Origin of the sequence: Paenibacillus sp. FSL R5-0701 (assembly GCF_037973995.1) — a bacterium.
GTDB lineage: Bacteria > Bacillota > Bacilli > Paenibacillales > Paenibacillaceae > Paenibacillus.
Window position 1 is genome coordinate 6629991 of record NZ_CP150230.1, and the last position, 57671, is coordinate 6687661.

General features: G+C 43.4%; 50 protein-coding genes and 1 pseudogene (2 of these 51 cut by a window edge). 21 read left to right on the forward strand and 30 right to left on the reverse strand.

All coding sequences use genetic code 11. The annotated features are described in order from the left end of the window. A protein-coding gene (locus MKZ13_RS29110; protein WP_339180232.1) for a PLP-dependent aminotransferase family protein crosses the window boundary here: on the reverse strand, positions 1 to 574 show its 5' end (the start). It extends 896 nt beyond the left edge of the window; 574 of the gene's 1470 nt are visible here — the first part of the coding sequence; the start codon lies at positions 572 to 574; its stop codon lies off the left edge, out of view. Between the two features lie 160 nt (positions 575 to 734). Between MKZ13_RS29110 and MKZ13_RS29115 the strand changes: the two genes are divergently transcribed. Then, on the forward strand, positions 735 to 1325 hold the full coding sequence (locus MKZ13_RS29115) for a GNAT family protein (RefSeq protein WP_339180235.1): 591 nt from the start codon (positions 735 to 737) through the stop codon (positions 1323 to 1325). Between the two features lie 40 nt (positions 1326 to 1365). Here the strand turns inward: MKZ13_RS29115 and MKZ13_RS29120 are convergent, their stop codons facing one another. Further along, positions 1366 to 2262: a diacylglycerol kinase family protein gene (locus MKZ13_RS29120; protein ID WP_339180238.1), complete on the reverse strand. Its 897-nt coding sequence runs from the start codon at positions 2260 to 2262 to the stop codon at positions 1366 to 1368. A gap of 315 nt (positions 2263 to 2577) precedes the next feature. Here MKZ13_RS29120 and MKZ13_RS29125 point away from each other — a divergent pair, with 315 nt between their 5' ends. Beyond that, complete coding sequence (locus MKZ13_RS29125) at positions 2578 to 3171, forward strand: hypothetical protein (protein ID WP_339180241.1); 594 nt, start codon at positions 2578 to 2580, stop codon at positions 3169 to 3171. A 572-nt stretch (positions 3172 to 3743) separates the two neighbouring features. Here the strand turns inward: MKZ13_RS29125 and MKZ13_RS29130 are convergent. From MKZ13_RS29130 to MKZ13_RS29140, 3 genes are read right to left on the reverse strand one after another with little or no spacing between them, the layout of a single operon-like run. Beyond that, positions 3744 to 5624 (reverse strand): ABC transporter ATP-binding protein, encoded by a 1881-nt coding sequence (locus MKZ13_RS29130; RefSeq protein WP_339180243.1) that lies wholly within the window; start codon positions 5622 to 5624, stop codon positions 3744 to 3746. After that, positions 5621 to 7348: an ABC transporter ATP-binding protein gene (locus MKZ13_RS29135; RefSeq protein WP_339180245.1), complete on the reverse strand. Its 1728-nt coding sequence runs from the start codon at positions 7346 to 7348 to the stop codon at positions 5621 to 5623. The genes MKZ13_RS29130 and MKZ13_RS29135 overlap by 4 nt, the downstream gene beginning before the upstream one ends. Then, the gene (locus tag MKZ13_RS29140; RefSeq protein ID WP_074092645.1) at positions 7345 to 7887 is read right to left on the reverse strand and encodes a MarR family transcriptional regulator; all 543 of its coding nucleotides are present in this window, start codon (positions 7885 to 7887) and stop codon (positions 7345 to 7347) included. Before MKZ13_RS29140 ends, MKZ13_RS29135 begins: the two co-directional genes overlap by 4 nt. A 277-nt stretch (positions 7888 to 8164) precedes the next feature. On the opposite strand from MKZ13_RS29140, the gene MKZ13_RS29145 reads away from it, so the two are divergent. The 3 genes from MKZ13_RS29145 to MKZ13_RS29155 all read left to right on the forward strand — a co-directional run bounded on the left by MKZ13_RS29145 (position 8165) and on the right by MKZ13_RS29155 (position 13311). Next, positions 8165 to 10159 carry an S-layer homology domain-containing protein gene (locus MKZ13_RS29145; RefSeq protein WP_339180248.1) on the forward strand — a complete coding sequence of 665 codons (1995 nt, stop codon included), beginning with the start codon at positions 8165 to 8167 and terminating at the stop codon, positions 10157 to 10159. Between the two features lie 171 nt (positions 10160 to 10330). Continuing rightward, positions 10331 to 12175, forward strand: coding sequence for a histidine kinase N-terminal 7TM domain-containing protein (locus MKZ13_RS29150; RefSeq protein ID WP_339180251.1), 1845 nt, complete (start codon positions 10331 to 10333; stop codon positions 12173 to 12175). Then, entirely contained in the window at positions 12172 to 13311 is a 1140-nt protein-coding gene (locus tag MKZ13_RS29155) for a response regulator (RefSeq protein WP_339180254.1), read from the forward strand. Before MKZ13_RS29150 ends, MKZ13_RS29155 begins: the two co-directional genes overlap by 4 nt. A gap of 177 nt (positions 13312 to 13488) precedes the next feature. Here the strand turns inward: MKZ13_RS29155 and uxaC are convergent, their stop codons facing one another. Next, on the reverse strand, positions 13489 to 14931 hold the full coding sequence (uxaC, locus tag MKZ13_RS29160; protein ID WP_339180256.1) for a glucuronate isomerase: 1443 nt from the start codon (positions 14929 to 14931) through the stop codon (positions 13489 to 13491). Between the two features lie 203 nt (positions 14932 to 15134). Between uxaC and MKZ13_RS29165 the strand changes: the two genes are divergently transcribed. Continuing rightward, on the forward strand, positions 15135 to 15878 hold the full coding sequence (locus MKZ13_RS29165) for an MBL fold metallo-hydrolase (RefSeq protein ID WP_339180258.1): 744 nt from the start codon (positions 15135 to 15137) through the stop codon (positions 15876 to 15878). 79 nt (positions 15879 to 15957) lie between these two features. Here the strand turns inward: MKZ13_RS29165 and MKZ13_RS29170 are convergent, their stop codons facing one another. The 3 genes from MKZ13_RS29170 to MKZ13_RS29180 all read right to left on the reverse strand — a co-directional run bounded on the left by MKZ13_RS29170 (position 15958) and on the right by MKZ13_RS29180 (position 21172). Then, on the reverse strand, positions 15958 to 16587 hold the full coding sequence (locus MKZ13_RS29170; protein ID WP_339180260.1) for a hypothetical protein: 630 nt from the start codon (positions 16585 to 16587) through the stop codon (positions 15958 to 15960). 425 nt (positions 16588 to 17012) lie between these two features. After that, positions 17013 to 18494 (reverse strand): alpha-amylase, encoded by a 1482-nt coding sequence (locus MKZ13_RS29175; RefSeq protein WP_339180262.1) that lies wholly within the window; start codon positions 18492 to 18494, stop codon positions 17013 to 17015. A 365-nt stretch (positions 18495 to 18859) separates the two neighbouring features. Continuing rightward, positions 18860 to 21172 (reverse strand): ATP-dependent DNA helicase, encoded by a 2313-nt coding sequence (locus MKZ13_RS29180; protein WP_339180264.1) that lies wholly within the window; start codon positions 21170 to 21172, stop codon positions 18860 to 18862. 169 nt (positions 21173 to 21341) lie between these two features. Between MKZ13_RS29180 and MKZ13_RS29185 the strand changes: the two genes are divergently transcribed. The 4 genes from MKZ13_RS29185 (at position 21342) to MKZ13_RS29200 (ending at position 24601) form a co-directional block, all read left to right on the forward strand. Then, positions 21342 to 21554 (forward strand): helix-turn-helix transcriptional regulator, encoded by a 213-nt coding sequence (locus MKZ13_RS29185; protein WP_036612923.1) that lies wholly within the window; start codon positions 21342 to 21344, stop codon positions 21552 to 21554. After that, positions 21544 to 21858, forward strand: coding sequence for a hypothetical protein (locus MKZ13_RS29190; protein WP_339180267.1), 315 nt, complete (start codon positions 21544 to 21546; stop codon positions 21856 to 21858). The genes MKZ13_RS29185 and MKZ13_RS29190 overlap by 11 nt, the downstream gene beginning before the upstream one ends. Positions 21859 to 21949: 91 nt before the next feature. Further along, positions 21950 to 22447 carry an antibiotic biosynthesis monooxygenase gene (locus MKZ13_RS29195; RefSeq protein ID WP_036612926.1) on the forward strand — a complete coding sequence of 166 codons (498 nt, stop codon included), beginning with the start codon at positions 21950 to 21952 and terminating at the stop codon, positions 22445 to 22447. A gap of 171 nt (positions 22448 to 22618) precedes the next feature. Further along, positions 22619 to 24601 carry an LTA synthase family protein gene (locus MKZ13_RS29200; protein ID WP_339180271.1) on the forward strand — a complete coding sequence of 661 codons (1983 nt, stop codon included), beginning with the start codon at positions 22619 to 22621 and terminating at the stop codon, positions 24599 to 24601. A gap of 563 nt (positions 24602 to 25164) precedes the next feature. Here MKZ13_RS29200 and MKZ13_RS29205 read toward each other — a convergent pair. From MKZ13_RS29205 to MKZ13_RS29220, 4 genes are all read right to left on the reverse strand, one after another. Beyond that, positions 25165 to 25836, reverse strand: a complete 672-nt coding sequence (locus MKZ13_RS29205; RefSeq protein WP_339180273.1) for a GNAT family N-acetyltransferase — start codon at positions 25834 to 25836, stop codon at positions 25165 to 25167. A 43-nt stretch (positions 25837 to 25879) separates the two neighbouring features. After that, a complete protein-coding gene (locus MKZ13_RS29210) occupies positions 25880 to 26554 on the reverse strand; it encodes a GNAT family N-acetyltransferase (protein ID WP_339180275.1) in 675 nt (224 codons plus the stop codon). A 254-nt stretch (positions 26555 to 26808) separates the two neighbouring features. After that, entirely contained in the window at positions 26809 to 27666 is an 858-nt protein-coding gene (locus MKZ13_RS29215; protein ID WP_339180278.1) for a carbon-nitrogen hydrolase family protein, read from the reverse strand. Between the two features lie 111 nt (positions 27667 to 27777). Next, a complete protein-coding gene (locus tag MKZ13_RS29220; RefSeq protein ID WP_047840818.1) occupies positions 27778 to 28662 on the reverse strand; it encodes a LysR family transcriptional regulator in 885 nt (294 codons plus the stop codon). A 161-nt stretch (positions 28663 to 28823) separates the two neighbouring features. On the opposite strand from MKZ13_RS29220, the gene MKZ13_RS29225 reads away from it, so the two are divergent. From MKZ13_RS29225 to MKZ13_RS29245, 5 genes are all read left to right on the forward strand, one after another. Further along, on the forward strand, positions 28824 to 29195 hold the full coding sequence (locus tag MKZ13_RS29225) for a CidA/LrgA family holin-like protein (protein WP_017691758.1): 372 nt from the start codon (positions 28824 to 28826) through the stop codon (positions 29193 to 29195). Continuing rightward, positions 29192 to 29872: a CidB/LrgB family autolysis modulator gene (locus MKZ13_RS29230; protein ID WP_076251772.1), complete on the forward strand. Its 681-nt coding sequence runs from the start codon at positions 29192 to 29194 to the stop codon at positions 29870 to 29872. The genes MKZ13_RS29225 and MKZ13_RS29230 overlap by 4 nt, the downstream gene beginning before the upstream one ends. A gap of 105 nt (positions 29873 to 29977) precedes the next feature. Beyond that, positions 29978 to 30496 (forward strand): AbrB/MazE/SpoVT family DNA-binding domain-containing protein, encoded by a 519-nt coding sequence (locus MKZ13_RS29235; RefSeq protein WP_017691756.1) that lies wholly within the window; start codon positions 29978 to 29980, stop codon positions 30494 to 30496. A 127-nt stretch (positions 30497 to 30623) separates the two neighbouring features. Continuing rightward, a complete protein-coding gene (locus MKZ13_RS29240; protein WP_339180284.1) occupies positions 30624 to 31319 on the forward strand; it encodes a Crp/Fnr family transcriptional regulator in 696 nt (231 codons plus the stop codon). A 77-nt stretch (positions 31320 to 31396) separates the two neighbouring features. Then, the gene (locus tag MKZ13_RS29245) at positions 31397 to 32236 is read left to right on the forward strand and encodes a DNA alkylation repair protein (protein ID WP_339180285.1); all 840 of its coding nucleotides are present in this window, start codon (positions 31397 to 31399) and stop codon (positions 32234 to 32236) included. 125 nt (positions 32237 to 32361) lie between these two features. On the opposite strand, the gene MKZ13_RS29250 is transcribed toward MKZ13_RS29245, so the two are convergent. Next, positions 32362 to 32742: a DoxX family protein gene (locus MKZ13_RS29250; RefSeq protein WP_051447288.1), complete on the reverse strand. Its 381-nt coding sequence runs from the start codon at positions 32740 to 32742 to the stop codon at positions 32362 to 32364. A gap of 423 nt (positions 32743 to 33165) precedes the next feature. Here MKZ13_RS29250 and MKZ13_RS29255 point away from each other — a divergent pair, with 423 nt between their 5' ends. The 3 genes from MKZ13_RS29255 (at position 33166) to MKZ13_RS29265 (ending at position 34856) form a co-directional block, all read left to right on the forward strand. After that, entirely contained in the window at positions 33166 to 33465 is a 300-nt protein-coding gene (locus MKZ13_RS29255) for a helix-turn-helix domain-containing protein (protein WP_026081419.1), read from the forward strand. A gap of 437 nt (positions 33466 to 33902) precedes the next feature. Then, positions 33903 to 34223 carry a transposase gene (locus MKZ13_RS29260; protein ID WP_339180287.1) on the forward strand — a complete coding sequence of 107 codons (321 nt, stop codon included), beginning with the start codon at positions 33903 to 33905 and terminating at the stop codon, positions 34221 to 34223. Between the two features lie 93 nt (positions 34224 to 34316). Next, on the forward strand, positions 34317 to 34856 hold the full coding sequence (locus MKZ13_RS29265) for an IS3 family transposase (protein WP_339185468.1): 540 nt from the start codon (positions 34317 to 34319) through the stop codon (positions 34854 to 34856). Positions 34857 to 35101: 245 nt separating this feature from the next. On the opposite strand, the gene MKZ13_RS29270 is transcribed toward MKZ13_RS29265, so the two are convergent. Beyond that, the gene (locus tag MKZ13_RS29270; protein ID WP_339180290.1) at positions 35102 to 37198 is read right to left on the reverse strand and encodes a zinc ribbon domain-containing protein; all 2097 of its coding nucleotides are present in this window, start codon (positions 37196 to 37198) and stop codon (positions 35102 to 35104) included. A 1312-nt stretch (positions 37199 to 38510) separates the two neighbouring features. Between MKZ13_RS29270 and MKZ13_RS29275 the strand changes: the two are divergent. Beyond that, positions 38511 to 38817, forward strand: a pseudogene (locus MKZ13_RS29275) (IS1595 family transposase); the annotation flags it as partial. A 221-nt stretch (positions 38818 to 39038) separates the two neighbouring features. Further along, positions 39039 to 39314 carry a hypothetical protein gene (locus MKZ13_RS29280; RefSeq protein ID WP_339180293.1) on the forward strand — a complete coding sequence of 92 codons (276 nt, stop codon included), beginning with the start codon at positions 39039 to 39041 and terminating at the stop codon, positions 39312 to 39314. Here MKZ13_RS29280 and MKZ13_RS29285 read toward each other — a convergent pair. The 5 genes from MKZ13_RS29285 to MKZ13_RS29305 all read right to left on the reverse strand — a co-directional run bounded on the left by MKZ13_RS29285 (position 39303) and on the right by MKZ13_RS29305 (position 43479). Beyond that, positions 39303 to 39656 (reverse strand): peptidoglycan-binding domain-containing protein, encoded by a 354-nt coding sequence (locus MKZ13_RS29285; protein WP_339185469.1) that lies wholly within the window; start codon positions 39654 to 39656, stop codon positions 39303 to 39305. The genes MKZ13_RS29280 and MKZ13_RS29285 overlap by 12 nt on opposite strands. Positions 39657 to 39809: 153 nt before the next feature. After that, positions 39810 to 40973, reverse strand: coding sequence for a WG repeat-containing protein (locus MKZ13_RS29290; RefSeq protein ID WP_339180296.1), 1164 nt, complete (start codon positions 40971 to 40973; stop codon positions 39810 to 39812). Positions 40974 to 41054: 81 nt separating this feature from the next. Continuing rightward, the gene (locus MKZ13_RS29295; RefSeq protein WP_339180298.1) at positions 41055 to 41747 is read right to left on the reverse strand and encodes a hypothetical protein; all 693 of its coding nucleotides are present in this window, start codon (positions 41745 to 41747) and stop codon (positions 41055 to 41057) included. A 273-nt stretch (positions 41748 to 42020) separates the two neighbouring features. Beyond that, entirely contained in the window at positions 42021 to 42977 is a 957-nt protein-coding gene (locus MKZ13_RS29300; RefSeq protein ID WP_339180301.1) for an IS30 family transposase, read from the reverse strand. A gap of 100 nt (positions 42978 to 43077) precedes the next feature. Next, a complete protein-coding gene (locus tag MKZ13_RS29305; protein WP_339185470.1) occupies positions 43078 to 43479 on the reverse strand; it encodes a zeta toxin family protein in 402 nt (133 codons plus the stop codon). A gap of 573 nt (positions 43480 to 44052) precedes the next feature. Here MKZ13_RS29305 and MKZ13_RS29310 point away from each other — a divergent pair. Beyond that, positions 44053 to 44934, forward strand: coding sequence for a hypothetical protein (locus MKZ13_RS29310; protein ID WP_339180303.1), 882 nt, complete (start codon positions 44053 to 44055; stop codon positions 44932 to 44934). Positions 44935 to 45329: 395 nt separating this feature from the next. Here the strand turns inward: MKZ13_RS29310 and MKZ13_RS29315 are convergent, their stop codons facing one another. The 10 genes from MKZ13_RS29315 to MKZ13_RS29360 form a co-directional block, all read right to left on the reverse strand. Next, positions 45330 to 45788 carry a hypothetical protein gene (locus tag MKZ13_RS29315; protein ID WP_339180306.1) on the reverse strand — a complete coding sequence of 153 codons (459 nt, stop codon included), beginning with the start codon at positions 45786 to 45788 and terminating at the stop codon, positions 45330 to 45332. A gap of 35 nt (positions 45789 to 45823) precedes the next feature. Further along, positions 45824 to 46213 (reverse strand): hypothetical protein, encoded by a 390-nt coding sequence (locus MKZ13_RS29320; protein WP_339180309.1) that lies wholly within the window; start codon positions 46211 to 46213, stop codon positions 45824 to 45826. Positions 46214 to 47592: 1379 nt separating this feature from the next. Then, positions 47593 to 49074 (reverse strand): zinc ribbon domain-containing protein, encoded by a 1482-nt coding sequence (locus tag MKZ13_RS29325; RefSeq protein ID WP_339180311.1) that lies wholly within the window; start codon positions 49072 to 49074, stop codon positions 47593 to 47595. 103 nt (positions 49075 to 49177) lie between these two features. Beyond that, a complete protein-coding gene (locus tag MKZ13_RS29330; RefSeq protein ID WP_339180313.1) occupies positions 49178 to 49672 on the reverse strand; it encodes a zinc ribbon domain-containing protein in 495 nt (164 codons plus the stop codon). A 48-nt stretch (positions 49673 to 49720) separates the two neighbouring features. Next, positions 49721 to 50575 (reverse strand): N-acetylmuramoyl-L-alanine amidase, encoded by an 855-nt coding sequence (locus tag MKZ13_RS29335; RefSeq protein WP_339180316.1) that lies wholly within the window; start codon positions 50573 to 50575, stop codon positions 49721 to 49723. Positions 50576 to 50626: 51 nt separating this feature from the next. Continuing rightward, positions 50627 to 52303 carry a vWA domain-containing protein gene (locus MKZ13_RS29340; protein ID WP_339180318.1) on the reverse strand — a complete coding sequence of 559 codons (1677 nt, stop codon included), beginning with the start codon at positions 52301 to 52303 and terminating at the stop codon, positions 50627 to 50629. 1259 nt (positions 52304 to 53562) lie between these two features. Next, positions 53563 to 54438 carry a copper amine oxidase N-terminal domain-containing protein gene (locus tag MKZ13_RS29345; RefSeq protein WP_339180320.1) on the reverse strand — a complete coding sequence of 292 codons (876 nt, stop codon included), beginning with the start codon at positions 54436 to 54438 and terminating at the stop codon, positions 53563 to 53565. Between the two features lie 274 nt (positions 54439 to 54712). Next, positions 54713 to 54928, reverse strand: a complete 216-nt coding sequence (locus MKZ13_RS29350; protein WP_339180324.1) for an S-layer homology domain-containing protein — start codon at positions 54926 to 54928, stop codon at positions 54713 to 54715. A gap of 205 nt (positions 54929 to 55133) precedes the next feature. Then, complete coding sequence (locus tag MKZ13_RS29355; RefSeq protein WP_339180327.1) at positions 55134 to 55484, reverse strand: hypothetical protein; 351 nt, start codon at positions 55482 to 55484, stop codon at positions 55134 to 55136. Then, on the reverse strand, positions 55453 to 57671 hold the 3' portion of the coding sequence (locus MKZ13_RS29360; protein ID WP_339180329.1) for a hypothetical protein. The gene runs 256 nt beyond the window's last position; 2219 of the gene's 2475 nt are visible here — the last part of the coding sequence; its start codon lies off the right edge, out of view — the gene reads right to left on this strand; its stop codon occupies positions 55453 to 55455. Before MKZ13_RS29360 ends, MKZ13_RS29355 begins: the two co-directional genes overlap by 32 nt.

The window sequence follows — 57671 nt, forward strand, 5'->3', positions numbered from 1 at the left end:
CAGCACCCACAACAATCTGCTCTGGAGAACAGCTGACTCCCCTGAAATGCGCAAGATAGACAGCAATTTCACATCGTAGCCCCCATTCTCCCTGAGGGTCCCCATAGAACAATAGCTCCTCCGCTTCTTCCCGCCATACCCGATTAACATATTGGTGCCACTTGGCAAGTGGGAACAGGCTGAAATCATTGCGTGACATATGAAAATCATATTGTACTTCTCTAGCAGGGCGTATGGCCTGCTGTTCTGACCATGTCGTTCGAGCCTCGGGAGCTTTCCCGGCTGTCTGTGTGTCTGTCTTCCCGATCTGCATGGCATGATAGCTGTCTACCAAGGCACGAACACGATAGCCGCGTCGTGGCTGACTGTATACATATCCTTCGGCGATCAACTGTTGATAGGCCCATTCCACAGGAGTGGTGCTTACCCCAAGCATCTCGGCAAGCTTTCGCACCGAAGGCAATCGGCTATGCTCAGCCAATGCCCCGTGAATGATTCCCCTTTTGATATGATCCGAGAGCTGTACATAGATTGGCGCACTATCGTTCTCATCCAACTTTGGCAATTGAATCATACTGCTGCACCTCATCTGTCCTGTAAAATTAATTAAAACTGTATATTTGGAAGTATACAGTATTGGGATATACTCATGTCATCATCAATATGTAACGCCAACTTTAAGAGGCAGGGCGATCTCAATCTGTCCCGCCTTGAACCTATAGGAGGAACAACTTATGTCACCACCAAAACCATCCCCACGTATCCCCCGTCTGCTAGAAACGTCGCGCATATACCTGCGCCCTTTCGAGATTACAGATGTGGATGCTTATTTCCCTGGCCTGTTTGACGCCGAGATGCGCAGGCTGACGGGTACACAGAACAGTTTCACACGCGCTCAGGTTGAACGTTATGTTGAGAGCGCTGCACAAGATGACTCCAGACTCATGCTACTTATTGCTTTACAGGAGAATGACCAGATCATCGGAGATGTCGTCCTGATGGACATGCATGCCAAGAATCGCAGTGCACATATTCGGGTTGCCATCGATCAGGCGGAGCATCAAGGAAAAGGCTACGGTAGCGAGGCGTTGCTACTTATGCTGGACTACGGCTTTGGCATCTGTAACTTGCATCGAATCGAGCTTGAGGTGTACGCCTTCAACGAGCGAGCCATTCGCACGTATGAAAAGCTTGGATTCCAGCGCGAGGGTGTGAAGCGGGATGTGTTGTTTTATAACCATCAATATCATGATGCGATTCAGATGAGCATGCTGGAGGATGAGTTCAGGCAACGTCATATGAAAGATCAGGCAGGGAATGTTTGATTTTTCGATCAGTCAAAATCAAACTAAAAAACCGGGGGATCTAATAACCCTCCCCGGTTAGAAACTTCAGATGACCCGTCAGCACCGAAAGCTCGGCGGGTGTTTTCATATACAATTCGCCGTCCGTGTCAGCTGACATCGGAGCATCGGTCTTCACTTTTAACGTAGATGCCTTGAAGTATGAAATGCTCTCACTTTGAGGTTGCCAATCTCCCTCCGGCTTGTGTGACAGAATCTCTCGCAGCAGCGGAATGCCTGTCTCATGAATAATGAGCACGTCCAGTTCGCCATCCTGCAACGCATCCGGTGCAAAGGGCAGGGCATTCGTTCCCAGAAAACGGCCATTGGCTGCATAGATCATCACCGCTTCGCCTTCCATCTCTTTCCCATCCGCCTCCAGTTGGTAACGAAACGGCTCTGTATGACTAATTGTCTGTAAAGTGCTGATAAAATAACTGAGCTTCCCCAGCGCGCCTTTCAGATTCTCGTTAATATTCTGCGAAGCATCACTGATCAAGCCAATACCGAAAAAGTTCGTGAACACCCGATCATTAGCCCGTCCAACATCAATGGATACCACCCGACCTGCCAGCATTTCTTGTGCCGCAGTCTCAGCATCCGGTGAAATCCCGAGCGAACGCGCAAAGTCATTACAAGTGCCTCCAGGCAATATGCCAATCAACGGAGGATGTTGCAGATCGGCCAGTCCATTCACACATTCATGCACCGTGCCATCCCCACCCAGGATGAAGACCACATCGAATTGTTCCCCGCGTTCACGACACAGCTTCTCTCCTTCACCAGCTTCATCCGTACGCACAATGACGAGTTCATGAACAGCGGGAGCCAGCACACCAGCCACAAGACCCACTGTATTCTCACGATTGGCCTTGCCCGAATGATGATGATGAATTAACAACGCTTTGTTAAACTCCATCCCTCTTCCTCCATTCCAATGCTTGTTACCCTTTACCCACAAAGGTCGAAGCCGTAAACAAGCCCTTCGTTAAGCACTCATCATGATTCCAAATAGGTTTCCCAATCAGGTATGCATCCTAATGCTCATTCATTCGTAATAGCTAGATGACCCGTTTATCCATAAACCATTTCCTTGTTTAACCAGAGATATGCATGAGAAAAAGGGTTTCTCCGCACCTTAATATCATAAGGCTGCAAATTTTGCTGGTGAGAACCCATTCAAATCGAGTCAAAACGGTTATATCTATACCATATACGAATGGAGGGATTCCCTATGATTCCGGCAACGTTGGAACAATTGGAGCAAGTTCGCAAGGAATGCCGTACCATGGTTCGCAAAAGAGCTACCGCTTCCGCCGGTACAACACTCGTTCCATTGCCCGGTACAGACGTACTGGCTGATGTGGGGATGCTGATGCAGCTGTTGCCTGCCATTAACAATAAATTCGGATTATCACAAAAACAGCTGGACGGTATGGACCCCGAGACCAAATCCATGATCTATGGATTCGTGATGTCCATCGGAAGCAAAGTCATCGGTCGTATGATCACCAAGGAATTGGTGGTACAGGTTCTGAAAAGAGTCGGCGTACGCGTAGCCACCAAATCGGTCGCCAAATTTGTTCCGTTTGCAGGACAGGGACTGGCTGCCGCACTCAGCTTCACAGCCATGCGCTATGTAGGTAACAAACATGTCGATGACTGTTATGAAGTCGTCAAACGCATGATTGAGCAGCGCGAATTGATTCCGGGTGAACCCGCTCCGTCTGCGCTGGAGGAAGCTAACAGCGACGACCTGAAGGTAGAAGTAAAGTCGGTCTCTAGCAACGATGCTGATCTTCCTGCGAATGATTCTAAGGATCAATAAAATGCGGACCATATCCTGCCCAAACAGAAGCTTAAAAAGTATCTCATGACCAATCTGAATGTCCCTCAATCGGTGAGCTTATACTCGGGTGCTTGTATCTAGATCGGTGTACGATGAATTCAAAATATAAACAAACGGGACAAAGCAGTATAGTTACACCGCTTCGTCCCGTTTTTATTTTTGCAGCATGGCATATATAAGACAATTATGACTATGGTTTACTAGAATATTTTAACGAACTCAGCACACTCTAATAGGCACAATTTCACAATTCCGGCATTCTAACGAATCGTAGACACTTTATTTCCTCATTCTGCGGTTTCTTTTACCACTTTGTGCTGCTTATCCGAGAAATAACATGTCTCAAGTTCGTTAGAAATGGGAGTGCTTGGTAATCCTCCATAAGCACCTCAACCCAGATACCATGCAACGTTCTTTCATATCCTATAGATCCATCATATCGAAACGAATCCAATCAGCTCCACATTAGAATCCACTCCTCTGGATACACGACAAATAGCCGGGAACATCCCTAGGGGTGCTCCCGGCTATTCTTGTTAGTTACATTGTGATCAGATCGCCTGCGGTTGTTGCTCCGCAAACTGACTATTGTAGAGATCCGCGTAGAAGCCCTGACTTGCCATCAATTCATCATGATTGCCCTGTTCAATCACGTTACCATGATCCATAACCAGGATCAGATCGGCGCCGCGAATGGTGGACAAACGGTGTGCAATGACAAAGCTTGTGCGATCCTTCATCATATCATTCATTGCTTTCTGGATAAATACTTCAGTCCGTGTATCCACGCTACTCGTCGCTTCATCCAGAATGAGGATGGCCGGGTTCGCCAGAATCGCTCTTGCAATGGTCAGCAACTGTTTCTGCCCTTGAGAGATATTCGACGCCTCTTCATTCAGCACCGTATCATAACCATCAGGCAGTGTACGGATAAAGTGATCCGCATGTGCCGCAACGGCTGCCTTGATTACATCCTCTTCCGTAGAACCTTCTCGACCATAGGCGATGTTGTCCCGAATCGTTCCGTTGAACAACCAGGTATCCTGAAGCACCATGCCGAACAGACTGCGCAGCTTGCCACGCTCCATGTCCTTAATGTCGGCACCGTCAATCGTAATCCGACCATCCTGAATTTCGTAGAAACGCATTAACAGGTTGATCAGGGTTGTTTTACCGGCTCCCGTTGGTCCAACAATGGCGACCGTCTGTCCCGGTTTTACATCTATATTCATGTTATGAATGAGCAGTTCATTTTCTTTATATCCAAAGTTAACACCTTGGAATGCAACCGCACCTTTAGGCTGCCGTAATTGCACAGGTTGTTTAGACTCAGCAACTTCTTCCTCTTCATCCAGCAACTCGAATACCCGTTCTGCCGAAGCAATCGTTGATTGAATGATATTGGAGATATTTGCAATCTGGTTAATCGGTTGTGTGAATTGACGGGAATACTGTGTGAAGGCCAGAATATCCCCGATAGAGATCGATCCGCGTGTAACAAAAATCCCACCAACCACACAGATCAGCACATAACCCAAGTTACCTACGAAACTCATGAGCGGCATAATAATACCCGAGATAAACTGGGCTTTCCAGCCAGATTCATACAGTTCTTCATTGACCTTCTCAAATTGCTGTACGGATTGTTCTTCACGTCCAAATGCTTTGACAACCTTGTGTCCCGTGTACATCTCTTCGACATGACCATTAAGTTCCCCAAGGGATTTCTGTTGACCGGCAAAGTGTTTTTGCGAACGGGAAGCAACAAGCATAACAACAACCACACTGAGTGGCAGCGTCAAAATCGTGATTAGCGTCATCCATGGACTAATCGTCAGCATCATGATAATTACGCCGACAATCGTGACGATAGACGTAATGAACTGTGCCAAACTTTGCTGAAGTGTATTACTGATATTGTCCACGTCATTCGTAGCACGGCTAAGTGTCTCCCCAGTTGTGCGGGAGTCAAAATATTTCAAAGGAAGACGTCCAACCTTCGCACTGATCTGCTCACGCATGTCATACACAACACGTTGGGCCACACCGGCCATCAGGTATTGCTGAACATACATAAATGCAGCACTGAACAGATAGAGTCCGCCAAGCAGGTACAATACTTTCATTAATGCAGGAAAATCAATTCCGGCTCCCTGTACACCCTGAAGGATGGCAATGGCGCCTTTACTGAGAATATCCGTTCCTTCGGCCATAATTTTTGGACTGATGATGCTGAATACGGTACTCAAAATAGCTGCAACCAGCACACCTAACAGACGAGAACTATGGGGCTGGAGATAACGAATCAAGCGCCGCAGTGTGCCTTTGAAATCCTTCGCTTTCTCCACTGGAGGCCGCATACCCATTCCGCCTCCAGGGTGACCCGGCCCACCAGGGGAACGAGCCGACTTGCGTTCTGTACGTTCACTCATGCGATCTCCTCCTCTGTCAGCTGGGAGGATACAATCTCACGATACACTTCATTGTGCTCCAGCAGCTCTTTATGTGTTCCTGAACCGACAATTCGGCCCTCATCCATAACCAGGATGCGATCGGCATCCATTACTGTACTTACGCGTTGCGCAACAATCAGCACAGCTGCTTCTGTCGTTTCGGACTTCAGCGCAGCACGAAGTTTAGCATCCGTTTTGAAATCGAGAGCAGAGAAACTGTCATCAAAGATATAGACTTCCGGACGGCGAACAAGTGCGCGAGCGATGGACAGACGTTGCTTTTGTCCACCAGATACGTTGTTACCACCTTGAGCGATAAGGCTGTCATATCCCTCTTTCATCTCGGTAATGAAGTTCTCCGCCTGAGCTGTACGGGCCGCATGAACAACTTCATCCATTGTGGCATCATCTTTCCCGTGACGAATATTCTCCGTGATCGTACCCGTAAAGAGGACTGCCTTTTGTGGTACAAAGCCAATTTTGGCACGCAGATCTTCCTGCCGAATTTCACGCACATCCGTACCATTGACCCGAACACTACCTTCGGTCACATCATAAAATCGTGGAATAAGACTGAGCAATGTCGATTTCCCAGAACCCGTACCGCCAATGATGGCTGTTGTCTCTCCTGAGCGAGCTGTGAAGGAGATATCGGACAAAGCTGGATTCTCTGCGCCCGGATAACGGAAAGTTACATTCTCAAACTCAATCATACCCTGCATGGATTTCATGCCACGAGGCTGCTCGGGATTGCTAAGATCCGGCTGCATATCAAGCACTTCGTTGATCCGTTCCGCCGATGCTGAAGCTCTTGGAATCATGACAAAGATCATCGAAACCATAATCAGTGAGAACATGATTTGCATTGCATATTGGATGAAGGCAATCAATGCACCGATGTTCATATTGCCGCTGTCGATCCGCATTCCACCAAAATAAAGGATGGCAATCATCGAAAAGTTCATAACCAGCATCATCACAGGCATGATGGTCGCCATGAGTACATTAACTTTGATCGAAGAATCTCTCAGTTCTGTATTGGCCCCGTTAAAGCGCACTTTCTCATGCTCCCCACGGTTAAAGGAACGAACAACCCGAATCCCTGTTAACTGCTCACGCAGCACCAGGTTGAGTCGGTCCAGCTTTTTCTGAATGGTTTTGAACAAAGGTAAACCCTTGGCACCAATCAGCGCAATGGCTCCGCCCAGTACCGGAAGCACGACCAGGAAAATTGTAGATAATTTGGCGTCCTGAGATACCGCCATGAAGATACCCCCGATACACATGAGCGGAGCCATAATCATCATTCGCAGCATCATCGTAAGTACATTCTGTACCTGTGTGATGTCATTCGTCGTACGCGTAATCAGTGAAGCAGTACCCATCTTATCGAACTCCTGGAGCGAGAAATTCTCCACATGGCGGAAAACTCTGCTACGCAGTTGTTTGGCAAATCCGCCCGCTGTTCGAGATGAGAGGTAACTGGCGATCACCGAACACGCCGTTCCGCCAATCGCGATGACCAACATCCATCCACCAATCTGCCAGATATACGGGATATCCCCTTTTATGATGCCGTCATTCACAATATCTGCCATTAACGTAGGCAGGTACAATTCAGCAAGCGACTGAAACAGTACCAAAACCAGAATGAAAATAATCGGAATTCGGTATGGCTTCAGCATGCGAAACAGTTTCATCATGGCGTATCATCTCCTCTTGTCGAATCATCCTTTTGCAAGGAAGTTAATGTATCAAAAAAGGTGTATACCTTGGTCAACAACTCGGCCAGCTGAGTACTGTCTTGCTCACCCAAATGCTCAACTAACTTATTGAATATTTCCATACGTTCTTGGTGAGCAGCCCGAATAATTTCACGACCTGCTTCAGTAATCGTGATGCGGACAGCACGTCTATCCTCCGGGTCCATCGTCCGTTTGACCAGCCCCTCATCTTCAAGGCCACGAATAACAGGTGTAATGGTCGGTGACTTCACGCGTAGCAATGCGCTGATTTCCGAGACTTTCATCCCGGGATGATTGGATTCGATCGTGTCATTGAAATCAGGCGGATTGTCCTGCCAGTTCAATTGTTCTCCCGGATGCATCCCGTGGAGTAAACAACCCAGCACCATAATTTCATTGTGATTGCGCCCATGAGGCTTATGTTGCCTCCATTTGCCTTTATTAAACTGCATAATGGAGTACAAAAGCTTCTGAGCGACCGGATCTATACCAGTCATAATGGGTCCCTCCCTCTTTCTTTATCATTCCATAGACATCCAACATCATAGGACATCTATTAAATAGTAGTACAATTAAATAGATGCACAATTAATTAGGTATACTAAGTATATTATCGTAAGAAGCCAATGTCAAACATCTAAAATAACCAATATAAACCCATAACCAAGAGCCTATACGCGCTTGATTTTGGGTTTTGTCATTTTGCCGTCATCGGAGCCCGCTATACTTATTTCAAAATGTAGTAACCAGAATTTAAGGAGATGAAGATTGAATATGAACAGATTCAAAATAGGAAAAACAGGTATGTTATTGGCTTTGTTTGCAGTTTTATTAAGCGGATGTGTAACCAACAAAAGTTCCATTATAATACAATATCCCAATGATAAACCGAGCGAAGGTACTCAAGTATTCTTCAGGTATTCCAGTGGAGAAGTTGTACAGGTTCCAGATATCGGAGTTAACAGCAGTGTAGAAGCTATCATGGATATTAATAAAAAGATCGTTGGGGGATACGCTGAAACGGATGGAATAGCATGGGTTCCAGATAACTATATCCCTGATATCTCTGGCAATCTAATTAATATTCTCAATATTCAAAGTAATAAACCAGCATCTGCCGCACATCATGTCCAGTTAATTGCGGCATCCCAGCCTTCTTCTTATTCGGGTTATCTAAATTATACGTTGGCTGTTTACGATGAGCAGGGGCAACCTGTTAACAACCGAACTGAAATCTTCCTGCATGGAGACGATCCAAATTTAGATTTTCACAGTCTTAATGGAAATGGTGACCCAACCGTAGCAAATGGATATTCATACTTTACAGCGGGTGGACTTGGGCTTGTAACCTTTCCGATCAAATCGGGACCAATCACAAAACCTATCAGCGTATACTCTGGCTCAAAATTACTTAATGATAACTTGCTATCCATTGTTACCGATGTGAAAATAACCACCCCGGACGATGTCTATTCTGTACTTACCGGTGAAACGTTGGCTCTAAATGCTGCAATCTCACCTTCTAACGCGATCAATTCTGCCGTGACTTGGTCTGTCTCGGATCAAACCGGAACTGCCAGGATCGATCCGACTACAGGCGTACTTACCGCCGGAGACCCGGGAACCGTTCTGGCTCAGGCGGCTGCTACAGATGGTAGTGGAGTTGTCGGCAGTGTGCAGATCACCATTAAGCCAACTTCTGTTCTCGTGAATTCCATTACCATCAGCGGAAGCAATTCTGTGCAAGCAGGTCAGTCCATTCCGCTTACAGCAAGTGTCCTTCCAGCCGATGCCAAGGATCCTTCTGTAGTCTGGTCCGTGCAGGACGGAACAGGTAAAGCGACCATTGATGGAAACGGAAAACTAACTGGATCTACAGCAGGAACCGTTCTGGTTAAAGCCGAGGCAGCAGATCTATCAGGCGTATTCGGAACCAAAACTGTTGTGATTACCACGATTAACAACGGAAGTAATGGAGGCAATACAGGTGGTAACTCTGGAGGTAATTCAAGTGGTGGTTCAGGCTCACCAGCAGCTCCCACACCAGTTCCTACACCTGCACCAACGCCCGTGACACCATCCGATCCGAGTCCTCAGCCAACACCCGGAACAGATGTAGTACCTGGACCTACGTTCAACAGTCAGGTTCTTAATATGGATAGCTTTATGACCAGCTTCACCCAGAAGGTTAAAGCAGCACAGTCCAATCCTGCGACTGTTCAATTAACGGATACTACCACGCACTGGGCTGGGGCAACTGTAACTACATTCGTAAAGCTGGGTGTCGTAACTGGTTATACCGATGGCTCGTTCCATCCAAATGCCAGTATCACCCGTGCCGAGTTCGCAACCCTGATCACCAAAGTATTTGATCTGTCGAGCAACCAAGGCAATACAATAAGCGACGTATCAGGTCACTGGGCAGAATCTTCCATTCGCTCTCTGCAAAGCAAGGGTGTGTTATCCGGTTACCCGGACGGTACATTCAGACCGAATCAAGAGATCAAACGTTCTGAGATCATCGCCATCATCTCGCGCATTATGGATCTGAGCAAAGTACCAACCGCAGAAGCACCTGCTTTCTCCGATCTGGAGCAAATCTGGAATAAAGATCAACTCCAGCAAGCGGCAGCAGCCGGAATTATTCAAGGAGATCGGAATGGAGAATTCCATCCTGCGAACTCCGCTTCCCGTGCAGAAGCATTGACTATTATTTTGCGAGTACTCCAGACCAATTCTGAATTTGAAGCACTTCTACAATCCCTATAATTAAGATGCAATAATTGAAGCCTTCCAAGCCTGTTTCCAGGCTTGGTGGGCTTTTTTAACAGATTCAACCTTCTATGGGGACTTCCTTTTTGATTTCAAAAATAAAAGTCATTACCCGCTCTCAAACACGTATGTTTTTAATCCTGATTCTGATAACATAGGAGGCATATCTTGCATGAATATATCTTAGATCGAGGCGGCCCATCCATGAACCCTAATATGTACTTATCTGCATTGCTTATGGCTGCGACCTGCTGCACATTAATGCTTGCTTACCTTTCCTATAAAAGAAGAAGCTCGCCCATTGCCGTCAGTTACGGGCTGGGGATGCTTGTTAGTTCTTTTTATACATTCGGCTATGGCTTCGAGATCATTAGTCAGCAACTAGACCATATTCGATTCTGGCTTCGAATCGAGTATGTTGGAATTCTGCTCGGTCCAGTGTTCTATTTCCTTATGGTGCTGCATTATACAGGGCGTGAATCATGGGTGCGTACACGCAATGTGCTTCTGTTGTTACTAGTGCCTTCTTTTACGTTTATCATACATAATACCAACGAGTGGCATCACCTCTTTTATAAAAATATGATGATCGATACATCCTGGGGATTCCCGCTTGTGTCTCTTGAGAGAGGACCTTTATTTTCAGTTCATGTTGTGTATTCCTATACACTGTTCTTTATTTCTGTTTTTTTCTTGGTACAGATGTTGCTTCGTGCCACACCCCCTATGAAAAAACAAATCATATTTATGATTATTGGCTCCTGTGGACCATTCATTTTCTCACTAATTTACCTAAGTAATATCTTTCATTCACCCCTTGATTTTTCTCCATTTGGATTTGTTATATCGGGCATCTTCTACACATGGGGAGTCTTCCAATTCAATCTACTTCGTCTGGCTCCGCTGGCATACCAAAAGGTATTCGAATCCATACAGGATGCTGTTATTGTGTTCGATCTGGACCATGTGTTGACCAGCTACAACCGTTCTGCCCGGCGTATCATTGAGTCTCTTCATCCCAAAGGCTTGGGCCAGCATGCCAGTCAGGTACTTGTACAATACCCACAGCTTCTAGCAAAGCTGCTTGAACAGGAACCGCTTAGCGATGTCCGTAAAATTCAACTCTCCAACGACCCGAGTAGCAGAATCTATAACGTTCATCTTTCTCTTGTTCAGCATCAAAGTGGTAAACCTATTGGCAAGATGCTACTGCTTAATGATGTGACTGAAGCCGTACAGGCCGAGAAGAAACTTCGCGACAACGCCCAACAGTTAAGTGAGCTCAACACGTTCAAAGACCGAATGTTCAATGTCGTGGCTCACGATATACGTGATCCAGTAGCCGTACTGGTTAATCTGATGGACTTGCTTGAGGAAGAAATACAAGAATCCAATGCTGATCATGAAGAGATTATCCATGAAATGAAACACCAGATTCATAATACGTTTTCTCTGGTAGAAGGACTGCTCGAATGGTTCCGCAGCCAAAGCGGAGGGCAGGTCTTCCATCCGGTAGAACGGGATCTGCACTATTCTGTGGAGGCCAGTATATGCTTGTTACGTGTTCGCAGCGAGAATAAGCATATTCAAATGGTATCGAATATTTCACCAGGAGTGTGCGTCTATGCGGATAAAGAAATGCTTGACCTGATTCTTCGAAACCTTTTATCCAACAGCATTAAATTCACTAATCCGGGGGGACAGATCACGTTGAACGCCGAACGAAAGGATCAGCATATTGTGGTATCAGTAAGCGATACAGGAGAAGGGATTACAGATGAGCAGGCCCGTTCCCTGCTTCAGGATGAGTATCCGGTATCGGCAACGGGAACCGCAGGGGAACGCGGTATCGGGTTTGGCTTGAATCTGTGCCGGGAGTTTGTACGCCTGAATGGGGGCGAGATCTGGTTTGACAGCATGCCCTCACAGGGAAGCAACTTCTACTTCTCCGTACCTATACCTCCTAAAAGTGAATCTTCTCCATATTCCGTAAAGGTGGATGGAGATACATGAAGGTCATTCTGATAGATGATGAGAAGGCTATGCACCTGATTATGAAAAAGATGCTGGCAAAGATCAGTGATATAAAAGTGATGGGCGCATTTCTAGATACAAAGACCGCTACATCGTATCTGAATGATCATGAGGTGGATTTAATCTTTGTCGATATTAACATGCCCCGGGAAAGCGGATTGGAATTCGCAGAAGGACTGCGAAAACAAGGGAAACTTACGCGAATTGTATTTATCACATCTCACGTAGAGTATTCCTTACTTGCTTTTGACGTCTTTGCCTTTGACTATATGGTGAAACCAGTGAAACAGGATCGGCTCCTCCAAACGGTACACAGAGCGCTGGCAGAGTCGCGCAGCAAGTTACCTGAGGAAGAAATCGTGGCAACGATTGAAGCGCAAGCGGTAGAGTTCAATGCTCTGGGCAGAATCGAGATTCACAGCGACCACGGAACCAAGACCAAATGGAAATCCAGCAAAAGTATTGAATTGTTTGCATATCTGCTTGTCCAGCAAGGACGGCTTGTATCCCGTACCCGTCTCATTGAAGATATTTTCGGAAACATGCCACAGAAGAATGCCGAGGTCTACCTCAACACAACGGTCTATCAGCTACGCAAGTTGCTTAATGGGTATGGACTGAAAAAAGTACTTCATACGTACAATAATTATTACGCTCTGAATTTATCCGATATTACGGTTGATTTTATCCGCTTCGAAGAAGGATGTAGGCGGCTATCTGTCATTCAATCCGGGGCCGACATAGAACAAGCCCTATTGATTGAGCAAATGTATGTGGGTGATTTATTTGGAGAATATGGATACACGTGGTCCTTGAGCGAGGTTGAACGACTGTCACTTATGTATAACGCACTAAACCAGCGATTGTGTAATGCACTACTGGAAGCCAAAGATACCAGTAATGCTATCCGCCTACTCAAAAAACTCCTGCATCGCAATGAATTGCACGAAGAATCGCTGATCCTGCTCATCCGAGCACTTTCCATGCAGAATAACAAGGAAGCCCTGATCAAACATTATGAACAATATACAGCACATTTACTTCAGGAAATAGGTGCTGCTCCTTCTCCAGAGCTTGCTGCTCTATATGCACAATTATTATCGAAAACCCAATAGTGTTAAGGTCAATGGATGTAATGCCTTGAATCCAATTCACAAAGAAGCTCCCATTCTATACTCCGGTGGATGATGACCCGGGGGTAAGAAATGGGAGCATTTTATTACGATTGAAAAGTAGACACAAAAGAATCTTCTTAATGCATAAATTGCATGATTAGGTGCGTTTGTTACTCATTAAGACTGTGAAGCAGAGACTGTTTTGAGCACTGAGGCAAACGGGAAATATTCTTTTGCATTGTTGTAGGCAATGCCTTGTACGATCTGACCAAGCAGCTCCAGATCCTGCGGTGCTTCGCCCTGTTCAGCCCATTCACCAATGAGATTGCAGACCAGACGACGGAAATACTCATGCCGCGTGTAGGACAGGAAGCTGCGTGAATCGGTCAGCATGCCGACAAATCGGCTGAGCAGACCAACATTCGCCAGGGCTTTCATCTGGGCTAACATGCCATCCTTGGTATCATTGAACCACCAGGCTGCACCAAGCTGGATTTTACCCGGAATACCCCCGCCCTGGAAGCTGCCGATGATCGCCGCGAGCACTTCGTTGTCCCTTGGATTCAGAGAATACAGAATCGTTTTGGGCAGTGCTTGTTGCTGCTCCAACGCGTCGAGCAATCCAATCATCGCTGCGGAAAGCGGCGTATCATTCACGGCATCGTAACCCGTATCCGGCCCAAGCTTGGCAAACATCCGTGTGTTGTTGTTACGGGCTGCATTGATATGGAACTGCATCACCCAGCCCCGATCTGCATACAGTTTGCCCAGGAACGTCAGCGTCACTGTCTTGTACTTGTCCTCTTCCTCACGAGTTACCTTCTGACCTGCAAGTGCCTTGGCAAAGATGGCACCCGCCTCTTCGCGTGTAGCCACGCCGTAAGGAACATAATCAAGTGCATGGTCAGAGACTCTGCCGCCGACAGAATGGAAGAATTCCACCCGGGACTTCAGCGCAGCAAGGAAGGATTCATAATCTGAAATCGCAGTGCCGGACGCCTGTGATAGCTTACCTACCCATTCCGTGAAGGTATCCCGGTTCAATTCTAAGCCTTTATCCGGGCGGAAAGAAGGTAATACCGCCGTGTCAAAGCCTTCGATTTCCTGAATCTTCAGATGATACTCCAGAGAATCCGTTGGATCATCGGTTGTGCACACAACAGTGACATTGGATTTGGTAATCAGATCACGTGCACCGAATCCGTCACTGTTCAGTTTGGCATTTACTTTGTCCCAGATGGCCGGTGCGCTTGTCTCATTCAAAACTTCGTAGACGCCGAAATATCGCTGTAATTCCAGATGAGACCAGGCGTACAGCGGATTACCAATCATCATAGGGACCGTTTTGGCATAAGCCAGGAAACGATCGTAATCGGTTACTCCCTCGCCGCCGGTCACATATTGCTCTTCAATTCCGTTTGCGCGCATGAGCCGCCACTTATAGTGATCACCGTATAACCAAGCCTCTGTAAGATTGCCAAAGGTTTTGTTCTCGTAGATCTCCTGAGGACTGAGGTGGCAATGATAATCAATAATCGGCATGTCTTTGGCATAATCCTCATATAACTTGATCGCCGTTTCATTGTGCAGCAAAAATTGTTCATCCAGAAAAGATTTCATTCGCCTCGCACGCTCCCTTTAGGTGAGTTTACGTTCATATGGGTTCACTTCCCATCTTTACGCTACACTGTTTATCATCAAAGTTCAATATAAAATGATAGCGTTATCAAAAAAGGTTGATTTAGGCATATATTCGGGAACAAGGTATACTGGATTTAACGCAAGGATGCTGATCTGAAGATCACACAAGGAGATGAAATGAATTGAAAATCACTTTTCTCGGCACAGGAGATATGTTCAGCGTGGAGCAGCACCACAATAGTATGTTGGCTGAATTTGGAGGAACGCATCTGGTCATTGATTTTCCGGAATCGAATGCCAAAGCACTTAAGGAATATGGATTCGCCATGACCGATATCCACAATGTGTTCATTACCCACCTGCATGAGGATCATATTAACGGTGTACAGATGCTCGGATACTACTCACAGATCGTAGGCGACCGCAAACCCCGCCTGTTCATCCACGAACAATTGGTAGATCCGCTCTGGAACATTCTATCCCCCGGCATGCGCTACACCACGGATGGTGAACGTACCATGAGTGATTACTACGATGTCGTCCCCCTGCCAGATGGAGGCACATTTGAACTGGACGGCGTGACGTTTGAGACGTTTCGGACCCAACATGTTCCCGGTATGGTCAGCAATGGGCTTCTCGCCAAGCCTTACTTCTATTACAGTGCAGACAGTACACTCGACCAGGAACGGGTGGAGCAGGTTGCCGCTGATGTGCAGCTGATTTTCCATGAATGTCATATGCATGATCTGGTGATCAAATCCCATACCTCATTGAAGGATATGGAGCAGTTACCCGCTGAAGTGAGACAGAAAACCGTACTGATGCATTATCATGATGAGTACGCGGATGCGGACAAACGGGAACAGTTCAACCGCGAGCATGATCTACGGATGGTTGGCACGCTGGAATCATTTGAACTGGAGTAGGTGCACGAAGGTCTAATAAACAGGCAGCGTCTACTCAGATTCCTCATACGGAACTGGTGGGTGCTGCCTTTCTATTAATCTAATCTCTCTCCCATGACTTCATATACTCAATTGTCCTCGGAGAGGGCTCGGCATGGATATGAAAATAATCTTCCGTTCGCTGGTCATTTGGGCCATAGGAAATTTTGATATACATATCTGCATAACGCTGGATGATATTGCTGTCGATCTCCGCCTTTGGCTTCAAGACATAACTTCTGCTCAAACTCAATCCAAGCGGTTCCTTGTCAGACTCTAAACTAATCTCGTGTGTATTGCTCACATTGGAATGAAATAACTCTCCGGCATCTATTCGATTTATCATGTTGGGATCGAGGGTGAAGGACTGAATGACATTAACCATGGGCACCCGAGTCTCATTCACAAAAATCTCATAAGAAATCCGGTCAACTCCAGATTCATGACTCACATCCACCGTTGCTGTCAAATTATAATCATCTGGCGAGTTCGTCTGAAAAGACTCAAGGTTCTTCGTAACCCGCTCTTTTAAGTCTCTTCGCTCCGAATTCAACGTATACTCATCGGTCCGCTTTGGTTCACCCGCTGGCCCCTGGTTTGGTCCCAAACTGCAAGCCCCCAAACACGCGGCTATTACAAATAGATACATGACTAACGGGAAGAAACGGTTCATCTCTCTTTTGGGACTCATGCTATCCCTCCTCTTCTCCAATCCTCTGTATAGAATATTGCTTATTACGTTCTCTCATTTTATTTCCTAACACTCCATATTTGGATTATTGTACCATGTATTAAGATGTGAGACCGAACTGTTTCTTTTTCATTTCATGTTTTTACTTGCAGCAGTGATTCGTTTGCCTATGGCGGTGAGCCTTAAACCCACGTTAAGCTAACGAATCTGAGAGGACTTATTCGGCTGAAATCGGAATTTATAATTCTGGTGATGTTGCTCCAATTGGCTTCGTTGGGATGGAGTTTTAGTTGTACCTAGAAAATGAAAAAAACCACCTGAACACAGGTATATTCGCTCTCCTGTTCAGATGGTTTAATAGATCTATCTATATACTGTTTTTATGCGGTCGTTGTACCTTTTCTTATCCTGCCTGACACATGCCGTTACTCAGCGTCAGCACAGTCATCATTTTGTTCGGGAAGAGCCCATACCGACAAGCCTCCACCGCACACATGGAAGGTGGCCCAACCGTCTTCCTCAATGGTAATCTGATCCTCACAGCTGTTCGTCAGATCCACCCAGACTTCACCAGCACGGTGCTCACCGATGAACATTCTCTTCTCACCGTCATCCCCGTTAGAGATAACTACCGCACAACCGGAACCTTCGATTTCCTCTACGCCACGACGTACCCAGCCAATCGTATTCGCGTGATCAAAGTAATCTTCCTGCTCTCCATATGCCTTGTTGCAGCGGGCAGACAGCAGAATGTCCAGAATTTCTTTTTTGCCATCCACAGGTTCAGGTCCACCAATGCCATAATAATCCCCGTAAAATACAACCGGATAACCATCGCGACGTAATAGCGTCAGGGCATACGCGCTCGGCTTAAACCAATCACCAATCCATGATTCCAACGCTTCATGAGGTTGGGAGTCGTGGTTATCTACAAAAGTTACCGCATGGGTAGGATGGGTCTGCACCAAGGTATCGTCAAAAATTTTGGAGAGATCAAAGTCTCTACCTGCAAGCGAAGCCTCATGCAGCTTGTAGTGAAGAGACACATCAAACAGGTCGATCTGATAGTCTACCGTATCAAGGAATTCACGACATGCATCCAGGTTCGAATTCCAGAACTCACCTACAATGTAGAAATCCTGACCGCGTTTGCGGATCATCTCTGCTGCGAACTCCTTAATGAATTCGTGGTTGATATGCTTAATCGCATCCAGCCGGAACCCACCGCACTGGAGGGTATCGATCAGCCATTTCCCCCAATCAATCATCTCGCGCCTTACATCCGGGTGGTTATAATCTATATTGGCGAACATCAGATAGTCATAGTTGCCAAACTCATCATCGACATTCTCATTCCATTTTTTATTCTCTCCTGCGATGCGGAATACACCTGTTCGTTCTCCCTTGGCGTCAAAGTCTGTACCGTTGAAATGTTCAGAGCTCCACTTAAAGGAGGAGTATTGATCTCCGCGACCCGGGAATGTGAATTTGGTCCAGCCCTCAATCTCGAACGGTTTGGAAATTTCCTTCGTCCGATCATTCGGATCAACCTCAATCACTTTGAACACTTCCGTCTCATCTGCTCCGGCCTTGTGATTCATAACCAGATCCACATAGACGGCTATGCCGTTCTTATGACACTCAGCAATGGCCTCCACCAATTCCTGCTTGGTGCCATATTTAGTTCGTACGGTACCCTTTTGATCAAATTCGCCCAGATCATACAGATCATATACACCATAACCTGTATCTTCTGCTGACACTGCCTTGGTTACGGGTGGTACCCATACCGAGTCAATGCCTTTGGCTTTCAGTTCCGGGGCCATTTCAGCCAGTCGCTTCCAATGATCTCCGTCTGCAGCCAGGTGCCATTCAAAAAACTGCATCATGGTATGATTTCTCTTCATTATAACCGACCTCCTTGATTGCTTTCGAAGCGGACCGCGGAACGGATAGGGTAATTCGCCGTTGTTCGTTCGTTGCTAACCAAGTTATAACCCTTTCACCCTACCCTTCAATCATATAAAGGAAAGAAAATCGAAAAATATATGCTATATAAGCTGAACAAAGATTATTTACATTGACACTACGATGACAGAATAACCTTCCAATCGCTGTTATCCCCAGATTTTTTGATTCCCTTTTGCGAAGGGGAAAATCCGAGGATAAAGGCGAACGCTTCGCTTTTTCAGGTTTTTTCTGTCCTCTCCGTTATCGTGTAAAAGATTAGTTCAACTTATATACATGCATCATTTCATTCGTAGTTCGTTCATCAAATTCGTTTATAGTCCCGCCACTCCTCGGGCAGCAGGGAACGATACGGTTCCTGGATAAAACGATCGTCGACCAGCACCAGCACGCCCCTGTCTTCTTCCGTTCGAATCAGCCTTCCTCCTGCCTGCAGCACCTTGTTCATACCGGGGAAAATATAAGCATAATTGAACCCGTTGCGGCCTGTACGGTCATAATAATCACGAAGCACATTGTTCTCCAGACCAATCTGCGGCAGCCCCGCACCTACCACAACGACGCCATTCAAGCGGTCTCCCGGCAGATCGACACCTTCCGAGAATACACCACCCATGACGGCAAATACCAATCGTGTCCGTTCAGGGTTTGGCTGGAATCCATCCAAAAACTGCTCCCGTTCCAGTTCGTTCATGCCTTGTTTTTGTATGACCGTATCCGCTTCACTTGGAAGCTGTGCATAAGTTTCGTATATCTCGCGCATATAAGGGTAAGAAGGGAAGAACACCATCAGATTGCTGCGCGGCCATTCGGTCACCAGCTGTTGCAGCATCTCCGCAATGGGTCGCCGGGATTGCTCCCGATCCTTATAACGCACGGATAAGGGCAGGAGCCTCACATCCAATTGTTCCCGCTGAAATGGAGATGGAATCTGCAATGTATAATCCTCTTCCTCTGCACCCAGCATATCCCGATAATAGCGAAGGGGTGACAATGTGGCCGAGAAATGAATGAGGGAGCGGAATCCTTTGGCCGTCTGACGAAGCAGTACCGAAGGATCAAGACAGAATAACTTCACTCTCACTTCACTTCGAACACACTCTGCATACGTAATAAAACGTTCATCATACAGCTTGGCAATACGCAGGAAATTCTGTGCCGTGAAGTAGGCATCCAACAGCAGTTGATCCGTCTCGGCATTCCCCGAGCCACCTTCAACAAGACATTGCTCCGCGACCATGACAAAAGGCTCCAGCCGTTCAATCAGTTCCTCCGGTGCTTCCTGCTGGATGATCTTCCCTTCTTCTCCACCGTTTTTCCGAAGGGTAATCAGATACTTATCAATGGCCCCGGTGTAATCAACAATGGCTTTGGCAGCAGGCACACTGCTGTCCAGCGACTGGAACTCTCTTTTCACATCCAGAAATACTGCCTTCTCCAGCTCCGCGGAAAACATCATTCGGCCACGATCGACCAGATTATGAGCCTCGTCCACCAGTAATACCGTCTTGCGTTTCTGCTCCTCCAACATTCTTTTCAGAGAGATCCTCGGATCGAAAATATAGTTATAATCGCAGATCACCGCATCGGCTGCATACGCAGCATCCAGTGAAAACTCAAACGGACACACCCGATGTTTGCGCGCATACTGCTCGATGACCGGACGTGTCATCAACGTCTCATGTTCCAGCATGTCCAGCACGGCCCCGTTAATACGGTCATAATATCCTTCACACATGCCGCATTGCCCCGTATCACAAGCTTCCTCTTCCTTAAAACAAATCTTGTCCTTCGCGGTCAGACTGATCACATGCATCTCCAATCCTTCCGATTGCATCCGGGCAAAAGCTTCTTCAGCCGCCACCCGTGTCGTCGTCCTCGCGGTCAGATAGAACAATCGGCTTGCTTCGCCCTCCCCAATTGCTTTGACCGTGGGGAACAGCACGGACATTGTTTTACCAATGCCTGTTGGTGCTTTGGCCATTAATCCCTGCCCCTCACGGATCGTCTTGTATACGGCTCCTGCCAGCTTTCGCTGCCCCTCCCTGTATTTGCGAAAAGGAAACGGCAGCTCTCGCACACTGATATCACGCTTTTCTTCATATGCAGCGATCATCTCTGCATATGGCGCATAACCGGCAATCACTTCTGCCGCAAACTGCTCCAGTTCCTGTCGCTCTGCCATTCGGCGAAACCGTCTTTCTTCATGGGCTACCGAATGCACATACGTCAACTGCACTTGCATGCGTGGTTCATCTTGTTGAACGGCGTACATGTAGGCATACATCATGGCCTGCGCCCAGTGCACGGGAAGACCTTCTCCCAGATCATCCAGATTGCCCGCAGTCGATTTGATCTCATCCACCGTCAACTGACCCTCCAACCGGATCAGGCCATCACATCGTCCCTCCACCACATAGGTCAGATCCCCATGTTGAATCTCAGCTTCGAGCACAATCTCTTTCAGATCCTCTTCCGTGTACTCCTTCTGTACCCGCTGATGAATTCGAGTTCCCTCCTGCATCGAGGCATTGGTCCGGAACCCTGGACGTATGCTGCCACTGCGGTACACATACTCCACCAAAGGTCTAACCGATATCCGAATTGTTGTTGTCATACGATCACCCGTTCTGTTTGTAGTGATTATACTTTATCATGAAATATGCTTTTGGACACAGCACCACCTCGAAGAAGTGGAAAATATTATAAAGAGAGATTGACATTCCATCGTCGCATAAGTAAAGTTAACTTTACGTAAAGTAAACTTTACTTATGGGAGGATATACTTGCAAAATCTAATCAGAGACAAACGAATACATATGCACATCACACAGGAAGAACTGTCTCAACGCCTAAAGGTCTCCAGGCAGACCATCATATCGTTGGAATCCGGGAAGTACAAACCTTCTCTTGTGCTTGCTCACAAGCTTGCCCAATTATTTGGCTGTCAGATCGAGGAATTATTTATTTTTGAAGGAGATGAGAATATTGAGTTCTGAATTACTGAATCGGATGATCGGGATCGGTGGAATTGTAGCTGGTTTGTTATTTGCAATACTCATTATTTTTTTCACAAGGTTGATTGCAAGAAAGCACAACGGACTGGATGAGCGGTACCTCTATTGTATCACGAGAGCAAAAGCCTTCTCCTGGAATGCAACCACTATCAGCCTTGCTCTGGCTTGGATCCTCGTAGTTATGCTAGACGGGATATCGCTTTCCTTTTTCATTATTACTGCAGTGTTTGTCATTCATTGTTTATCTTCTATTGCGGCAAACCTATACTACTCAGCTCGGAATTAGCCCACCTGTCCGATACATGTGAACCGATTGGACTCGCACAAACCCATATGCTATCTTGAGATAGAATGTACTTAATGAGGAGGCAGCTTCTATGTATATCTATTTGGTTCCTTCACCGATTCCGGATGCACTTGCTGCATACCCGCATCTGACTCTGCGAAGCGAAGAGCACGTGCGTCTGGCGATTGAATCCGCAGAACGCCTGATGAATATCGAGTCTGATGATAAAGTAGCCGCATATGAAGCTTTTGATGCCGCAGGCTCCTGGACTGGCGGTGGTTATGCTGTTCTTAACAATATCCCTGTCACAGAGGATGGTCGTAACGATTTCGAAGAACGGTTTAAGAACCGTGCCCGCAAGGTAGAAGACGAGCCTGGCTTTGTCGGTATTCGTGTGCTTCGTCCTCTGAAGGATGACACATATGTTGTACTTACACTCTGGCAGTCGGAAGAACATTTCAAAGGCTGGCAGGAATCCCAAGCTTATAGTCACGCTCACCGTAACCGCAGTACAAGCGAAGGGCTGACCGCACAGAAGCCCACCATGTTCCCCAGACCTTCTTACGTTACAACGTACACTATAGAATAACGAAATTGGGTCGCATCTGTCTTTTATCGCAGTAGCCCATGTTTTTTCAAACCTCTTCCTGCATGGAAGAGGTTTTTTGCCGTCAATTGTTGAAGGCTCTCATTTTTGACACAGCCATGCTGAGATAGGATAATACTTGTTAAATGAAACTTCGGAAGGGAAGGCGGTACCTTGTCACGCAGTTCACTCACCCGATTTCTAAGCGGACCGTTTATATTCTTTACCATTATCATGATGATCAAAAGTTCACTGGCCTGGATCGTTATCTTCGATGACATCCCTGTCTGGAAACCACTGCTGACCGAATTGCCGCTCATCTGGATCGGCTTCTGTCTAATTGAGTGGTTTGCTGCCAAGCGGCGGATGTGGATATACCTTGCCATGAATTTGCTGCTCTCAGGGATTTTCTTTGCAGCCATCATGTACTACAAATACTATGGCGTAATCGTTAACTATCACGCGTTGGCACAGGTGAATCAGGTGACCTCGGTCAAGAGCAGCATGTTCTCTTTGCTTGATCCCTATTATTTGTTTATTTTTGCAGACGTTCTGATCATTGGGGGGATACTCATTCGTCGCCGGATCAAGCTCGGGAGTACAGAACGCCCGAACCGCATTCCGCTTGAACGACGTGCCAGAAGACGGGTTGCCTCGGTCATTCTGACCTTGTCCATGATCCTGTGCATGCTCAACATCTATCCCAATCGGGCCAGCATGAGTGAGCTTACACAAGCAGAACAGATGGGTATCCTCGGTTACGAGGCATATACCATCCTGGATCGACCTGATAAACCTGTACCCATTGCTCACATCGATCAGACTGACATTGACCAACTGAAACAAACGACCGAACTTCCTTCGATTGTGGAGCAGGGTGCCGCGAGCGGACGCAATGTGATTATGCTCCAGTTGGAATCGTTCCAGAACTTTCTGATTGGATTAGAGGTAGATGGACAGGAGATCACGCCTAATCTGAATCAATTGGCTAGACAGAGCCTGTATTTTCCGAACTTCTATCAGCAAGTGGGACAGGGAAATACATCAGATGCAGAATTTGTTGTGAACACATCGTTCTACACCCCGCCAAACGGGGCAGCAACAACTGTATATGCGGATAAAGCTCTGCCGAGTCTACCCAAGCTAATGTCAGCAAACGGATATCAGACAGCTACATTCCATACAAATGATGTTCGTTTCTGGAATCGGGATCAGTTATACAAGGCACTTGGATTCGACCAGTATTATGATATTAATTATTTCGGCATGCAGGACTCTATCGCGTTTTCGGCCTCGGATGAAGTCTTATATTCCAAAACACTGGATAAGCTGGAATCCATGCAGTCTTCGGGTGATCCCTTCTATGCCCATATCATCTCCATGTCAGCCCACCACCCGTACACTTTGCCTAAAAACAAGGTGAAGCTGACGCTGCCAGAGCGTTACAAGGATACGTTGCCCGGTGATTATCTGATATCACAGCATTATGCGGATGAGGCAGTTGGACAGTTGATTGCTGGATTGAAAGAACGGGGATTATGGGAAAATAGCTTGTTCGTCTTGTACGGGGATCACCTGGGGCTTCCCATCTACTCACTGGATCGGGATGACAAAGTCCTTATGAAAGAGTTGTATGGTCGGGAATACACATCAGCAGATATGATTAATATTCCACTCATTATCTCGGCCCCGGGTGCTACTCCCGGTGTACAGCTGGAGCAGATCGGAGGCCAGGTGGACATTCTGCCAACGATTGCGGGACTCACCGGAGTATCGCTGATGGACCAATTACACTTCGGACAGGATTTGTTACACGAAGGTGGAAATCTCTTACCCGAACGCTATTACCTTCCCTCCGGGTCGGTGCTAAACGACGCTTCTCTCTTCATTCCGGCGAAAGGATACGGGGATGGGACGCATTATTCCCTAGCTGATGCGGGCAGACAAGATGCCCAGCAACAGCAGATGAATGTTCCTTCAGAAGAGATGCCGAAGAATTCAGGAGAAGAGGAATCTCCAACTATCACCACACCCAATAACAGTGGGCAGTCTTCTTCACGGTTTATAACGAAGGAACAATATGATCGGGCATTGGATCTTGCACACTTGTCCAACAGTTATTTAAGCCAGTTACCGGACCGAAAGGAAGCGAAATAAAAACTAATCGTTAAATGTACTGTTAAATAGGCTTCATTAACAATAGATAATAATCTAAAGTATGTCTTCAAAATTAGGCAAGCTATATGATGATAGATATCAGCATACAGAAAGTAAAGTTTCGAAGTCCCATCTTGAGGTCCCAGCTTGCCGGCCGGATCCTGGCGAATGGATAGACGATTTCTAAGGAAATCAGGACGTCTTATTTGACCTTTAGATCCTCTTTATACATTGTGAAGAACATCAGACATGTTATTTCCCAAAATTCTCCGAAAAAACGCTGCAAACGGCTGTTTATTCGGATATAGCGTGTCTCAGGTTCCTTAGATTTCTGCGGATGCTTCAAATCCCTGAATAAGGCGCCTCAGATTCGTTAGGACTCGCTTCGTGCCTTGCTCCAACCACAGCTTAGCGATCATTTTATATCTACTTCCAATATCCTTAATAAAACCGAAAAAGCCCGTTAAACAGAACCGATCACGGTCTGATTAACGGGTCTTTTCTTGGTTTTATTGTGGCTTAGGACATTACAACGCCATTCTCTGTGACAGCCCTGCTTCCGTTTACAACGGCAGTAGCGCAACCGACTTGCGAGCAGTCAATTGCTCTACCATGGCAAGCCATTCTTGTGGTTTGTTAGGAAGCACCGCATAATATCGATTCAGGAAATCAGCCACCAGACTGGCTGGCAGTTCACCAAGCGACTCATCACCTGGCATAAAGCACAGATCCAGTCCGCCAACTGCTTCACCGTCACCTTGCCAAGATGGATGAACATACGGGAAGTCCAGACGCTGATATCCCAGATGGGACAGCACTTCGCGACGCACATACGGGTCCATTGGCTTGATACCGCCAAACTCGTGATCCTGACTCAGATAAGGATTATAGATTTCGGCAAACATGCCGAACAATTCTTTCCCGTTTGCTGCAGCCAGCTTTTGCAGATCACGCTTGCGGTGATTCGCCAGGAAACTGCCAATTCCCAGACCTTCGCGCCCAATAATCGTGAAGTCCGTCATGGCTACGTTCCAGTCCTCGTAATAACGGTACTCCGTCGCTCCAACAACCTGTCCCTCATGTACAGCCACGAACACCCGAATACCCGGATCTTCCAGCGGTTCTTCCCACAGGGGGAAGTCCAGCACTTCTTCCCGCGGGAAAATCTCCTGCATCAACTTGTGCATTTGGGCAAACAATGGATCTTTAATAGATATAATACGCGTGAATTCCATGAATAAATACCCCCTCGATTGATGATGTATTTCATTTGAATTTTTATTTGAACGGATTCCGCCACTCCATCAGGGCAGCATAATTGCAGGATTCCTCATCGTCCAGATAGTCTGCGGTCACACCAACAGGCATGCGGCCACAGCGAAGCAGGAACGAGATCACCGGGTCACGTCTCTCTCCCGCTGCTACCTGATCCAGATATTCCTGCGCAGACACTTGGTCTGCAACCAGATGATAACCGGGCATTCTACCCGCACCTAATAACCTATCCATCCCCTGAGCGATGACAAGGTGGTACATCGCCTGCATCATAAGCTGAGCCAGTCCCCATTTGCGGTACTTAGGACGAACACAGAGATCGACAATATACAGCGTGCTGCCATCCGGCTGGTGGTTACGAATATAGCCGTCATCCGTTACTTCGGCCCAAGTATGACTTGCTAGATGTGCAGGGTCCCACTGCATCCGTAGCGAGGTCATTGAGCCAGCCAACTCTCCATCCACTTCAATACAGATGGCACCCTCCGGGTAATGCTGCACATGACTGGTGAGCTGCTCGTGACTCCAGAGCAGCTCTTCTGGATAAGGAGGAGGGAAACTCTCCGCCTGAATGCGAATGAGCTCCTCAAAGTCGGATGCAACATAATTGCGAACGACTGCTTTTACCCTTTTACCATTTCGCTCCGGGTCGGTGATCAGCATTTCTTTGGTATACATGTTGCCGGGTCACCCCTTTCCACTGACAAAATGAATTCCCTACTCTGTTTCGCTTAGGTTTTAATTATGTGTTCAAAGAGGTCGGTTTGCAGTACCGAGAAGATGGGATGAAGCTAGAAATGGAGTAGCGGAGCGTAGGGAAGACTACGTGAGCAACGGACATTTCGGCTGAATTCCATATTCGATGCTGATGATGCCACTAGGCATCCTTCGTAATCAAAAGCGGGCTTTTTGAACAACCTCTATAAGGTTGCCTACTCCCAATCGGTATATAGATCAGTACGGCGGTCACGCCAGGTCGTTACCGATCCACGTTCACGTACCTCATACAACAAGTCCAGATCCAGATCGGCGGTCACGATCATATCGTTGTTAATCTCACCCTCGGCCAGAATGCCACGTGGCGGGAACGGAATATCATTCGGCGTAATAATTGCAGCCTGTCCATAGTTGGCACGCATGAAATCAACGGTCGGCAGGTTACCCACTGTTCCAGTTAACACAACATACACCTGATTCTCTACCGCGCGGGCATGACTCGTATAACGCACACGGTAGAATCCATGATGATCGTCCGTGCAGGAAGGACAGAAAATTACGTCAGCGCCTTTGGCTTTGGCCATCCGTACAATTTCCGGGAATTCAATATCGTAACAGGTCAGCATGGCAATGCGGCCTTTATCGGTGTCGAACACCTCAAGTCCATCTCCGGGAGCCATATTCCATTCCTGAACTTCGGTTGGTGTAATGTGGATCTTGTCCTGACGTGCGATACGACCATCCGGGTAGAACATGTGGGCTGTATTATACAACTTCCCTTCACGGCGAATGACGTGGGTTCCCCCGATGACGTGCATGCCGTACTTGGCAGCAAGTGACGTGAACAGTTGTTCATATTGTTTTGTAAAGTTTGGCAGATCCTCAATCGTCAGTGCATTGCCTTGTTTGTCCCCAATGGACATTAACTGCGTTGTGAAAAATTCCGGGAACAGCACAAATTCGGTTCCGTATTCGCTCGCTGTCCGTATGTAATGCTCAGCCTGAGCGGCGAACTGCTCAAACGAGCTGATTGTGTGCAATTGGTATTGTACAGCGGATACCCGCAGTTTCATGTTCGTACACCTCCATCATGATTATGCTTCCATTGTAACAACGATCCGGGGTCAACAAAAGAATATTTACACTGGGCACTACAATGTCAGAACAATCTTCCAATCGCTTCCTTACTCACCCAGCATCGACTGCGTGAATCCGATCCACTCTCTCGTGGCAAACGAAAGATAGCGGTCCTTCCGCCAGATCATGCCGAGCTGCCATGGAATCACCGGTTCCACCACGGGTATAATGCGCACGCGCATATGGTCTACCTCACGACAGATCGTCTCCGGCAGTAAGGCTACCCCCAAATTGGCAGCAACCATCGCGCTGAGCAGATCCCACTGGGAGCTCTCATATACCACACGGGGCTGGAACCCAGCATGCTGACAGGCCACAATAATCCGGTCATGCAATGCAAAATCCTCCCTAAACAGCACAAAGGCGTCGTTTTCCAGTTCATGCAGCGCGACCGATTCTTTTCCAGCAAGTGGATGTGAAGGGTGTACGAGCAGGTTCAGCTTCTCTTTCACAAACACAAAATGATCCAACAGCTCATCCACGGTTGGCAGTACGGCAACGCCAATATCCAGTGCACCACTGATCACATCGGCCTCCACTTTTTTGGCACCATCCTCAAACAGCTGAATGGTCACCTGCGGGTAGGCTTTGTGAAATTCGCCAATGATCATGGGGAAAAAGCTTGATCCTACCATCGGCGGCAAGCCAATCCGCAGATGGCCTTTCTTCAAGTTCATCAGATCGTCCAATTCGGACGACAGACTGCGGAATGATTTTTCAATCTCAAGTGCCTGACGAAAAAACACATGGCCTGCATCGGTTAGTTCAACTTTCTTCCCATAACGGTCCAGTAAAGTGATACCCAATTCCTCTTCAAGACTCTTGACCGTCTTGCTGATCGTGGGCTGGGTGATATACAGAACTTCGGCGGCTTTAGTGAAGCTCTGCTGCCGGGCAACTTCTAGAAAATATTGCAAATGGCGGATATCCATCGGTTGATTCCCACCTCTCATAGATAAATGGAATAGTAAACATTCTTAATATGCATTTTACTCATGAAAGAATGCCATGTAAAATTTGTGATATCAAATGAATCATTTTCATTTTCATAATAACTTAAACGATTACGTTGATTATACAAGGAGGGATTGAAGTGAAAAAATGGGGCCTTGGTATTGCACAAGTTGCGCTCTTAATGGTTTTTTCACTGCTCATGGACCTGCTGGCCCGTACTCTCCATCTTCCTGTACCCGGTTCAATACTCGGTATGGTTGTGTTATTCATTCTGCTTCAGACTCGTGTCGTGAAGTTGCGCTGGATTGAAGTTGGAGCTGCCTGGCTGCTCGGTGAACTATTGTTATTTTTTATCCCGTCAGCCGTTGGCATTATGAACTATATGCCCATGTTGGAGCATGACGGATTGCAGATTTTATTCATCGTACTGCTTAGTACTTTCCTGGTCATGTCCTGCACAGGCCTGGTTGCTACACGAATCGCCAAACGAAAGGAGCGTCACACCGGATGATTGGATTCCTCTGCCTGTTGTTAACCGTCGGTATCTATTGGGTTACCAAACGAATGTATCGCAATCTGCCTAAAGTATATCTGTCTCCGTTGCTCATTACACCGCTTCTTGTTGTTGGCATATTGCTTGCAACCGGAACGGATTATGCCACGTATAGCAGTGGCGGCAAATGGCTGAGTCTGCTTCTTCAACCGGCCACCGTGGCTTTTGCCGTACCGCTCTATACCTTTTTCCATGTACTCAAAAAACATATTTCCGAGATTGTCTTCAGTGTCATGACCGGCTCGGTTGTTGCCGTACTTTCTTCTGCCCTGCTCGCCAAATGGTTACGTCTGGATTCAGGTCTAATCCACAGCTTGATCCCGCGCTCCATTACAACACCCATTGCCATGAACGTATCCGCCACAATCGGTGGCATACCCGCAGTGACAGCTGTTTTTGTTATTATGACTGGTCTGCTCGGAGTAATTATGGGCCCTTCCATCGTCAAAATGCTGCGCATCGATGGGGAGATTGCACGAGGCACACTGTTTGGAACCGGTGCCCATGGCACAGGGACATCCAAGGCGTTTGAACTGAGTTCCCTGACCGGTACCATCTCCAGCATCTCCATGGTGCTCGCTGCATTGTTCACTTTAGCGGTTGCACCCGTGCTTTCTAAACTTATTTTCCCATAATGGATGGAATTATCCACTTTTTTGAAATATTATTGTTGTATTAAAGCCCTTTCTTCCTTACAATAAGGACAGGTTTTTAATTGTGAATATTGCGGGGGAGATGCGATGAAAAGAACCGGAATGAAGAGATCTCTGGACCGTCTTGGACGAATTGTCCTTCCCAAAGAAATGCGGGATACGATGGAAATCCATATCGGCGATCCGCTTGAGTTTTTCATTGAAGGGAAAGAGTTGATTTTAAGAAAGTACAAATCAACATTATGTATTTTTTGCGGTGACATGGATACACAAATGTATTTCAAAGAACAATTCATCTGCCGGACTTGTGCAATTCAATTAAAACACCCGGATGACTCTCCCAACTGGTTCGTACCTCAGAACAAACAGGCTCCTGCACCCGTGGAGCGTCCTGCTTCCAAATCCGCCTCATTCTCATCTCCCGCCAGGGAAGAAGGGACCACTGCTGACAACCAAGAATACCCGGACCTGCGGCCAAAGACGGCACGTATGCTGCAACAGATGAAAGAAATTGTTGAACAGAATCCCGGTTTGGCTCAACAGCAAATTGCGGAAAAGCTTGGCATTAGCCAAGGACGCGTCTCTCAATTAAAAAAGTTACTATAATTAAAATGGCATTTGATCATTTATAGTCAGAAGACCTTCCCATCAGGAAGTCCCGCTGCAAGAGAACCCGTTTTTTTTCGTGGGTTCTTCTTTTTTTTATATTCATATTGTAATGGAAAGGAGTTCTATGGATAAAATTCTGTATTTATCACAATTCGACCTCATGTCCTCCTTGTCCGAGGCAGACCTGATTGAAATGGATGGGATGACTTCTATTACGACCATACCCAAAAACAGACAGATCCAGACACCGGATACGTTTACAGAAGGTTTCTATTTTGTAAAAAAGGGAAAGGTTCGTTTATATACTTTAAATCCGGAGGGCAGGCAGTTCACTCTCGATATTTTGACGGAAGGTAACGTGTTTGGAGAAATGAACGGGATCTCACTCGGAACACGTGCTGTTTATATCGAAACGATGGAGGAGTGTGATATTTGCCTGATGAACAAACAACGTTTTGAACAGTTTCTGATTGAACATCCACAGTTTATGATGAGACTGATGAACGTACTAAGCGAGCGGATCAAACGAATGAGCGAGTTGACACAGACGCTCGCACTCGGAAACCTGCATGAAAAGGTGTTACATAATCTCTTCCGGCTGGCTGAACAGATGGGATGGATCGAAGAAGATGAGTACTGCCGGATTCAACTCGGGCTTACCCATCAGGAGATTGCCTGGATGGCAGGAGCCACACGGGAATCGGTTACGATTGTCATGCAAGACTTGGTAAAATCTGGCCGTATTCGTACCGGATTCAAATCAGTCTCCCTTCATCGTGACGAAATCGCTAACCTCCGGAAAATCACTGACCACTTGTAAGATGCCTTACATCCCTGTTCTCCTGCAAGTTGTACTGTATAACTCATGATGTTATACAACCAAGGAGGAGTATACCGTTGGATGCTAAGCCAGATCTATTTATCCCTGAAGACATTTTTCTTCGCAAAGGTGCCCGTAAAGCAACGGAAATTCCTGAGCATATCCGCAATTGGCTACAAGCAGGACATATCGAATCGGTCAATCTGACCGAATGGCTGGCTGTAGATCATGTTTCTCTTTTTCAGAAGGTTACCCATGAATGGGGAATGGATGCCGAAACCAGAGCAATTACAGAGCAGTTAACACAGATGGATGAGCAGCGGATCATGAAAATCATCCCGGCCATAGCCATGCAATGGCTTGATCTGTTGAAACGTCCATCAGTCAATGAACAAACGAATCTCTTTTGTTCCATTGCAGAGCATCGTTCAGACAGTGTTCGCTGCTGGGCGGCTTATATCATTGGGCTGGATTCCGGTCTGAACCTGACTGAAAAGTTGGAGCATATTCGGCCCTTTGCAGCAGATCATCACTTTGGTGTAAGAGAAATCGCCTGGATGGCTGTACGGGAGTCCATCTCTGCCGAATTATCCTTAGCCTTGCAGCAGTTAATCCCATGGAGCGTTGACCCTGATCCACTGATCCGTCGATTTGCCATAGAATCAATCAGACCTCGTGGCGTCTGGGCCAAGCATATTCAGGAGTTAAAAGAAAATCCGGCCATGGCCCTTCCCTTGCTTGACGCAGTAAAATCCGATGCCCATAAGTATGTACAGGATTCGGTAAGTAACTGGCTGAACGACGCCAGCAAAACCAATCCAGAGTGGGTGCGGCAGGTCTGTGCCACTTGGACTCAGCAGTCGGATACCAAACATACGCGGCGAATCGTTACACGTGCCACGCGAAGTCTGACATAAAAAAAGATGACCACCGCTTACTGGCAGTGGTCATCTTCTGCATAGGCATCCGCGTTTACATTCCTTTTGACAGGAATACCTTTTCCACGTTGAACAGCCCAATTACGTTCCCTCTTATCTTTAACTTACGCCTGAATCGCGTCCATCTGGCCTTCTTCTTCCGCTTCCAATCTGCGCATGCCCACAACCAAAACAATAATGTTAGCTACCAACAACACAGCCGGGAACGGAACAGCAGCGTATTGTGCATAGATCAGATGACTTCCCACGGCCCCAATCAGAATGAAGGTCAGTATGCCAGAAGCCAGGATGCGAGTCCGTGGAATCAGCAGTCCTACAGCACTAAGCAACTCCGCAGCGCCCAGCAGATACATCGTCCATGTCGGATAAGAGAAACTTTCGAATGTCTGAATCATCATGTCTGCTCCACTAATCTTGTTAAACCCCGTCATGACGAAGACACCTGCTAACACAACCAGAAAAACGTAACCCAAAATCTTGTTCATATGTAGATCCTCCTGTAACAAATTATATGTTCCTACTATGTAATGATTATTTTTGCTGCACATTGTAAAAAAAGAATCTATGTAAAAGTTCCCAAAGGTCACTCTGTTTTCAACCGTTCAGCCCAGTTCAATTTTCAGAATAGTACGCGTTCATATTATACGCATTATTTATCACCAACTTACTTTTGTGAAGTTAGTATATAATAATAATATAATTTCTTCAAGTAATTTTTCACTGTATGATGTATAATACATACAAAAGGTATGTTACAGTATATTTTGTAGTAACCCTCATTTACTTGGATGTCCTATATTCTTAAAGCGGCAGAAATCATGTCCTTTCATATACAACTTTGAAGAAAATCATTATGAATCGAGGTGAACACGTTGAAGCTGAAAAAAGTAAAATCACCAAGTCCCTGTATGATCACTCAAGCCATAGACATCATAGGCAAGAAGTGGGTACTGTTAATCATGTACCAACTGTTGTCCGGACCCAAGCGGTTTACGGAGCTTGAAGCAGAGATGGCGATCAGTGGACGACTTTTATCGGAGCGATTGAAGGAAATGGAGACGGAAGGTATCGTAACCCGACACATGTTTCCCGAGATACCTCCCCGTGTAGAGTATGAATTGACACCGAAAGGCAGAGCCATTGAACCTGTCATTGATCAGATCTACAGTTGGTCATCCGACTGGTTGAAACAGCAGAAATCCGAGTAGTTGAATTGCTGATCCATGACATTCCACTCAACACAAATACGCCTGAATCAAATCACCCTGAAGGAGAGGAGTTAATCTTAATATTACTGACTATCAAGAATTGGCTAGGTTTAGACAAAACTTCTAAAAAGGAGAAAGGTGGACTGATTACCAGTCCACCTTTCTTTATTCATTTACAAATGATTACGTAGGCCGTTCACAATACCAATAGCAATTGTATTCAGTCTAGATTCATAATCAAGGTTTTCATCGTCAATGTTTCCAATTTCGACTAGTATTTTTTGGTTTGCCTTAGTCGTATCACGTAAGACAGCAAAGTTATCTGCATATGTTCCAATACTCGTAGTGCGTGGAAAGCAGCGCGGAACAAGAAAAACCACCATGATTAGGTTGGTTGTATTATCCCCTTTAAGTAGACACTTGGAGGGGATATTTTTATGGCCAAAAAAGGACAAACATTTCACACGTATACCGAAGAATTTAAATTGAATGCGGTTAGATCCTATGTCGAAAGTTCTTCAAGTTACAAGGTGGTCGCTGATCGCGAAGGAATTCGAAACTGTTCACAACTGAAGGTGTGGGTAGAAAAATGGAAAAACGGGGAAGCGTTCGATGAGCGAAAAAACAATGTTCCGAATCCAATGAAAGGACGTCCCCGTACTGCCTTTAGCAGTGTAGAAGAAGAACGTGACTACCTTCAAGCACAGGTGGATTATTTAAAAAAGCGGTATCCAAATCTAGTAAAGGAGAAGCGCTGAGCCAACGGGAGAACTACGATATCATAGACGAATTGCTCTGATCGCATAGCATTACACGCCTATTATCGATTACAGGAATACCCCGTTCCAGTTATTACAAATGGCGAGCAACACAGCCGCAGCGAGACGCAAGACAAGACCGTGATCGCAGCACCCCAGCAAAAAATGGTGACGGATATTACTTATATTTCGGATGGAAACACATTCGTTTATCTGTCTGTCATTCAAGACTTGTTCAACAACGAAATTGTAGCTTGGCAATTATCTAAACGGAACGATGTTCAGCTCGTATTGGATACGGTGGAACAATGGACACAAAAAAGAGACGTTTCGGAAGCCGTGCTCCATTCGGATCAAGGCTTCCAATACACGTCTCAGGCGTACAACACACGATTAGAAGCATTCGGCGTGAAGGGCAGCCACTCTCGCAAAGCAACCTGCCTGGATAACGCATGCATCGAATCCTTCTTTTCGCATCTCAAGACAGAGAAGCTGTACCTTAACCAGTGTAATTCAGAAGCAGAGATTCGACAAGCCGTGGAAGATTATATGTACCATTACAACTACCGACGTTTTCAAGCCAAACTCAAACAGCGCGCACCGATTGAATATCGATGCGCACTGGCAGCATAGCTTTTTTTCATCTGTCTACTTGACAGGGGTATGACCAGGTAGCCTTGCAATCCGGTGGTTTTTCATTCGTTTGATCGAAATTCGCCGTGGTCGCCCACCGGCCTTTGTTAGACAAGTCACGATGTTACAGCATCGTGGCTTTTGTTTAATTTACACCTGTTATACTTTTATTACACCACAGCAGGAGCGTTTAGGAAAATCCAGGCTCAATTTCATGAGTTATCGATTGTCCTATATTGCACAGTCTACATTAACCGATTGATAAAATCCTCCATGTATGTTCTAAACTCAGATCTGTCAGATGAAGAAATCATATTAATGCCAACTACATGCTGATTTAGCAACAAGTCGGAGCCTTTTAATTCTACAGATATTATACTATTAATATTGATTCTAAACGGCTTTTGGAACATATTGTGGATGTATATTTGACGATTAGTAATAATGAAACCATCCTTGGCGCTACCGAAAGCAGTATTATCAAAAAGTACAACTGGTTTCTCATCAAATTCTAGTTTAGCATATGCTTCAAGGGCATTCTTAAACTTCTTGTTGACTTTCTCGTTTTCATTTTCAAGAAATAAATATCTTCGAATTCCCTCGTTCTTGATATTTAGTACTGTGTTCTTGATTTCCTCAACAACTTGATCAGTATTCTTCATTTCATTATTGGTAACAGAAACTGTTGCCGAGACCTCACCGTTACTTGAATGTAACTCAGAAGAAGCGTTGTTGATCTCAATGCTTCCCTTACTTAAACCAATCGTGCTCCCATACTTCTGAACGAATACCAAAAGTTCCACAAAATCATAGAATTGATCTCGATCCTTGCCGCTAATTAGATTGATGTCCACTCGTTTTCCATCAATAAGAATTGAGCTGTCGAGCAGACTCATTTGCTCTATCTCTTGAAAGCTGATATTCCATCCTTTTTCCATCATATTGTGGACGTAAATCCTATGATCTGTTATTAAAAATCCGTCTTTTGCACTTCCAAAAACAGTACTATCAAACAAGAGAAGAGGATTTTCCGCTTGAATAGGGGCGTAGGAAGACTTTACATTTTCCATTTTCTTCGTCAGCTTATCAGTTGAATCCCCTAACACTAAGAATACCTTAGATTTGATTGCCTCATTTTGAATGGATATGAAAGCTTTCTGAATAGCACGAATCGGGTTCTCTGAGAGCTCCGTTTTAATTGAATGAAATAATCTATTATTTCGCAGCTTTTGCTCCAGCTCCAATCCAAATTCGCCGAATAACTGAGTTAGACGCTCTCTATTTTGGATATCTGTTTGGAGATCTTGAACCAATGCATCTATAGGAATCTTAAAGTAGCGTGCATAATTGATTAGATCATCTTCCTCTTCAGCTGACTTGTAATTCAAAGCAAGCTCATAATAGGCAAGATCAAACGGATCATTCTCAAGGATTTCCACAATCATATATTCAAGATCTTCATTCTTTACACTACCGTTCACAATATTATTATATATAATCATAGCTTCTTCTCGTTCACTACTTGTGTATGTATCAGCTACAGATGACAATTTACGGTCATTAATACACTCTACAACGGCCATATGAAGGTTGAAAACATCATAATATACTGATAAGCACAGTGTTCTTTTGGTTTCTGGATCCTTGAAGATTTTCTTCTTCATACTGCTTACTTCTGCGTTTGTGGATGCATTACCTAATGCATTTGTGAATGAATGCAACATTCCTGTAGCCATATTAGCTGTTCCGGCCATTGCCATTCCTTTTAGAGCGCCACCTACGCCAAAACCACCACCTACCATTCTTCCTCTACCTGCTTTACGAATTGAACGATAATCTTTCTGAGATTCCTTGTATTCTACCAACTCCTTGAACTTCTCTCGAATCTCACAAAAATGATCCTCCCAATAGCCGGTATACTTTAATGCTATGTCTCCAAAACGAATCATATCAATGCTGTAAACACCTTTGGAATTCAGCATGTTCACAGCATACTCCAGAGCCGAATAGAAAATATCATCTGCATCATTATCTCCATTACGGATTAAGTCATCTAGGCTATGGTACTGAGTATCAAAGTTCCGAGCCATCCGATCTCTGGCTTCTCTTGCCAACTGCTGGAACTCGTACCGAATCGTAACGTAGTCCTTTGTTTCCTTTGGAATTATTACATCATAACCCAGTAGATTAAAAACCTCTGTATCTTGTTGGATCTTTTGGATAGACACTGGCTCTTCTTTTTGTTGCACTAAATGCTGCGGAGCCTCTTGTACAGCAGTACCACAAGACGAACAAAATTTAGCATTATCAGTTAACTTTGTACCACAATTGGAACAGAACATTTGTCTTCTCTACCTTTCGCATTCGTTATAGCAAACTAGTAAGCAGAAATATGTCTTACTTCTATCACTACATTTTACAATATTCCTCTAATTATCAAAACATTAATCTTAACAGGATACGTTCATAGTTATTCGTACAATTCGCCGCGAATTGTTTTTAAGAAGCTTTTGTATCCCTGCTAAGCGACTAGGGCGTGTCTTCAAACTCAAGCAAGCCACACCATAATGGATGCCAGGCCAAAAAAGACTTGAACGTACACGCTTGAACAAAGTCAAGCTGATCACGTTGATCAGCTACTTACTTCGTATTATTGAGCTATCGTTTTTCGTTAGCTAAAAGAAAATAGCAACAGTTCCTTATGTCCAAATGCTACATGTAGCATTTAACTAATATTATTCCCGGGGTCTTGGATGAATCATACGTGTGGTAAGTTGGAAATGTTATATCATACGTTCTCGAGAAAATCTTGAAACTGGGCTTGTGCATTTTGATCTAGCCCGTTGAATCTGCCTAATGCACTTTGCACATCATCTATTGCCCTACATCTTCTAACATTTCTCTCATTCTTTCGTTATCTGCTACAGCTTTCTCTATTTTTTCTTGACTTGCTTCGGCATCCTTAAGTGATTTGATTTTTTTGCTAAACGATTCAAATAGTTTTTTCTTGCAACTCGGAATAGCTCTTGCCCAGTGTATCCTGTAACTGATCCTGAATTGGTTTCGGCATAACTATGTATATCCTCCTCTTGATTAATTATGGTCGAATTATATCATGATAGATCCAGCTCTTCTATATATACTATGTACAACACATTAAACTAACCTGCCCGTTAGTTGAACAAAGGCAGCCAATCACGTTGACCGGTTACCTCTTTGGTTTTTCGAGCTATCGTATCCCGTTAGCTATGAGGCATTATCCGTCCAGCACATTGAATTCTATGGAGATAATACCATTAAGATCTATGATATTGACTCAATTGCCCGTTTATTGGAATCATATTTGGCCAATAATCAAAATATCCGTGATGAGATCGAACAGGCTCTTCAAAAACTGAAGAAATCATTGGGCGGTATGTCTTCGAACGAATACCGAGAGCTGCATAACAAGATGCCTTAGCACTTCATCCCGGGCTAAGGCATCTCAATGAAGTCATTTTTTGTTTTTTTAACTGTCTACTTGACAGGGAGCAGTTCACTCTTTAACAAAGGGATTCTTTTTTCTGTTCCAGTGCCCGGAGTATGGCCAAGTGACTTCGGTCTCTGACCTGACAAATACGCCACTCCAGCGAACGCGAATGACCTCATATGGGGGTTCGTTTTATAGAACTGTTAACTGAAGGTTTTTGTCTGCTAAAATGCACCGCATTAGAAAATTCTCGTGCATTACGCGGTATTGTTTGAAATGGACGAGACCTACTTCCTGTACTCGCAAACGGGCAGACGGAACAATAACTGATCGCAAGCCGCGTAAGAGCGGCGGAAAAGCGAAGCACCGAGGTACAAGTAACGACTAAATCTGTGTGCTGGTCGCCCGAGTCAGAAGATGACCTTCTCAGGCGTTCTTGGACGTGGGCGCATTCGTACTACGAAACTGGATGAAGCAATTGGGTCTCACCTTTACGTATATGTATACGTACACGTTTACGTTTGTATTTTAATGGGCTCGGAGACTACCGTAAGAATCAACTATACTTAATTCTTACGGTAGTCGATAATTCTCGATCAATGAGGTTACCCAATTGAAAGTCCTAGGGCATTATTATCGTCTAAGGACTGTAAAATTTTTGAATAGTATCTATAGTTTCAGGGCATATTTTATGCGAGGTGTTTGAGATAAAGATGTTATTAATAGGTCTAATCACTCTTAGTATCATTGGTACGTTACAGACGAGGGATTATGAGATAAAAGCAAATTATAAGGTAGAGAATAACTGGATCAAGCTTCCTAAAAACGGATCATTGAACATCGAATTAACTACAAGTAAAGAAATAGAAAAGGTTTGTTTTTGGATATTGCCAATGGGCACTTCTACTTGGAAGTATAGAACCTTACTGAGTATGGATGATAATGGTACGGATGGATGGGAATTAGAATGGCCATTTTCAAAAAAATAATTTATGATCATATCGTAATTGAAATTTCAAATACAGCGGGCGAGACTGACTGGTTAATTTTAAATGTATCAAATCAATAAAAGCCTTTGAAAGCCATGTACCGTTACCTACAACACCATCAGAAGTCAGACCTTCTTTGGTTTGGAAAGATTTAACGGCTGATGTTGTTCCAGATCCAAAGTTGCGATCTACAGTACCCACTGTACTTTGATAACCGGAAGACCATAGTTTTATTGTAGGCCAACTCGAATGATTGACAGAAAGGCAGAAGCGCTTAATGCACTGACTAAAGAAAGCGACATAACTGCCAACGCACATTAATCGATTAATAAAATCCCCCATGTATGTTCTAAACTCAGATCTGTCAGATGAAGAAATCGTATTAATTCCAACTAAATGCTGATTTAGCAACAAGTCGGAGCCTTTTAATTCTACAGATATTATACTATCAATATTGATTTTAAACGGTTCCTTCTTTGATAAACCTATCTACATCTACTTAGCAAAATATTGATCTATAAGTTGTAATGTTCTTTCCTTAGTATCTCTTATCAAAACTTCTTGAATCGTCAAAACTCCATCCAAACCTTCTTCTTTCAATTCATTTTGGTGTGAATCACGAGTTTTTATCCATTCTCTCTCTTCCTTTTTTAAAGCCTTCTGTTTACTAGCAGGTAGTTTTTTCATTAACAGTTTATAAATTTTATTCAACTCTATATCCCATGCTTCATATGGTTTATAAAGATGATCAGCTTCAGGAGAGTCATACATATGCTCTTCTAGCTCTTGTATATATTGTAGTCCCTCCAAATAGTCTTCTTTTGTCTGTACTATCATTCCTTTGTTGTTAATGTAGACTTTTCTGTAACCTGTGTCATTTTGAATATTCAGCTCTGCTATTCCTTTAGAGAATCGAATTTCTGTTGTACCTTCAATTACAACACCTTCTATAGGTTTGATTACCATCTTTCCTTTTTCGTCAATAAATCCAACACCACTTTCAAAATTTACAGCTGCCAAACCTTCTTGAAAGAGCACTAATAATGCCCCTCCTGCATCATTGAATTGCGATTGAGGTCTAATCACCATGTTACCGTTCTTATCAATAAAACCCAATCCATTATCCGTAGTTACTGCTGCTTTCCCTTCAGAAAAGTCATGTATCCATTCATACTGAGGTTTAATTATCATCTTTCCTTCTCTATCAATAAATCCCCATTTGTAATTCTCACTACCATCATTCACCGCCACACCTAGCAGTCCTTCAGAAAAACGAAAACTTTTCTCAACAGCAGAAATGTATTTAGGCTCAACTACCCAGTATCCATCTTCATCTATGACACCTAGTTTATTATTATAACTAACTGCTGCTAAGCCCTCAAAAAAACCATAATCGAAATCATACTTAGCCTTAGTTGCTACTTTCGCACTTTCACCTGTCGCATCGACCTCCTCATTCGAAACGACAGTTTCTAGGTTTCTGTTGTAAGTATTTTTCTCAGTTATTTCAGTATCATTAATTGTCTCTGGTGATGATTCTATTGATACTGTTTTTGAGCTATCTATTGTTAAATTCTCTTGGTGACTGGATCCACAACCTGTCAATATCAGCCCCAATATTAACAGTGACGATGTTCCATGAAATAAAAGCTTTTTCATCTATATTTCCTACTTTCTTGATGCTAATATGTATTCTTGCAGACAAGCAATAATTGACGAATAATACATAGGTTCGTTGTATTATTTAAACAAGTTGAATAAATTGGATAACCCATGCCAGCTTGTAACAACTATCTGCCACAGTGCTGGGAAAAAGTTGAATATACTATGAATTGGATGAAAAAGAAGACCAAATATGCAGCCAATGAATAGCATAATAAATGCCAATCCCAACCCAACAACTGTATGTAGAATGTCCCAAATGACATAAGTCAGTACCACAAACTTCCCATGCAATTGGTCTAGCTTACTTCCACTCATAAATACGTCATCTAGAGTGAAGTCTAACTTTAAATTATGTACTAGTTTTGAAGGTGTATTAATCATATAAGAATAGTTATATAGAATATTGGTTGAGAAATCGAGCGTGGTCGGAACAAAATTACCCGATGCGTACTTCAGATGATAACGTAGATCGTTTTCTCCAAATGCTGTAGCTAAGGCTTTTTTTTCTATAGCTTCTGATTTTTTAAGCGACGGCTGTTTAGTTTCAATTAATGCAACAACGTTTGCGCCACTAGTACTTACATCACTTCCTGAGAGGCTTAATAATTTGTCTGAAGTGGTATTCAGACCATCGACTCCATACGATGCTAAAACAACTTTCATGTTGTATACATCTTTGTAATCACTGGCTACTGCTTGCCATCCGAATAAAACCACGATGGCAATAATCCAGAATCCCCAAAATGTTCTACTCAATGTTTCACTCATTACCTTAAAACCCCTCACCACATATGATCATATTGACTTACGTTAATATGTCAGCATTTAGTGTATATTTCTGTGGAATAAAAGTCCAGAATGTAATTTCCATATGTATACTGGAGCCAAGCTTAATACTTGAGTGTGCTCCTGTTCTTTCTCCGATTCTTTTAAAAAGGCACCTTTAACCCACTGGGGTTATCTTTGGATATCGTTTGAACCTTTCCTCTTTCTACCTCCATTACTAATCTAAATTTTGAGGTGTTATCAAAAGACGGATTGTCAAGCCAAGTGCGACAGTTCCTGTGTGAAAGATTCGTGAGCGGTCTTCCAGCCCAGACATTTTCGGGGGCGATGGTTGATTAAATGAAGCGAACGCTCCAATGTTGCATCTGAGATTTGCGCAAAGTCCGTGCCCTTGGGAAAGAACTCTCGAAGTAAGCCGTTCGCATTCTCATTCGAACCGCGTTGCCAGGAAGAGTAAGGGTCAGCAAAATAGATCTGTACGTCGTGTGTTTGTTCTAGGTTCGCGTAGCAGGCGAACTCCTTGCCACGGTCTGCCGTAGCGGTTCGAAAAGCCTCAGTAGGATACTGAGCAGCGACTACGCCAAAGGCGATCTCCATCGACAAAGCTGTCCGATTGGGCATTTGAATCGCGGTGTACAGACGTGTTTTCCGTTCAATGAAGGTTGCTACACACCCCTTGCTCTTTCCGCGTCCCGATACCACCGTGTCCAGTTCCCAATGCCCAAATCTTTCCCGGGAGAGAACGTCTTTCGGACGCTGGGAAATGGGTCTGCCTACAGCAAACTTCCCGCGTGTTTCCGCAGGTTTCTGACGTTTACCTTTGTGCCGGAGTACGTGTAAAGCACCTTTCGTTAGACGACCTGCATAGATCCAGCGGTAGATCGTTTTGAAACATATGGTGGGTTGATTTTCAGCTCTAAAGCGCTCCACGATCTGCTCAGGGGACCATGTGGCGTGCAACTTCTCTTCCAGCTCTTCAGCATGTTTTTTCGTCCATTTACCCTTGGATACGGAAGCTTTACGGCGCTGCACATAAGCTTGTTGTGAGCTTTCTGCCTGATAAGGCTGTAGTTGAACATTCCGGCTGATTTCCCGGTAAATGGTCGTATGATGCCGACCAAGTTCCTCGGCAATAGCTCTTGCACTTTTCCCTTGTTGATGTAGGATTTCTAGCTTGCTGCGTTCGATTATGCTAAGATGTGAATAACTCATGGACTGATTCTCCTTGTGTGAATGCTGGTGTGGTAACTTTCATTCTACACGAATCAGGCTATGAGCCATTTTTTATTTTCAATAGGTGTCGCACTTCATATTACAATCCGTCAAAAATAAAAGAGCGATCAGATAACTTTAATGCTTCAGGTAAGTTACCGATCGATCGGTCATATCGTCTTCGGATATCCTCTTCTGGAATATGATGGCCACCATTCTTTACTCGCATTTCTACTCGCTCGATGTGATACTCCACGTTTTTAAGACCTACGTAATATAGGTTTATTTCAAATCCTGTTTTTTTGGCTTGTTCCATTTGCCTTATTGCATTTTTACCGGCAAGCGTTGTTTCAATAGAAAAGCTCTTTCCGTTCTGAATACATTCACGGACGCGTTTGATAGCTTCTCTTCCTGCTGATGGAGAAACCGATTCTGGATGACGAGGATTGATAGTTTTTGCAATGGCATCCGGATCAATAACCTCTGCTCGGCAAGGTACTATTTATATTTCCCGGAATCCGATAGGTCATTTGAGTGATGCCGAATATCTGACATGCTATAATCTTGGTAGGAGTGACTCTGCAGAGCCGTTCAAACGCTCTACAGAGCGGCATGGGTTGGACAGGAAAAAGGTACCAAGTATACTTAAATGGCCTTTCAGATCGATTTATGCCTATCATAGAAGCCTATTGGCAGGGTGAATGTGATATTGGAAATAAGAAGCTTCCATATTACGGTGATGGGCTCATTTGCTTATCTACTAAGCACTACACTACATTAGACTGACAATGCTTCATTCAGCTCCCATGGAAGAACGTAATTTCTTCCATAATCTGCGGTGCTGCCTGTGGCATGTATTGGCTAATGGACGGGATAGCGTAACAAAAAGGTCATTGAATAAAAAAGGAGTAGCAATAAAGAAACAAACACAGGAAAGAGTAAGGAAGTATCTTTGGTGATTGGATGATCGTATGGATATACTTGCCTAGATATTTTATATTGAATATTATATGATACCTAAGATTATCATTAAAATTGGATATATATTCCTAGTTTAGAATGGAGAGCAACAAACATGAAGAACAGGTTTTTATTAGCACTTTGTTCACTACTTTTTGTTTCAGTAATTTCCTTTAATGGAACTACAGTTGATGCGGCTACGGCTAAGAAAAAGGTTTCAATTAAGTATGCAGGTGGAAACTATTATGGAGAAGTTAAAAATGGAAAACCTAATGGTAAAGGTACCATGCAATGGGGGGCCAATAAAACATATTCAGGTGATTGGGTTGATGGAAAAAGATCGGGATATGGTAAATTTGTGAATAAGACTGAATATGCCGATGATGGCTTTGTACCTCCACGTATAACTACCACAAAAACTATTTACAATGGACAATGGAAAAGTGATAAACAAAATGGAGAAGGTTATTTACTTGCCGGGGATGATGGTCCAGTTTCACAGTTTTTTAGTTCGGTTGAAAAGGGAACCTTTAAAAACAATGCTTTTATTAAAGGGTATACAAGAGAGGAACAGGGATTGTATTACCTAACTTATGGATACAAAGATAGTAATACGAAATTAGAAATTGATGTTGCTTCTGATTTTTTCGATAGAGATGCTTCATTTAGAGAAAATAAAACATTTAGAAAAACAACTTCCGGAATTGAAGGATATTCACAGGTTACCTACACAACTATTGATAAAAAGGGTAACAAAAACGGAATTTCGTATAACATTAATACAGAATTTACGGAGGTATATAATGCTGGCGTACCTCAGATACGTGAATTTGAGGTAATAAAGACGGTAAATGGGAAGATTAAAGATAAGTACTCTCCAGACGGTGAAATTGAGGTTTTAACAGCAAAATCCCAAATACTCAAGATTATAAGTTTACACGCTAGTGGGTTAGATAAAGTTGATGCTTTAGCTAAAGGATTCACGAGAGGATTCTAAAAGTAACCTTCAATAACGCTAGATTTTATATGTATACCGCATTATTTGATCTTATGCATGAACAAAAGTAAACATCTAAATAAAGTGAAAAAAGGATCGTAACTCAGAAAAAATCTTCCCTGAGGTACGATCCTTTTTGATTTATCTATTGATTCCCTAAGTATAAAAACGCGTCAGATCAACTCCACCATCGCCCCATAATCCACTCTATAAGTATGGGAGTATTATACGGCAATAAAGTAGTAGCGGCGAAGAAAACCGTTATGCTCTTATCAGAGGGTTTTGAGCTGAGCGGTGTATTACTTTAAAAAAGACTTTATACATACTCAACTTCCTACTAATAACACGAAAGACTTAGGGCTATGAGGAGTTCCCCTGGTCTTTCATGTTGTATTCTACTTAAAAAATTCGACTAATTTGTCTAGCAGTATACCTTCAATATACCCAGCAGGATCGGAAAATGATTCGAATAAATCAAGCCCTTCTTCCAAGATTTCGTCAGTAATCGGACTGTTTCCAATATCATACGACCTAGTTAACTTAATAGCATTGCCTTCATGTGGATTTAGCATGACCGAGCCGTCGCTTTCATTGCCAAACGTAGCGAAATACATGATCTGTTTTCCATCAACCAAAGAAATGTTTAGATTAGCGTCCCCAACTCCACTATTTTCAGTCACCGTAAATTCAAATTCTTTCTTATCAGCAGGGTACTGGCCGAATGCCGGTATATCTATTACACCTGTTCCATCGTCATTAAATCTCCAAATCATCACATCCCAACACCATTCCCCAAGAAATCTCCGCTTAAGTTCCGCCTGAGTTACCTGGTGTTGTCCAAGCAAGGATGCCAATTCTACTTCACCATCGGGGATAGTTGGTTTCGTTCTTACAAATACATTGCCAATACTCCATCCTTATCATGCCATCGCAACTGTTGTTCGTTATCTACAAAAGTATAACTCCTGTTACGCCAACTCTCTTTATCAAATTCAAGGTTGATTGTGTTGCCGTCAAGGCTCCACTTCAAATTATACGTCTCTTCACCTGTAGTTCCAGGAGCAATGTAGTCTATTTTTGAATCAAACCAGGCATAGTTTATTATGATCTCAGAACCAGTACCATCTGCGTTAAATATTAAACTTCCTATTGCTTCCATATTCACAAAAGAACCTTGATCAAACCATTCCCCAAACAACATTTCTTCCAATGAGCGCTGTTTTGCCGCAACTTGAGGTGGTAGTGTTGTTTCGACTGGTGTTGCATGTTCTGCCTTCATGGAGTCTAATTTAGACTGCAAGGCATCTACTTCCGCCTGTAGCCTTTTCATCAGCGTCTGTTTGTGAGATGGTATTTTCACTTGGCTGATCCTTACTATTTTTGTTGTTTCCACAAGACGTAAGCACTATAAGCAATAGTACAGATAGAAACAAAATGAATAAGATACGTGTCAGGCCAGCGGTAACCAGCCACCCTCTACCGATGTATCAAGTTTGACCGGTAGAGTTGGAATACCCCCGTCTCCCAGGGATCGAACGACCAGCCCGATTGCGCGGCTATTTGTAGTCAGGTGCACGCCGTGCCTAGGCTTTGACTGCCTGAGGTCAGGATACCGGAGATCGAGAAACGGGCTTTACAGCATGGGAGGGACATGGGTAAGAAGGCGGGGACGAGCTGTAAAAGCGCCGGAGATGTGGATACACAGCATCCTGCCCATCCTTGTTGGCGAATGATTTGAATGTAGCGGATAGTCAGAGAGAATCATCCGCCCTTTCCGGCCTGGGCCTTAGGGCCACTACATGGAGAGATGTTTACCGGCCAAGGTTTCGACTTTTCTACGCACTTTGCCCGAACCCTTTGGGCGGAATTTATCCCCTTGCCGGAGAGAGAGGCCCTTTGCGCCCACGCCCCTAAACCTGTATGAACGTAACTACATCCTTATAAATTTTTTAATTTTATTTTTTAGGCGTTTGGGCGGATGTGTATTGGTGTTCTTGTCCGCGAGGGGTTCAAGGGTGCCCAGGGGTCTTGGGCAGACGCGGGCATTGTGGGCAGTTGTTTAGGTTCGTACATGGCTTGTTTGGTGAGTTGCGTTTGGGCTTATTCCTGTGTATTCTGCTGTTGGTGTCTACATATTTATCGTTTAATGGTGCATAAATTTCAATTTGTTTTCTCGAGCTAAAGAGACCATGCAAATAAAAGAGGGCTTTGTAATTAACCTGTCAATATAAACATACACATAAATACTTGAAGCAATGTTAAGTATTTAGTAGTAGTTGTGCTGTTGGGCATAAGTTGTTTCTTTCATAACCATTCCTGTGTAGCGTTAAGAAGAAGTTTGAAGCTCTCACTAGAAGACTATGAATGCTAATGTTCGTCTTTTAAAGTAGTCTGGATTAACTGGGTCGTCTGTCTGATTTGAAAAATGCCCATCGCATTCGCATACGCATTAGTATTCAACAGCTATAGTGAATCGTCCAGCCACTGCTGCTAAGTTGATCGGCCCAGGCTCAGACTGCTGTGTAGTATCCTATCTTTGGCTCTACTCCTTCCAGCTACTGCTGGAGCTCAATCATGTAAACACAGAAAGACCCGTAGGGGACTTTTTGTCAATGTCCACCCTACGGGTCACAGTACAATCTAGTAGAGATGCCTTGCTTAGTTTATTCTAGTAAGCTTACTGGATAAGATCCATCCTATAGATGCACCGACAAAAGCGACAAGGGTACTTATAATAAACGATTGTATGATTGGAAATTGAAGGCTGACACGGGTGATTTCAAACGTTTCTGTATCCACAGATACTTTTATAATATAGGCCATTATAACCATAACAACGCCAAACGCTACCCCGTATGCAATCAGTTCCTTTAATGTCCTTCCACTACCTGCTCTTCTTAACTGTATCCCTGACCAAGCATGAAGAACTAAAGCTACAGTAACAAAGAGTAATATCCATGTGTAGTCGATATTATTCTTATCACCTATGATCCCTTGACCTCCAACCGAAACAGCACCAGATGGCGGAGAATAACCAAACAGACTCGTTGCCTTTATTCCGGTGAATAAGGAATAACTTAACTGACCATATTCCGTTGTGTCATATTCTTTGATTCCAAGGTTCCCATTAAGATTATTCAAGTTGGATAAATGCCATGAGTAACCACCAATTTGAGTTGCAATAACTATTTTAGTGAAACTAGACATGTTATTATCTTCAGCGAATTCTTTCTCCGAATACAGATATCCGCAAACAATAACGATGCAGATCATCATGCCAGAAATAGTTGTCATAAGTGCTCGTTTTATAGAGATTCCGTACTTTTGATTAGAGCCTGACCCTTTTAATGATCTAGGCAAACTTAACAAAGATCCTACGGAGATAAATATCAAGCTGATGATAAAACTATGTAGCAGCGCATTACCAAAGCTATAGGTTGTTTTTAATGAAATTGATCCCCAAACTCCAGATTCATCCATGGACAGACCTGAGAATAGAGAAATACATGCAAAACATATGGAATAGATGACCGCGATTGGGAAAGATGAAGTTATTCGTTCAATGGCAGATTTAGTCTGTGTTTTCCGACCTAACCAGTATCCAGTGATGAATAAGGTAATGATTGGAATAGCCGCTAGTAAAAGCAACCCACCACTAGTCTCTATATTCGCACCAAAGTAAGAAGTGTCTGCATCTAACTTTAAGCTGACCAAGTGGGAAAGCATCAGTACATCTGTCGTTGCAATAAGTTTAATCTTCTCCACTACACTGGTAGAAAAGTCAGCGAATTCGAATCTGGTCTCTGATGAAATTAAGTCCTTTATCTTATGGTTTAATCCAGCACTGATCGACCAAGATAGCAGAATAGAGACAAACAACGGAATCACCGAGTATATTGATGAAGTCCATATTGTACTTTTGCCTGTTGACTTCTGATTGGTATATAAAGCCGGTCTACTATCTTTTTTATAAGCAGATTCTACATTCGCTGAGCTCGGGTTTGGATTAGCTTTCTCAGTCACTTTATCCAATGATGCTCCGCAAGATATACAATAGATATTTTCCTTACTATTCTCACAACTACAATGACTGCAAAAAAGAATCGTTGCATCTTTCTTTAATTGAAATACTTCAGACAATGGTAATAGGGCACTTCCATCCATCTGACAATATAATGCACCGTCCACTGTTTTCGTGCCACAATGCTTGCAATACATCCTCTCACTTCCCCCTTCTTGATGGTTAGTTATTCATTCTCATGCCGCAGCAAGGGCAATGGTTCGCATGAAGGGGAGCAAGCTCACCACAACTCAGACACTCCGAATCGCCTTGTATCAGTAGATCTTGTTGAATTTCTACTTTTGACCCGCAGCTCCCACAGTATTTATCAATACCATCCGTCAAGTTACCGCAGTTTCCACAAGTCGTGCCTTGTGGTTTGGCGTTATTTAATTCCGAAAGTTGTCTTAGCGAATCATATATTTTTTGATCTAATTGAAGCACATCTTTGGTTAATTCGGTCATCTCTATATCGGAGATCTGACCGGTTCTTATCTTGTAATAAGCTAGCTGACCAAGATCTAGAAGAATTTTACCTTTTCTTTGATTAAATTCATTCGTATGCTTGTTCAGCTCACTTATTTCTTGAGCAGTCTGTAGTTTCTGCTTTCCCTGCTCAATACCTCCTTGAAGCTTGGATAGTCCTTCTCCAATGATATTTTGGAAATTACTAGACATAACTACCATCCTTTCGATAAATGTAGTGCTATAATTTAGTTTAAATCATTATTTTTGAAAGTAGTAAGCCTTTAATCCATTTTTTATACCGGCAACAATTTTGTCCTGATACTCTGAGCCACTAAGTAAAATGTCTTCTTCTTTATTAGTCATAAATCCCATTTCAATTAGAATTGAGGGCACCTTTAGCCAGTTGAATCCGGTTAAGTCTCCCCGAGCCTGAATACCACGCGACTTCGCACCGGTTTCACTTATGATCTTTTTGGCGACAACCTCTACTATATCTTTGCTTCTCTCTGCAATAGGCCCGGTGTGCTTATTTTCAATCGAAGGATAGAAGAAGGTCATTCCCTTCACTTGACTATTATCACTGCCATCCGCATGTAATCGAATCATCACATCTGCTTGTACGTCATTACATATCATGGCTCGCTCGCTGTTCGAAATATCGACATCGTTTGTTTGACGTACCATAATGATCGCAAAGTCTTCTGCAAGAGCAATTTCTAGTTTAGTTGCCACTTCCAAATTCAATTGATACTCCGGTTTCTTTGTTTGAACCCCTTGCGTTCCGCCTCTGACCTTTTCCTTCATTGTTTTACTACCAGGTGCAGTTGGTTCCATATCTAAATTTGCCTTTTCTTGATGACCCGCTTCGATACAAATTAAGGGCTTTTTAATCTTCTTTAATTCTTGTTGATCATCATCAGCTAATTCCTCATCGATTAACGGAATTGAATTAGTGGAGACAGCTTTATCTGTCCATTCAGGAGAGGCCGTTTCCTGTTCCATCATCACCTCTGGAGTGTCAGGATTTAAATCAACTGTTTTTTCATGATTTACGCTACATGCGGTTGTGAGCAAAAGAGAACATAACATAACACATCGTGCTACTTGTTTCATATCAACAATCACCTGAGAATCCTTCAATTTTGGTATGATTTAAGACCTTTTTTAATTCCTAGTCCAAGGATTTTGGCTGTACAACTTGGTTGTTCCATTTACATTTTTGCATGAGGACCCTGGATCAGATTCATTTTTATAGATTGAACATTCGCTTCTACCAAAAGCACTAACCTGCCATTTTCCAGAATACGGATCTTCTTTTACTGTGTACGTATTTAAGTCTGCTTCAAATACTTTTTCTTGATTTAGCTCTAAAGGAAATAATTTAAAGAACTCAATTTTGTAACTTCCGTCTGCTTGTTGCTCAATCGATTCGGTTCGATAATTTTCTAATGGATCAATGATCTTGGGACTTCCCTGGTTATATGAACTAACGTAATCTTTCTCAATTCGAATTTTCAGATTGTTATAGAAATCTGAATCTCTGTTCACATTATTGCTAACTAGACTGAAATCAAGATTATTTACCGCATTCGCGTAATTGACTTGGTATTCAAATAGTCCGTTCATGGCTTGAATAGCCGTGGTTTCAATTTTTCGGATGAATTCTAAAGTTGATGTTTGAGCAGTATAATCGGGTGATTCCATTTGAAGTGCAATAGGAAATTCTTCTCCTGGACTGACGTTCTGATCTGGGCGATAGGTTAACTTATATTGCTTCACATATTTTTGAAACACGTTCTCATATATATTTTGTAACTCTAACTGTAGATTTTCTTCTTCATGAATAGAAAAATAGCTTCCTCCTGTTTCCTCAGCAATCCATTGCAATTCTGTTGAAGTATCTCCGAAGCCAATCGTATAGATCGGTATTCCCAATTGTTTAGATAGTTCTATAACTGATTGTGAGGACGATCCATAGTCTGAATCTTGTGAGTCTATGCCATCCGTAAATGCGATAATGTATTTAGGTCCAACCTGCACATTGGTATCATATAAAGCTTTAGTTAAGGAATCATATAATGCAGTTCTTCCATTGTCAGACTCTAAGGTGCTTAAGTAAGATACGATCTGTTTTCGATTAGAGTTAAAGGCAATATCTGCAATCTCAGGAGCAAAGCTTGAAAAGGTTAACAATCCAAATGTCCCTTTGGCCTGATCTGGAACATTTTCTAGAAACTCAATCGCTGCATTTCGAACTAATTCCATTTTCGATCGATTCATAGAACCGTTTGGTGGATCCATCATACTACCACTTTTGTCCATTACAAGGTCGACACTTACGGTATCAATATTATTCACTTGAGAAACATAGCTAACGGGTAAGCCGTTAACTTTGAACATGTCTTGTATCAAACTTGGAGAATCTATTGGATTTGTAAATTCGGCATCAGCAAACAGTGAAAAATAAATGTCCACTTCTCCCTTTTCATAATTGGATGAATCCACTTGGTTGACTTGGATAAATGCAGGTTTTGATTCTACATTTGAGGAACCAACTACTGTATGTACCTCTTCAGCAGTTACCATGGTATTTTTGTTTGTTTCTGTGGTTGAGGCTTCATTAGAACCAATGGTTACCTGTATATTGAAGGGGGTTTTATCGGAGTTCCAATACCACAGTCCTATTACACCTACAATAAGTAAAACCGTTGCAATGGATAATAATAATCTGATGGATACATTGGGTCTCAATGTTTTCTTATCCGCAGTTTGGTTCGATTCAGATTGAGTATCTGGTATTTCAATTCCATTTTGCGGTTGAGGAACTTGTTCCTTATCCAATACAGGCTCGGATACGTTTTTCTTTTGTCCGCATTCACTACAAAACATGTTTTTCGGGTTTGATCTCTTCCCACATTTCGTACAATACATCTCTTTTCGGCACCTCTCTCATAGACTTAAAGTCCTAAATGTCCCGATAATCATACCATTAGCACTACCTAATTAGCTACCACAATTTAGGTAAAATATCCTGTTCATTCAGGACTTGTCGTCAAGGTAATTAGTAACATATCCTTAATTCAAATGTTATGAAACCTCCAAATTGTTTGAATTCTTGGATGGCTACCGTGTAGATGGACTTTATGAATATTATATTGAGCGGGTATCTAAATTTTAAAATCCTTATGTTCAAATTGATAAAACAATGAAAAATTTTCTTGCTCCTTGACCGTCTGACCGCCTACTTCGTGTCTGGGAGGTTGAGGGGCGAAGCCGGAGGCTCGGCTTGCCGGACACTTAGTAGGCTTTGCACGGGTTACCATGCGGAAGGCAAAAGGGAAAAAAATGCTTCCAATCTAAAAGAACCGGCGTATGCCGGTTCTCTCCTTCCTTGAATCAGCTCACGGATAGCACAATGATGAAGCGTAGCGAAATCATGGTGCCGCCTTTATGCATGGCTGCTTGATGGAAGCGCAGCAACGCGGATCGGACATGATGCCGCCATGCCTTTTCTGCTCTGCAGCAGAACGCCCTTGATCTTGGCTCCGTGCGGGGGTGTAAAGCGCGGGACAGGAACGTAGAACGCCTTAACCGGGACTTTCTACCCCGGTTTAGGTGTTCTCGTTATCGTGCCAAGTAACCCCCGCAGCGGTGCGTAGCGGCTATTAGGTGGCCGCTCTTGCCGCCTTAGAGCCGGGTAGCACAGCCCTAACGCCTTAATCTCTTGCCCTGATCCTCTTGATTGGTATAAACACCTCTGCTGAAGCACCTTCGATCCTCCTGCAGAAGCTGAGTCTTCCCGATCGGGTTGGATTCCTTTAGTCCAGGCTTGGTTTAAACCAAGTCCAGGAGCGCCCTTATCTTAGAAGTCATTTGTAATTGTAAATTCTCTGGATTCACGTAAGCGTCGATATAATTTTATCGAACGAAATCCAATCCCAATCATTTTCAAAATGAAATTTTATTTCCTTCCCAAACGTGTTAATTACAGAAATGATACCCGTCAACTCTTTAAATTGATAAGGGTCATACAAGGTCAAAGTCACTTTTTCATGCTTGTGATTACGCTCTTTTCGTTCGAATTATTATATCAAGTTGTTTTAATTCTTTAGATCAACAATTCTTGTTTTATTATTCCAAGAGACATCAAGACCATAAAAATTTGAAAATGCCCTAATAGGAACATAAGTAGTCCCATTAATTATTTCTGGTGCTACTGCTAAGGTAAGTATCCCAGAAGTAGTGCTATTAGTTTCAACCTTTTTAGAGCCTGTTTTAAGTATGAAATATAAATCTCCATATTCTACTCTTACTTTGTTTGTTGATTTAGTAAATTCAAGATCTGTATGCATGTTGCCATCGAGTTTTTTAGTTACGCTATCAAATATTGGACGAAGAGGAACTAACACAGTACCCTTTTTCATAATTGGAGGTTGAGAAAAAACAATAGCCTTTCCATAAATATTTACACGAATAGGTGATTCCACAGACTTACCAGTAACAACTTGCACTATCATTGCAACACTTTGGTTTACATTTTTCTCAGATCCTAAGTAATAATATCCAGTAGTGTCGAATCTATAGGTAAACTTCTCACTGGAATCCCCCTCCCCAGACCAAATACTAAGAGATTTACCAATCCCTGTGAACTTATAGCGATCTCCAAGAAAAGCTTCACTGTAATAAGCCACACCATTCTTCACAGCCTTGGGATTAAAATTTGACGAAATAACTTTTTGGAAAAAAATTTGAGCAGATCCTTGATTCCCACCCGATAAAGAAATAGTTGAACCTTTAGGAACCTTGTATAACGGAATATCATTAGACATAGTAGACTTAGAGGTAAGGTCACTAAAGGAGTAGGTAGCCCACCCGCCGTGTAGATCACCAGATGGAGATGCACCTACTGTAGCTGTTGTTGATAATAATAGAATAATTGCAAAAAATAAACTTAAATAACTTCGTTTTACTGACATAAAGATTCCCCCTGAAGTTTAAATTAAATAAATTACGTAGTACATAGAGCCAACTGTCAAACAACGAAGATCCCGTAAAGCTATACAGAGTAATCTATACCCAAGTTTCTATTCCTGCTTGACGACATTTCTATCGACATAAAATACACAAACTATTGGACAATCTCCTCCAAAATCATCTCCCTCATATAAAGCCTCTCAGGTAAAACAATCTTTTACTCACCCTAATATTTCTTTCTTAATATCTATCGGTAAATTAAGGGAAGTCTATTAACTAATGATTGGTTTTAAGGACATATGATCTCATACCTTCCTCAGCTACAAATTTAGGTTTGAAAGTGCCATCAGCATATCCTTTAAAATAACCTTTCGACACTGCAAATTGAATGGCATTGTTTGCCCAACGTGTCGATGATACATCTTTAAATGATGCCTTCTTTCTCTCATTTAAGAATACAAAAAGAAAGTGGAAGCGAATGAACGCTTCCACACTGATGTTACAAGGCAAACAGTTTTACTGTGTATTTAATCCCAAGGAAATAAATTTACTGTTGACAATCCAAGATAGATTTTCAAATGAGGATCTTACGTTGTTTAGCCATCTCAAATTGAAATGTTATTAAGGAAGATTTCTTTGCCTTCAGCCTGCATGCTGAATTGATTTAATTGTAAACCCTCGGAAATGCAGCTACTGTTTATATATCAAACCCATCTGGAGAGTTCAGATTATTAAACAGGTCGTGGTCCGGATTAGTTTGCATATAACCTCCTCCATCTTCTACGTGCAAATCAACTTGAGTGTCACCATCTCCGTCACGCCAGTACCCTTCGACAAAAGTACCATCTTCTCTGGTATAGGACTGAACGTAGTGTGGATGAACATAATGCTGTTCTGGATTAACTTGAATCTCATCTAAACTCATATCAACTGAAAAGAATTCATCAAACGGATTATGAGATGGTATGTTTTCTATACTTTCCGAATCAATGCCTAATGCTTCAAAAGGATCTGATTTATCTGGCTGTCTCAATTGGTTTTGGAACATTGTAGTTCACCTCGTTATGGAATATTTGAACAAGCTGTTGAGCACTATTTGTTGAATTCTGAATTTGTTCAACGATTATGTTCCGTTTAATAATGACAGATTCGTCAATAGGCAAATGTTTGTACGTATAGTATTGATTAATTTCATTAAACAAACCTTTGGCCACTTCTGGATTTTGAAGGGCAATGTTGTAAGTTCGCGCAAGACCTTCAAAACCTGATATCATATAACGATTAGTTTCGGAAACATAGAACGGAATTAGAGTTTGCATTAAGTGTTCAAATATATCAAGTGCTTTTGTCATATGAAATTCTATTCGATTTTGATCATGATTAGAGTCCATTTCAGTCTTCATTCTATTTTCCTTCTCAGAAAAATAAGTGTTTATACCCGTAAATGCACCTCCTAATAGGAAGGGAATCCCTATTCCGCCTGAAATCGCTATTGTTGCAATACTCGCGCCTAAGGTTACTATAGATTGGCCATATCCTCTTTTTGTACGGTTACTAAATACTGCCTCTATGCTTTGTTTGGGAACGAGTAGCGAGTATACCGGCGATAGTGCACTCTCAATTTCTGAGAGAGATTGCTTCACCTTAGCACTTATTCCCATAAAACCATACTGTATCTGACGGAAATGATCTTGATTCTGCTGCTGTTGAGCCTGTCCAAGAATCATACTGGACTTGTGCTCTAACATTGCAGGTAAGTATATTGAAACCTGGTCAAGTCGCCTTTTTTGATTTTGAATAGCATAATAGAGAAAATTCAATAGCTTGAGATTTGATTCATCTGGATCTTTGACCGAATCTTCTTTGATCTGTTGAATTCCTGCCTGTAAGGCATACAACTGTCCAAAAAGGTGGTACAGTGCAAAATCATTTACTTGTCTCGTCCAACTCAAGTACAACTGAGATGGAGGAGTATTCATAACTAGAGGAATTTTAGTATGATGATAAGTCAGATAAATCAAACTTGGTATCTCCTGAACAGGGAGGGAAAATGTACCTTTCTCCGAATTCGTCAACGTATGAATGTCTACTAAAGTCATTTGAGAATGATCGGTTATAGCTTCAGCGACAGAAATTTCTTTAATCTCCGTGTTTATATAGGTGAACATAATCTCATTATTGCTTTGTCTAAAAATAAGTTCCATTTCATTCTGTTCAAAATAAAAAGGCTGATTCTTCATATCGTATCCAATTTTGTGTCCATTAAGCTGGCCTACACGTTTTTCACCATATGTTGAAAGCCAGTGTTCGTTTTTCCAGTCTACCATTGCGATATCTGACCCTTGGAGTAAAAACATCATGTTGTCGCATTTAATAATTTCTGTTTGGCTCTCTTCTTCTGAAGCTGAGATTAAGCTCATAGCGTTCCAAAGCAAGAATTGTAGAGAGGTGTCGTTACCCAATAACATGCAAACTTTTTCTCCCTGATACTTTTCACTAGCATATGTGCCATATAAAAATCCTTTATCGTCATGTAAAGTATTATAATTACTTCCTCGGTATTGTTTTAGTAAAAGTATGGTATCTGCCTGGATAGCCTCAATAACATATAGTGTATTTTTTTTCAAGATGATCACTCGCTTGCTGTCCGACTGATAGTAACACTCATCAACCTTTGGATGAAATTCACCCAGAACCAACCAATTTTTCTCATCAATTATCGATATAATACCATCTAATCGTTGAACCAATGTTGCAATCAACTTTGCTGATTGTTCATCGGTATTGATTTTCTTTTTCAATGTGACAGGATATAACCCTTTATAGTACCCTACTAAATCGGTAATCTTAGGAGCTATACTATATAAACCTAATAGCGCATGGATCTTGTCCTTAGTGGGAAGAAACAAACGAATCAAGGAAACCTTTTTATGGTTTATATCAAAAATCCCTTTCAATTCAACTGAATATTCTCCAGCTTTCTCTATGTTAGATATCCGATGGAATGGAATGGTTATAATTGTTCCACCATATCCAAGGTTCTCCTTTAAATCTATTTGATTCGCTTTAATACCTAGGTTTATGTAGGATTTTCCTTTATTTTCATAGGAAACATACGCTGGAAGTTCACTTGAGGCGCCTTCAGGTAATTGAAAACAATCAAATGGTATCTGGTTCAAGCACGTTTCGAACTCGTCCACTGTAAAGGAAAACTCAAAGGAAAAAGGGTAAGCAC

Bases quoted from the DNA above. Each gene is read 5' to 3' on its own strand.
- MKZ13_RS29115 (WP_339180235.1), top strand. From the start codon at position 735: ATGTCACCACCAAAACCATCCCCACGTATCCCCCGTCTGCTAGAAACG.
- MKZ13_RS29120 (WP_339180238.1), bottom strand. From the start codon at position 2,262: ATGGAGTTTAACAAAGCGTTGTTAATTCATCATCATCATTCGGGCAAG.
- MKZ13_RS29125 (WP_339180241.1), top strand. From the start codon at position 2,578: ATGATTCCGGCAACGTTGGAACAATTGGAGCAAGTTCGCAAGGAATGC.
- MKZ13_RS29130 (WP_339180243.1), bottom strand. From the start codon at position 5,624: ATGAGTGAACGTACAGAACGCAAGTCGGCTCGTTCCCCTGGTGGGCCG.
- MKZ13_RS29135 (WP_339180245.1), bottom strand. From the start codon at position 7,348: ATGATGAAACTGTTTCGCATGCTGAAGCCATACCGAATTCCGATTATT.
- MKZ13_RS29140 (WP_074092645.1), bottom strand. From the start codon at position 7,887: ATGACTGGTATAGATCCGGTCGCTCAGAAGCTTTTGTACTCCATTATG.
- MKZ13_RS29145 (WP_339180248.1), top strand. From the start codon at position 8,165: ATGAACAGATTCAAAATAGGAAAAACAGGTATGTTATTGGCTTTGTTT.
- MKZ13_RS29155 (WP_339180254.1), top strand. From the start codon at position 12,172: ATGAAGGTCATTCTGATAGATGATGAGAAGGCTATGCACCTGATTATG.
- uxaC (WP_339180256.1), bottom strand. From the start codon at position 14,931: ATGAAATCTTTTCTGGATGAACAATTTTTGCTGCACAATGAAACGGCG.
- MKZ13_RS29170 (WP_339180260.1), bottom strand. From the start codon at position 16,587: ATGAGTCCCAAAAGAGAGATGAACCGTTTCTTCCCGTTAGTCATGTAT.
- MKZ13_RS29175 (WP_339180262.1), bottom strand. From the start codon at position 18,494: ATGAAGAGAAATCATACCATGATGCAGTTTTTTGAATGGCACCTGGCT.
- MKZ13_RS29180 (WP_339180264.1), bottom strand. From the start codon at position 21,172: ATGACAACAACAATTCGGATATCGGTTAGACCTTTGGTGGAGTATGTG.
- MKZ13_RS29195 (WP_036612926.1), top strand. From the start codon at position 21,950: ATGTATATCTATTTGGTTCCTTCACCGATTCCGGATGCACTTGCTGCA.
- MKZ13_RS29205 (WP_339180273.1), bottom strand. From the start codon at position 25,836: ATGGAATTCACGCGTATTATATCTATTAAAGATCCATTGTTTGCCCAA.
- MKZ13_RS29210 (WP_339180275.1), bottom strand. From the start codon at position 26,554: ATGTATACCAAAGAAATGCTGATCACCGACCCGGAGCGAAATGGTAAA.
- MKZ13_RS29215 (WP_339180278.1), bottom strand. From the start codon at position 27,666: ATGAAACTGCGGGTATCCGCTGTACAATACCAATTGCACACAATCAGC.
- MKZ13_RS29220 (WP_047840818.1), bottom strand. From the start codon at position 28,662: ATGGATATCCGCCATTTGCAATATTTTCTAGAAGTTGCCCGGCAGCAG.
- MKZ13_RS29230 (WP_076251772.1), top strand. From the start codon at position 29,192: ATGATTGGATTCCTCTGCCTGTTGTTAACCGTCGGTATCTATTGGGTT.
- MKZ13_RS29235 (WP_017691756.1), top strand. From the start codon at position 29,978: ATGAAAAGAACCGGAATGAAGAGATCTCTGGACCGTCTTGGACGAATT.
- MKZ13_RS29240 (WP_339180284.1), top strand. From the start codon at position 30,624: ATGGATAAAATTCTGTATTTATCACAATTCGACCTCATGTCCTCCTTG.
- MKZ13_RS29250 (WP_051447288.1), bottom strand. From the start codon at position 32,742: ATGAACAAGATTTTGGGTTACGTTTTTCTGGTTGTGTTAGCAGGTGTC.
- MKZ13_RS29255 (WP_026081419.1), top strand. From the start codon at position 33,166: ATGATCACTCAAGCCATAGACATCATAGGCAAGAAGTGGGTACTGTTA.
- MKZ13_RS29260 (WP_339180287.1), top strand. From the start codon at position 33,903: ATGGCCAAAAAAGGACAAACATTTCACACGTATACCGAAGAATTTAAA.
- MKZ13_RS29270 (WP_339180290.1), bottom strand. From the start codon at position 37,198: ATGTTCTGTTCCAATTGTGGTACAAAGTTAACTGATAATGCTAAATTT.
- MKZ13_RS29280 (WP_339180293.1), top strand. From the start codon at position 39,039: ATGTTATTAATAGGTCTAATCACTCTTAGTATCATTGGTACGTTACAG.
- MKZ13_RS29285 (WP_339185469.1), bottom strand. From the start codon at position 39,656: ATGGGGGATTTTATTAATCGATTAATGTGCGTTGGCAGTTATGTCGCT.
- MKZ13_RS29290 (WP_339180296.1), bottom strand. From the start codon at position 40,973: ATGAAAAAGCTTTTATTTCATGGAACATCGTCACTGTTAATATTGGGG.
- MKZ13_RS29295 (WP_339180298.1), bottom strand. From the start codon at position 41,747: ATGAGTGAAACATTGAGTAGAACATTTTGGGGATTCTGGATTATTGCC.
- MKZ13_RS29300 (WP_339180301.1), bottom strand. From the start codon at position 42,977: ATGAGTTATTCACATCTTAGCATAATCGAACGCAGCAAGCTAGAAATC.
- MKZ13_RS29310 (WP_339180303.1), top strand. From the start codon at position 44,053: ATGAAGAACAGGTTTTTATTAGCACTTTGTTCACTACTTTTTGTTTCA.
- MKZ13_RS29320 (WP_339180309.1), bottom strand. From the start codon at position 46,213: ATGAAGGCAGAACATGCAACACCAGTCGAAACAACACTACCACCTCAA.
- MKZ13_RS29330 (WP_339180313.1), bottom strand. From the start codon at position 49,672: ATGTCTAGTAATTTCCAAAATATCATTGGAGAAGGACTATCCAAGCTT.
- MKZ13_RS29335 (WP_339180316.1), bottom strand. From the start codon at position 50,575: ATGAAACAAGTAGCACGATGTGTTATGTTATGTTCTCTTTTGCTCACA.
- MKZ13_RS29345 (WP_339180320.1), bottom strand. From the start codon at position 54,438: ATGTCAGTAAAACGAAGTTATTTAAGTTTATTTTTTGCAATTATTCTA.
- MKZ13_RS29355 (WP_339180327.1), bottom strand. From the start codon at position 55,484: ATGTTCCAAAACCAATTGAGACAGCCAGATAAATCAGATCCTTTTGAA.